This is a genomic window from Streptomyces catenulae (assembly GCF_000718015.1).
Classification (GTDB): domain Bacteria; phylum Actinomycetota; class Actinomycetes; order Streptomycetales; family Streptomycetaceae; genus Streptomyces; species Streptomyces catenulae.
Window position 1 is genome coordinate 1 of sequence record NZ_JODY01000009.1, and the last position, 56,720, is coordinate 56,720.

A 56,720-nucleotide genomic window follows, 5' to 3' on the forward strand; every position below is an offset into this window, starting at 1 on the left:
GGGGAGGGGGCCGGGGCACTCCGGGCGGGGGACGCGGGGGTGCGGTCAGTTCCGGACGGGCAGACCGGCGCGCACCACATGGCGGGGTGCGGCGAGGACGGACGGGTCGGCGAGCGGGTCGCCGTCCACCACGATCACATCGCCCGCGAAGCCGTGCGCCAGCCGACCCGCCGTGCGCTCCGTGCCGAGCAGCCGGGCGGCGCCGGTGGTGGCGGTGCGGATCGCGTCCAGCGCGGGCAGTCCGGCTTCCCGCATCAGCGCGATCTCCCGGCCGATCGGCTCGACCGTCCCGCCGGACGAGTCGGTGCCCGCCGCCAGCGGAACGCCCAGCTCGTGCGCGGTGCGGACGGCTTCCTTGAGGATCGGCAGATAGGTGCGGCCCCGCTCGTCCAGCACCGGGTCCGGGTCGCCGACCATCCCGGCGATGGCGGTCAGCGTCGGCGTGAAGTACGTGCCGCGCCGCCGCATCTCCCGCAGCGTGCGCTCGCCGACGAACACGCCGTGCTCCAGGGAGCGGATGCCCGCCCGCACCGCGTCGTCGCAGCCGCGCTCGCTGTAGCTGTGGCACAGCACGCCCTTGCCGCCGCGCCGCGCCGCCGCCGTGATCTCGGAGAGCTGCTCGTACGAGTAGACCTGCGTCAGCGGGTCCTGCTCGGGCAGTCCGGCGCGTTCGTTGACCCGGGTCTTGACCACATCGGCGCCGCGGGCGAGGTTGATCTCCACCACGCGGCGCAGCGCCTGCGCGGACCGTACGCCGTCGCGCAGCCGCGCGAGCGGGGTGAGGTCGGGGTCGGCGAGCACCGTGTCGCCCAGGTCGGGGGTGACGAAGATGCCCGCCGCCCGCAGCCGGGGCGCCTGCTGCGGTGCCTGGCGGGCCAACTCCCGTACCGCGATGTCCTGGAAGAAGTTGGTCGAGCCGCTGCGCGCGCCGGTGGCGCCCTTGCGGACCGCGTCCTGCGCCTCGGTGGCGGTGTTGAGGTGGATGTGCGCGTCGATCAGGCCCGGCAGCACCCACCGGCCGTGCGCGTCCATCTTCGGGAGGCCCTTCGGCACGGCGGTACGGGAGCGGGCCCCGGCCGCCTGGACCACGCCGTCGCGGATGACGACGACCGTGTCCTCGGTGACCTCACCGGTCGCCGGGTCGAGCAGGGTGCCGCCCTCGACGACGAGGTCGCCGGTGGGTCCGGCGCCGGTCCTCGGGCCGTGCCCGGAGTCCCGTGCGGGGGCGGCGACGGCGCCCGGCGCGGCGGAGAGGGCGGCGGCCGTTCCGGCGAGGGCGGCGGCCCCGGCAAGCACCCCGCGGCGGGTGACCCGGCTGGGCGGGGGCGGCACGTTCTCGACACACATGGCGGGCTCCTTCGGACGTTCTCGGCCGGAAACCGGCCGACCGGTCAACGGACGCCCAATTGGTATACCAAAGCGGTGGGGCGCGACAAGGCCCGTCGCCCGGGAGATCAAGGGAACGGTGTGGCGTCGGTCGCATGGGCGGGGAGCCCCGTACCGCCGGGCGCGGAATTTGGTATGCCGACGGCACGGACCGGGGCCACCCCGTCCGGGTACGCCGGGGCGGACCGGGCGCGGCTCCGCCGCCCGGCCCCCGGTCCGCGCTCCGCCGGGCGCCCCGCCCGGCCCGCTCACGGCAGCAGCCGCTGCTCCTTCGCCACCGCCACCGCACCGGCACGGGTCTCCACGCCGAGCTTGTCGTAGATCCGGCCCAGATGGGTCTTGACCGTGGCCTCGCTGATGAACAGCGCCTTGGCGATGGAGCGGTTGCCCAGCCCCTGCGCGAGCTGCGCCAGGATGTCCCGCTCCCGGTCGGTCAGGGCCGGACGCGGCCGCCGCATTTGGGCCATCACCCGCCCGGCGACCGGCGCCGACAGCGCGGTCCGGCCCTGCGCCGCCGCCCGGATCGCCGCGAACAGCTCCTCGGGCCGCTCCGCCTTCAGCAGATAACCGGTCGCCCCCGCCTCGATCGCCCGGGTGATGTCCGCGTCCGTGTCGTACGTCGTCAGCACCAGCACATGCGGCACCGGACCCGCGGCCGTCAGCCGCCGGGTGGTCTCCACCCCGTCGATGCCCTCACCGAGCTGGAGATCCATCAGCACCACGTCCGGGCGGACCTTTGCGGCCAGCGCGAGGGTCTCCTCGCCGGTGCCCGCCTCGCCGACGACCTCGATGCCCGGCGCGCTGTCCAGCAACGCCAGCAACCCGGCCCGGACGACCGCGTGGTCGTCGCAGAGCAGGATCCGGACCGGGGGAGGGGTGGTGTTCACTGCGGCTGCTCCAAGGGGATCGCGGCGGTCAGCACGGCGCCCTCGCCGGGCGCCGACTCGATGGTGAGGGTCCCGCCGAGCTGGCGGACCCGGGCCCGGATCGCCGGGACGCCGTGCCCGCGCACCCCGGACGGCACCTCCGGCAGCGCCGCCGGATCGAAACCGCGGCCGTCGTCGGCGACGTCCAGCACCACCTGGTCGTCCAGAACGGTCAGGGTGAGCGCGGCGGTGGTCGCGTCCGCGTGCTCGCGGACGTTGGCCAGCGCGCCCTGCGCGATCCGCAGCAGCGCCGACCGCACCGGATCCGGCAGCTCCACCCCGCCCGGATCGTCGATGTGCACCCGGACCGTCAACCGGTCGTCGCCGCTCCGCTCCGCCAGCGCCCGCAGCGCCTGCGGCAGCCCGCCGCCGCGCGCCAGATCCGCCGGGGCCAGATCGTGGACGAAGCGCCGCGCCTCGGTCAGATTGTGCTCGGCGATCGACGCCGCCGTACGGACGTGCCCACGGGCCTTCGCCGGATCCGCCTCCCAGGTGCGGTCCGCCGCCTGGAGCAGCATCCGCTGGCTGGACAGGCCCTGGGCCAGCGAGTCATGGATCTCCATCGACAGCCGCTGCCGCTCGGCGAGGGTGCCCGCCCGCCGCTCCGCCGCCGCCAGCTCCCGCCGGGTGCGGATCAGATCGTCGATCAACGCCCGCTGCCGCGCCGCCTGCCGCTGCATCTGCGTGAAGACCGACGTGGCGAACGCGGCGACCGCCGCCGGGCCGATCACCAGATCCAGGTCGAACCGCTGCGCCAGCGTCAACTGCGCGAGGATCACGAACACCGTCAGTACGGTGACCAGCGCATACGCGGCGGGCGGCGGCAGGGTGCGCAGCGCCGCGTAGAAGAGCGGCACCGCCACCCACGCGAAGCTCGGCGCCCGCTCCACCAGCACCGCCCACGTCACGACGACCGCGCCCAGCCACACCAGCCGCCGCACCGGCGGCCACGGCACCCGCGCGCCCGGCGGCAGCAGCGGCACCGCGGGCCCGCCCCGCCAGGACCCGGCGACGTAGAGCAGCGCCAGCACCACGGCCAGCGCCAGCACCCACGGCGCGCGCGGTTCGCCGCCGTGGCGCTGGACGAACCGCGCCATCGACGAGCCGAGCAGCAGGAAGAACGTCACATGGAGGACGGCCACCAGCCGCCGGGCGTCCGGTTCGCCGTCCGGAACCTGCTCATCCGCGCACACCGCACACCGCCTTCCTGCCGCCGGGCACCCGTCCGACCTGCGCGGACGCGCGACGGACCCTCCCATTGTTCCCCCGCCCCGGGCCCCGGGGGTCATCCGATCGGTTGACCCCCGCCTCCACCGACCCGCCCGCGGGGCCGAGCCGGTACGACGACGGGCCGGGCCCGGGGCCGGACCCAGGATGGAGAACGGAAGCGGGGGACCGGCCCGGTGACACCCGGCGCCCCACGGCCCCGCTCCCGCCCCGGCCCACCGCCAACTCGGCTTTTACGCAACGGAGTGGAACCCATGAAGCACGTCAAGAAGGTCTCCCGGCGCACCCGCGTCGTCACCGGCGGCCTGGCCGTCGCCCTCCTCGTCGGCGGCGCCGGTGCCTGGTCCGCCAGCGCCTCCACCCCGGCCACCAAGCCCGTCAAGTCCGCCGCGGCGGACGCGAACCTCACGCACTCCACCCATCTAACCGTCGGCGCCGCCACCAAGGCCGCCCAGGCCGCCCTGCATGCCGCGGAGAAGGACGGCCAGAAGGTCTCCGTCGCCGTCGTGGACCGCAACGGCAACACCCTCGTCACCCTGCGCGGCGACGGCGCCGGTCCGCAGTCCTACGAGTCCGCGGTCAAGAAGGCGTACACCGCCGTCTCCTGGAACGCCCCCACCTCCGAGCTGGTCAAGCGCCTGGCGAACGCCCCGACGCTGAAGGACATCCCCGGCACCCTCTTCCTCGCCGGTGGCGCCCCGGTCGCCGCCGAGGGTGCGCCGGTCGCCGGGATCGGCGTCGCCGGTGCCCCCTCCGGCGACCAGGACGAGACCTTCGCGCAGGCGGGCGCCGCCGCGCTGGCCAAGTAGGGCCGATGACCCCCGGCCGTACGGCCGCCCGGACCCCGGCGGCGCACCCCGTCCCCCGCACGGTGCGCCGCCGGTTCCCCTTCGCCGCCCTGCGCGCGGGGCTCGGGATCGCGGTCCGTACGAAGGCGGCCACCACCCTGTCGGTGCTGCGTACCCGCACGTTCCGCAGTTCAAGGAGCACCCCGATGCACGCCCTCGACCACGCCCTCCTGGACGCCGCCGCCCGCGGCGACGCCGACGCCGTCCGCACCGCCCTCACCGGGGGCGCCACGGTGGACGCCCGCGACGCGCACCGCCGCACCCCGCTGCTGCTGGCCGCGCTCGGCGACCATGTCGCAGCCGCCGGGGCGCTGGTCGCCGCCGGTGCCGACCCTGACGCCCAGGACGACCGGGACGACAGCCCCTGGCTGGTCACCGGCGTCACCGGCAGCGTCGCCATGCTCCGCGCCCTGCTCCCCGCCCGGCCCGATGTGACGGTGACCAACCGCTTCGGTGGCACCGCCCTCATCCCGGCGAGCGAACGCGGCCATGTCGACTACGTCCGTACCGTGCTGCGCGAGACCGACACCGACGTCGACCACGTCAACCGGCTCGGCTGGACCGCCCTCCTGGAGGCCGTCATCCTCGGCGACGGCGGCCGCGACCACCAGGAGATCGTCGAGCTGCTGCTCACCGCGGGGGCCACCGCGGACCTCGCCGACGGGGAGGGCGTCACCCCGCTCGCCCACGCCGAACGGCGCGGCGCCACCGCGATCGCCGCGCTGCTGCGGGCCGTCCGATGAGGCGCACCGCCCTCGGCGGGCTCGCCGCCGCCGTCCTGCTGCTCACCGGCTGCGCGTCCCAGGGCGTGCGGGCCGCCGCACCGACGGCCGGACCCGCCGCCCCCGCCCCGTCCGGCCGCACCCCGCACGGCACGCTTCTGGTCACCGACTTCGGCGCGGACACCGTCACCTTCGTCGACCCGCGGCGCGGCGCCTTCGACTCGGTACGCGTCGGCACCGCCCCGTACGGGCTCGCCGTCGGCGACGACGGCCGGGCCTGGGTCGCCACCGCCGAGGGCGTCGCCGTCGTCGACACCGCCACCCGCGAGCGGATCACCCGCATCCCGTACCGCACGGCGGGGATCGGCGCGCCGGTGCACGGCGAGTACCGCGGCGGCGGTATGGGCATCGCCCTCGCCCCCGACGGCCGTCAGGTCTACGTCGGCGTCAACCGGCCCGGCACCACCGGCACCGTCGAGGTGATCGACACCCGCACCCTGAAGTCCACCGGCACCGCCGAGGTGGGCCGCCGCCCCTTCGACGTGGACGTCGCCCCCGACGGCCGCGCCGTCTACGCCACCGACCACGACTCCTTCGATGTGACGGTGGTGACCCCCGGCTCGCTGCGCACCCGGCGGATCGAGGTCGCCCCCTACGGGACCGAGGGCGGGCTCGGCTCCTGGCTCAAACCGCACCACGCCGCGGTCCGGCCGTCCGACGGGAAGCTGCTGCTGCCGTTCGAGGGGGAGAAGTTGGTCGTCCTCGACCCGGTGACGGGCCGCTCCCGCATCGAGCGGATGACCGCCCGCACCCACCAGCACGGCGCCACCGTCACCCCGGACGGCACGCTGTTCGTCGTCGGCACGGGGGCGGTCGGGGAGGACAACGGCCCGTCGCTGACCGTACGGGCGCCCGGCGGCCGGGAGCGGGTGATCGCACTGGACGGCCCGCACGAGGACGTCGCCGTCACCCCCGACGGCCGCACCGCGTATGTGACCGGCGGTTTCACCCGGGACGGCTACTGGAACGGCATCTCCGTCGTGGACGTCGCCTCCGGCACCGTGCACCGGCTGGCCGCGGGGCAGCGGCCGCTGGACATCGCCGTGCTGTGAGCGGCGGACGGGCGCGGACCCGGCCCGCCGGGGCCGGGCCGCGACGGTTTCCGTCGTCCGCGGGTGTCTTCCCGGTGAACCCTTGACGCCGCGCCGGACCGGGCTGTTGGATCCCCCGTATTGGGCACGCAACCAATAGCGCTGGTGCTGTTGGTGCTTCTTGGGAGGACGCCATGGCGACCAGAGACCTGACGGCCACCGCCGGGGGACCCGCGGCCACCACCGCGGAGCGGGCCGGACAACTGGAAGCCCACGGCATCGACCACATCCCCGACGCCGAACGCCACGGCCGCCCCCGGGAGCTGTTCGCCGTCTGGGCGGCACCCAACGTCAGCTATCTCAGCCTCGTCGTCGGCGCCACGCTCGTCCTCACGGGCCTCACGCTCGGCCAGGCGCTCGCGGTCATCGCGGTCGGCAACCTCCTGTGGATCCTCACCGGCGTCCTCGCCGTCAGCGGCCCCGCCGCCGGTACCACCGGCTCGGTCGTCTCCCGCGCGATGTACGGCGTCCGCGGCAACAAGGCGGTCATCGCCCTCACCGGCTGGCTGATCTCCGCCGCCTACCTTGCGCTCAACTGGTCCGCCGCCTCCGTCGCCGGAATCGGACTCGCCGCACAACTCGGCGCCCCCGGCGGCCCGGTGCTCGACGTCGCGATCATCTGCGCCGTCGCCGCCGCCACCCTCGTCGTCGCCGTCTACGGCCACGCCACCATCGTCCGGCTCTACGCCGTCCTCAGCATCGCCCTCACCCTCGTCTTCGTGGTGGTCGGCGGCTACGTCCTCGCCCACACCGACTGGTCCTACCGGCCCGCCCACGCCCTGCACGGCGGCGCCCTGTGGACGGCCCTCGCCGGCGGCTTCGCCCTCATCGCCTCCACCCCGCTCTCGTACGGCAACAGCCCCGACCTGGCGCGCTATCTGCCGCGCGACAGCAGCCCGGTGGCGGTGGCCGGATGGACCGCGCTCGGCGCCTATCTGCCGAGCGTCCTCTTCACCGCCCTCGGCGCGCTCGCCGCCACCGGCCTCGACATGAGCGATCCGCAGCGCGCGCTGGAGGGCATCCTGCCGCCGTGGTTCGTCCCGGTCTTCGTCACCGCGGTCATCTGCAACACCGTCGCCAACAACGGCCTGACCGCCTACAGCGCGGGCCTCACCCTCCAGTCGATCGGCGTCCGCCTCGGCCGCGTCCCCGCCGTCCTGATCATCGGCGTCCTCGCCACCGCCATGACGCTCTACGCCCTCCTCGTCTTCGACTTCCTGACGAGCGTCAACACCATGCTGGAACTGGTCGTGGTCGTCACCGGACCGGCCGTCGGCGTCTACGTCGCCGACATCGCCGTCCGCCGCAACCGCTACGACGGCCCCGCCCTCCTCGACGAGAGCCGCACCAGCCCGTTCTGGTACGACGGCGGCGTCCACCGCGCGGGCGTGGCGGCGTTCCTCGCCGGATCCGTCGCCGCGGTCCTCGCCGTCCGCACCAGCTTCTGGACCGGCCCGGTCGCCGCGCTCTGCGGCGACGCCAACCTCTCCCTCCTCGCCGGACTGCTGGTCTCCGCCGCCGTCCACGCGGCCCTCGGCCGCCCCCGCGCCGCCTGACCACCGACCCGCACCACCCACGAGAAGCCGCACCACCCACGAGAAGAAGGCCCCATGCACGCCGAAGTTCTGATCCGCGCGGCCCGCGTCGAGACGTTCGCCGACACCCCGGGCCCCGGCGACCCCGGTGCGGGACCCGCACCCCGGGTCGTCGCCGTCCGCGACGGACGTATCGTCGCCGTCGGCGGCGAGGAGGTCGCCGCCGCGTACACCGGACCCGCCACCGAGGTCCACGACTTCCCCGGCGCCACCCTGCTGCCGGGCCTCACCGACGCCCACGCCCACCCGGTGTGGGGCTCGATCGAGATCGGCAGCGGCGTCGACCTCTCCGGCGCCGACAGCCTCGAAGCGGTCCTCGACACCGTCGCCGAGGCGCTGCGCGACCGCCCCGCCGACGCCTGGATCACCGGCTACGACCTCGATGTGGACCTCTTCCCCGGCGCCCCGCACGGCGCCGTGTTCGAGGAGCGCTTCCCCGGCCGCGCCATCTCCCTGATGACCCGCGACGCCCACGCCCTCGTCGTCAGCCCGCGCGTGGTGGAACTGGCCGGACTCACCGGCCGCGAGACGTTCGACGACAAGTCCTCCGTCGAGACCGGCGCCGACGGCCGCCCCACCGGCCACCTCCTCGAACTCCGGGCGATGGACCTGGTCTTCGCCCACTACCCCGAGGTCACCGTCGACGCCGCCGCCGGTCACGTACGGCGGCAGTTGGAGCGCCTCGCCGCGTGCGGGCTGACCGGGCTGCACGCGATGGACTTCACCGACCCCAGCGAGGCGGTCTACCGCAGGATCGAGGAGGACGGCGAACTGCCGCTGCGCATCCGCTGCTGGCCGCTGGTCGCCGCCGACTCCGGCCCCGACGCCTGGGACGCCGCCGCCGACCTGCAAGGACGGGGTGGCCGCCGCTGGCACGTCGCGGGTGTGAAGTTCATGCTCGACGGCACCGCCGACAACGGCACCGCCTGGTTCGACCACCCCGACACCCATGGCGAGAACGCCACCTCCCTGTGGCGCGACGTCGACGCGTACCGTCGGGCCGTGCGCCACTTCGCCCGCCGGGGTATCGCCACCGCCACCCACGCCATCGGCGACCGGGCGGTCCGCGTCGCCCTCGACGCCATCGAGGCGGCCGGTCCCGCCGCCCAGGGCCCGCACCGCATCGAACACCTGGAGTCCGTCCCGGACGACCTCCTCGACCGCTTCGCCGCACTCGGGGTGGTCGCCGGTCTCCAGCCGGTGCACGGCACCCGCCACACCCGCGCGGACGGCACCGACATCTGGTCCCGGCGGATCGGCCCGGACCGCGCCGCCCGCGGCTGGCGCACCCGCGACCTGCTCACCCACGGCGCCGTCGTCGCCCTCGGCTCCGACTGGCCCATCGGCCCCGGCGACCCCCGCGTGGCCCTCGCCGACTGCCAGCTGCGCCGCCCCGTCGAGGCCCCCGGCACCGCGCCCGTCCAGCCCGGCCAGGCGCTCACCGCCCGGGAGGCGTACGCGGGCATGACCCGGGCCACCGCCGTCGCCGCCGGACGCGCCGCCGACCTCGGCCGGATCGCCCCCGGCCACCTCGCCGACCTCACCGTCTTCGCCGCCGACCCGCTCACCCTCGACCCCGCCGCACAGGCCGTCAACGCCGTCCTCGCCACCGTCGTCGGCGGCCACCCGCACCGCCACCCCACCCCCACCGAAGGACGCCCGTGACCACGCCGATCGCCCGCCCCGAAGCCCGGCTCCACCTCACCGCCGACGCCACCGACCCGTTCACCCGCGGCCACGCCCGCGGTGTGCGGCTGCGCGACACCCTCCCCGGCGGGATCGCCGGGTACGACCGGCTCTTCCGGCTCGGCGGCATCTCCCCGCGGCAGGTCCGCGAGGACGCCGCCCGCGCTCTCGACGCCGTCGACGCGTTCCGGCCCGCGGCCCGCGCCCAGATCGAGGGCCTCGCCCACGGCGCGGGCGCCGACCTCACGGCCGTCGCCGCGCTCAACGCCCGCACCGAGATCCTCGCCCGCAGCAACGCCGTCCCGCCCGGCGAGTGCTCCACCCTGGTCCGCCGTACGGATCCGGACACCGCCGCCCCGCGCACCTTCGGCATCCAGACCTGGGACTGGCATGTCGAGCTGAACCCGTTCTGGCACACCCTGGAGTCCCGCGGTGGCCGTCACGACGTCGTCGGCCTCACCGAACACGGCATCCTCGGCAAGATCGGCGTCAACAGCGCGGGCCTCGCCCTGCACTTCAACATCCTCGGCCACCACCGCGACGCCGTCGGCGGCGTCCCCGTACACGTCCTGGCCGCCGTCGTCCTGGAGGAGGCGGGCGGCGTCGCCGAGGCGGTCGAGATCATCCGCAGCGCCCCGCTCACCTCCTCCGGCTCCTTCGCCCTCTTCGACCCGGACGACGCCGTCCTCCTCGACCTCAGCCCCGACGGCGTCTTCCCCGTCCCCTCCCACGACGGCGTCCACATCCGCACCAACCACTTCCTCACCCCCGTCCCCGCGGCCCGGGAGAAGAGCTGGCTCTACCAGCCCGACTCCGGCGAACGCCACGCCCTGCTCCGCGGCCGACTGGCCGAAACCGCGCCGCCCGCCTCCGTGGACGACCTCGTCCCGTTCCTCGTCTCGGGCCCCGGCGAGGCCGCTCTCACCTGTCTTCCCGACATGAGCCTCCCCGAGGGCCGACGCTGGGCGAGCCTCGCCACCGTCCTCCTCGAACCGGCCACCCGCACCGCCCGCGTCCTGGACGGCACCCCGGCGGAGGCGGGGGAGCGCCCGTGGCGGCGCCTTTGTGCCGTACGGGACGGGGGCGCGGCATAGGCGGCTTTTCTCCCCGCGGGGAGAAGGTGGACGGCGGGTGGGGGTGGGGCGTCGCGGGAGAGAACTTGCACCTCAACCCGTCCAGTTGGACGTGGCGCGATCACCCGTGTGGGTTAAGTTCGATCTTGTGGCTGCCACGCCGCCCGACCTGGGCAGCAGTCTGCCTGCCGTCCGGCGGGAGGCGGCGTGAGCCGATGTGCGGCCATGCACGGCCCATTCACCGAACGAACGGAGAACCCTCATGTCTCTCGACCTGATCGACGCCTTCGACCTGGACGTCCGCGAGGTCGTCGCCGACGGAGCGACCGTCGCGGCCGCCGGTAACACCGAGCCCACCGCGATCACGTGCGAGACCTGCTCCATCCCGGTCGGTTACGCCCGGGGCTGCTGACGACGGAGCGGCATCCGCCCGGTGCCCGGGCCCCACGACCTGTCATGGGGCCCGGGCGTCGGCGTGCGGACGGGCGCGGGCCACCGCCCCGCCCCACCGAACCCCCCAGCTCCGTGTGGTGCCGGTGGCGACGGCCCACGCCGGGCGTGACGTCGCCGCGGCACAGCGGCGGTCCGCCCGTCGGGGCGGCACCATCCGCCCGCCGTACGGCCGTTGAGTAGAGAAAGGCCCGTCATGCCCGAGGATCCCCTGTTCCGTGGAGCCGGTATCGGCATGGTCCGCGCCCCCGTCAGGCCGGTGCGCGAGGCCGCCGAGGTCCGACCGGACACCGGACCCGGACCGGACGAGACCGCCCGCCTGACCGAGACGCTGCGCACCCTGGCGGACGACCCGTCGGTGCGCGAGGCCGTCGACGTCTCCAGCCCGTCGCTGGCCGAGGTGGTCCACCGCGTACTGGACCGCTCCGGCGGCGTGCCCCTTCCCCAACTCCGGCGATCCGTACGCGCGCTGGCCTCCTACCGGCTGCGGATGAGCGGCCGGGCCACCCCGTTCGGACTGATGGCCGGGGTCGCCCCGGTGCACTTCACGGACGCGGACGGCGCCGAGGCACGGTGGGGCGACGCCCACACCCGCGCCGTCCGGCCGGACCGGGAATGGCTCACCGCACTGGCCGCCGCCTGGGAGCGCCGCCCCGAAATCCTGCGCCGACTGCGGGTCGTGACCAACGCCCTGTGCACGGTGCGCGGCGGTCGCCTCGTCCTCCCGTACGTCCCGGAGTCCACCCGCGAGGAGTCCGCCGAGGGCGCCGAGGGCGGCACGGTGCAGGAGGTCAGTGTCCGGTACACCGCCGTCGTCCGCGCGGTGCGGGAGATCGCCCACCGTCCGGTGCGCGGTGCGGAGCTGGCCCAGGGGCTGCTGGAGCGGTTCCCCGGCGCCACCGACCAGGCGGTGAACGGGGTGCTCAGCGAACTGGTCGCCAAGGAGATCCTGCTCACCGACGCCCGCCCGCCCCTGGAAGCCGTCGATCCCCTGGGGTACCTGCTCCGCGTCTGCGCCGACATCCCCGCCGAAGACCTCCCCGAACGCGCCGAACTCACCGCCCTCCAGGCCGACATCGCACGCTATGCGACACGGCCCCTGGGCGAGGGCCGCACCGAGCTGCGGAACCTCACCGCCCGGATGCGGCGGCTCAACGATCTGCCGCGGCCCCTCCAGGTGGATCTGGCGCTGGACGCCGGGGCCCGGCTGCCCACCGCCGTCGCCGAGGAGGCCGCCCGCGCCGCCGCCCTGCTCTGGCGGCTCTCCCCACCGCAGGGCGACCCCGCCCACCTGCGCGAATACCATGAGGCGTTCCTCGGGCGCTACGGCACCGAACGCCTCGTCCCGCTGGTCGAACTGCTCGACCCCGACACCGGACTGGCCGCCCCCGCGGGGTACCGGCGCCCGGTCAGCCCCCGCCGCGCCACGCCCCCCGAACCCGACCGGGAGCGCGGCCGGATCCTGGCCGAACTGGCCCAGCAGGCGCTGCTGGACGGCGACGACGAAGTGGTGCTCACCGACGACCACCCGGCCGTCCACGCCCTCACCGACGACGGCGGGCGGCCCCCCGCCTCCCTCGAACTGAATGTGCATCTGCTCGCCGGGAGCTGCGAGGCGCTGGCCGACGGCGACTTCCGGCTGGTGGTGGCGGGCGGCTCCGGGAAGGCCGGGGCGATGCTCGGCCGCTTCGGCTATCTGCTCGGCGACAAACCGCACGCGGAGCTGGCCGGGACGGCGCGCTCCGGCGCCGCGCCCGACGGCGCGCTCGCCGCCCAGGTAGCCTTCCGCACCGGCCGGGCGCGGGCCGCCAACGTGGCCCAGGTCCCGCAGTGGCTGGACCACACCCTGCCGGTGGGGTGCTTCGCCGACCCGGACGACCCGGCCGTCCTGGACCTGCGCCGCCTCGCCGTGGGCGCCGACCGCGACCGGCTCCACCTGGTGGACACCGGGACCGGCCGCCGGGTCTCGCCCGCCGTCTTCCATGTCCTCAACCCGCAGTGGTCGCTGCCCAACGCGGCCCGCTTCGTCTGCGAGATCGCCGACAGCGGTGTCCGCCGCTGGCAGCCGTGGGACTGGGGCGTCGCCGCCGCGCTGCCGTACCTGCCCCGGGTGCGCTACGGACGCACCGTGCTCGCCCCGGCGCGCTGGCGGCCCACCGCCGTACTGCGCGACGCCGACCTGCCGTTCCCCGAGTGGCTGGCCGCGCTGGAGCACTGGCGCAAGCGGTGGCGGGTGCCCGACCGGATCTGGGCGGGCCGCGCCGACCGCGGCGTCCCGCTCGACCTCCGCCTGCCCGGCCACCCGGCCCTCCTCCGCCACGAACTCCTCCGCCACGAGGAGGCCGAGGTCCGCGAGGTGCCCGCCGACGCCGCCGGACGCCCCGACGGCTGGCTCGGCGGCCCCGACGGCGCCCGCCGCACGGAGATCACCGTCCCGCTGCACACCACCCGCACCCCCGACACGGCCCCCGCCCCGCAGGCCCGTACGCGTCCGCACACCCCGCGCTCCACCGCCTCCGGCGTCCATCTGCCGGGCGGCGACTGGCTGTACACCGCCTGGTACGCCCCGGCCGAACGCCACGACGAACTGCTCGCCGTCCACCTCCCGCCCCTCCTCGACCAACTGCCGCCCGAGGTCGACCGCTGGTTCTTCCTGCGGTACGGGGACGCGGTCGGCTCCCATCTGCGGCTGCGCTTCCACGCCCCGCGCGAGGCGCTCCACGGTGCGCTGCTGCCGCGCCTGCACGCCCTCACCGGCACGCTGCGGGAGAGCGGGCTGGTGGGCCGGGTCGTCTGGGACACCTACGACCCGGAGCTGGAGCGCTACGGCGGACCCGAGGCCCTCACCGCCGCCGAACGGGTCTTCCACGCCGACAGCGTGGCCGTGGTGGAGCATCTGCGCCGCGGGTACGCGCGCACCGACACCACCGAACCGCTGCTGCGCGTCGCCGCCGGATTCGCCGACCTCGCCCGCGCCTTCCACGGCACCGACGGCGAGGAAGCGGGCGAAGCCGCCGCGGAATGGCTCACCCGCACGGTGGCCAAGGACGAGACGCACCAACGCGCCTTCCGGGAACGTCGGCGCGCGGCGCTGCCCCTCGTCGACCCCTACCGCGCCGAGCCCGGACCCGCCGCCGTGGACGAGGTGCTGCGCACTGCCTGGACCCGCCGGGCGGAGACGGTCTCCGCCTACGGACAGCTCCTGCGCGACCTCGGCGACCGCTCCTGGTCCCACCCCGACCAGGTACTGCTGTCCCTGCTGCACATGCACCACAACCGGCTGGCCGGTGTGGACCGGGACGCCGAGAGACTCGCCCTCGCCGTCGCCCGCGGCGCGGCCCGGGCCCACAGCGACCGCCGGAGGCACGGCCGATGACCCCCACCGACCCGACCGCCTCCCCCGACCCGGCCCCGCTCCGGGACCGGGCCGCCACGACGGTCCGCGAGCTCGCCGACCGGCTCGGCGACCCCCGGCGAGTGGCGGAGCTCTCGGACACCTGGTCCCCGCTGTCGCTGAGCGAGGGCCACCCGGGGGTGGCCCTGCTCTTCGCCGAACTCGCCGACCAGGACCCGGCCCACCGCCCCACCGTCCACGCCCATCTGGCCGCCGCGGTCGCCGCCCTGCCCGGCCCGGTCCGCTCCGGTCTCTACCACGGCGTCCCGGCACTGACCTTCGCCGCCCACGCCGCCCGGCGGGTCCCGGAGGACTACGCGGGGCTGCTGCAACGCCTCGACCCCGCGGTCGACGGCGCCGTCCGCGCCCTGCTCGACGAGGACGGGGCGCGCCTCGCGGAGCGCCGCGCCGGGCTCCCCTTCCCCGACGTCGACCTGGTGTCCGGCCTCGCCGGTCTCACCGCCCTGCTGCTGGCCCGGCGGCCCGGCGACGACGGAACGCCGGTCGCGGCGGTGACCCATCTGCTCCGCGTCCTGGAGCCGCTGCCACGGGACGGGGAGCTGGTCCCGGGCTGGTGGTCACCGGGCGGACACCGCGGCGACGACAGCACGCACTTCCCCGACGGCCACCTCAACTTCGGTGTGGCGCACGGCATCCCGGGCATCCTGGCGGTCCTGGTGGCCGCCCACCGGGCGGCCGTACCGGTGGCCGGACTCCCCGACGCGATCACGCAGACCGCCGAGCTGCTGCTCGACCGGCGCACCACCGAGGGCCTGTGGCCCGCGGTCGTACCGCTGAAGACCTTCACCGCGGGCGGGACCGCCGGAGCCGCCCGCACCGCCTGGTGCTACGGCACCCCCGGCGTGGCCGCCGTGCTGCACCGGGCCGGTACGGCGCTGGACCGGCCCGACTGGTGCCGGACCGCGGTGGACGCCGCCCTGCGCGACCTGACCGAGCCGTTCGGCGTCACCGACCCCGGCATCTGCCACGGCTGGGCCGGACTCCTCCACCTGGCGGCCGTCCTCGGCCACGCCTCCGGCGACGCCCGCTTCATCCCCCTCCAACACCGCTTCGCCGCCCACATACTGGACGCCTACGACCCGGACCTCCCCTTCGGCTTCGGCTGGGAGGGCAAGGAACCCACCCCCGTCGTCAACGGCGCCGGCCTCCTCACCGGCGCCGCAGGCATCGCCCTCGCCCTCCACACCTACGCGACCGAAGCACCCCCGGCCAGCGGGTGGGACGGGGCGTTGCTGCTGAGCTGAGGGGAGCGGACCGGGGGCAGGCTCCACCGGAGCGCCTCCTCGCGCCCCTACGGAGCCGGGGTGCAGCCCCGCGCGACCTCCCGGAGGTGCGGGACGTCGAGCACGCGGATCCGGGTCCGTTCCGTCCGGACCCGTCGCGGGCCGAAGCCGGTGAGTGCCTTGGTGACGGAGTTGCGGCCCACGCCGAGGTGCTGGGCCAGGTCCTCGCGGGTGAGGGAGAGCGTGTGCGCGCCGCAGATCTCCACCAGGCGCAGCAGCGTCCCGGCGAGCCGTTGGCCGACGGCGCCCTCGGTCGCCCGGGTCTGCTCCCGCAGCCGGTTGACCGCATACGTGGCGAGCTGCGTCGCCAGGTCGTACTCCTTGACGAAACGGCGGAAGGTGTCCGCCGGAATGACGGCCACTTCGCAGGTGCTAAGCGTGCGGACGTCGGCCAGCCGGTGGCCCCCGGCCTGGACGGCCATCTCGCCCAGTACCTCGCCCGGGCCGCGGAAGGCGAGCAGCCGCTCCCGCCCGTCGGCGTCGGTGCGTACCACCTTCACCATGCCCTGGAGCAGTGCGCAGACATGGGTCCCCGAGTCGCCCTGCCGCAGCAGGATCTCGCCCGCCGGATGCGACCGCCGTGGATGGTCCGCCAGCGCCGCCCATGCCTCCGGGGGGACGAGGTCGCGCAGGACATGCGCCGGGGAGGCGCCGAACTGTTCGCTCATGCGATCACGCTAGAGCAACGCCCGGCGCGGCCGGGCCGGAACGGTCACTTCTCCTTCCCCGCCGCCCGGCCCCGCCGTCCAGCCGTTGACGGTCCACACCAGGCGCCGGTACCGCTCGACGCGGGGGGCGTGGGCCTCGGCCAACCGCGCGGTCAGCGACGCGCGGAACACCGCATCCGGACATAGCCCCCTATCTCCGCCACCGGCCCGGTCACGTTTGTCAACGGACTGTGGAGAGACGGGGGCTGACTGCGGAAGGGGCGGTACGCCGTGGGAGCCTCGGTGATCACGTAAGGCTCACCCACGGGTGAGCGGCACCACCCCGCAAGGAGAGAAGATGCGCGCCCACACCCTGTCCCTCGCCGGTCTGGCCCTGGTCGCCGGGCTCACGCTCACGGCCTGCGACGGAGGGGACGGTGCCACGGCGAGCGACCAGCCCTCCTCGTCCGCCCAGGGCTCCGGCGACGCCGCGCAGAACGGTGGCGACTCCGCGGCCCCCGCCGACAAGGGCTCCACCTCGGGCGGGTCCGGCTCCGCCTCGGGCGGCTCCGGCGGGGGTGCCGGTGCGGGCGCGGGTGCGGGCGGCGCCTGCAAGACCGCACAGCTCGACTTCAGCCTCTCCCACGGCATGAGCGAGAACACCTACCTGATCAACCTCAAGAACACCGGGTCCGCCGCCTGCTCCCTCCAGGGCTTCCCGGGCGTCGACCTCAAGGGCAAGGACGGCACCGTCAGTGCCGACCGCAGCAGCCTCACCCCGGCGAAGGTCACCGTCCAGCCCGGCGAGGAGACGCGCTTCACGCTGCACGCCCCGGCGAACACCTCCGGCGGCAGCGGCGTGACCTTCACCTCCCTGATCGTCACCCCGCCCAACGAGACCCACTCGCACTCCCTGCCCGCCGCCATCAACCTCGCCGTCTCCGACAAGCCCACCGGCGACATCACCGTCGACCCGGTCGGCGCGGGCAAGTAACGCCGCTGCCCACCGTCTTGATCCGGCCGCGGCCCGCCGCCCACCTGTGGTGGCGCCCGGCGGGCTGGCCGGATCTTTTCGGGGGCCCGGCCTTGGCCGGTCACCCGCCACGCGGTACCTTCGGTGCGATATCGACGACGGCACGACGGAAGCCGGTGCAAATCCGGCACGGTCGCGCCACTGTGAGCCCGCCGCCCCTCCGCACGGACGGGGCGGCGTGTGAGTCAGACCCGGGGCCGTCGTCCTGTGCACCACCGAGATGGGACGCGAACTCCCAAAGGAGGCCCCGCCATGGCGCAGCCCTTCGCCCAGCCGACCGCCGCTCCCGCGATACCCGACAGGCTTCCGCTCAAGGCGGTCGCTCCCTGGGCGGTCTTCGTCGGCGTCCTGATGCTGGTTCTGCTCTACTTCGTCGGCGCCGAGCAGGGCGCCACCTCCGTGTTCAACGGCGCGGGGGTCCATGAATGGGTGCACGACGCCCGCCACCTGCTCGGCTTCCCCTGCCACTGACGCAAGGGACGCCGCCACCTCCATGAACTCCACCACCGTCCGCAATCTGCTCGTCCGGGGCATGCTCGCCGGCCTGGGGGCCGGCGTGCTCGCCCTGATCGTCGCCTACGTCCTCGGCGAGCCGAACGTCAACAGCGCCATCGGCTTCGAGGAGGCCCACGCCGGGCACTCCCACGGCGACGAGGTCGAACTGGTCTCCCGCGGCCTGCAGTCCACCGCGGGTCTCGCCACCGGCGTCCTCGTCTATGGCATCGCCTTCGGCGGAATCGCCGCCCTCGCCTACTGCTTCGCCCTCGGCCGGGTGGGCCGCTTCGGTCCCCGCGCCACCGCGCTGCTGCTCTCCGGCTGCGCCCTGCTCGCCGTCTACGTCGTCCCGTTCCTGAAGTACCCGGCCAACCCGCCCGCCGTCGGCGACCCCGACACCATCGGCAAGCGGACCGCCCTGTACTTCCTGATGATGCTGCTCAGCGTGCTCCTCGCGCTCGCCGCCACCCTCCTGGGCAGGCGCCTCGCGCCCCGTATCGGCAATTGGTACGCCACGGTCGTCGCCGTCCTCGCCTTCGCCGTGGTCATCGCGCTCGCCTACACGTTCCTGCCCGTGATCGACGAGGTGCCGGAGCACTTCCCGGCGGCGCTGCTGTGGCGCTTCCGGCTCTCCGCCCTCGGGATGCAGCTCACCCTGTGGACCGGGTTCGGGCTGCTCTTCGGCGAGTTGGCCCAGCGCCTGCTGCGTCCGGCACCGGCCGCCGCCGAGGCGGTACCGACCGCTCCGTGAGACGCGCCGTACGCGCGAAGGGCCCCCGGCAGCCGACCGGGGGCCCTTCCGTATGTGCCGGACGGCCGCGCCCCGCCCGGACGCCGTCACCCGGCGGTGAGCGGCGCCCCGAGCCGGAGGTTCCACCGTCCCGCCCGGCCGGTCAGCTCCGTGCAGCTCAGCGGCGGCACGTCGAACCGCCAGAACGCGGAGACGGGCGCGCCCGTCGCATGGACGGCCGCCGCCCGCACCGCCTCCGGCTCCACCACCGCCACGACCCGGCCCGCCGCGGGCCGCAGCGCGTCCAGCCAGTGCGCCACCCGTGCGCAGGCGTCCGCCACCGACTCCCCGCCGGGGATCGCCGCCGCCGGATCGTCCAGCCACCGCGCCACCGCCTCCGGCTCCGCCGCGGCCACCTCCTCCAGGGTGCGGCCACGCCAGTGCCCGGCGTCCAGCCCGGCCAGCTCCGCCGGGGCGTCGTCCGCGGCGAGCCCCAGGGCCTCGGCGGTCTCCCGGCAGCGCACGCTCGGCGAGGTCACCACCGCCTCCGCGGCGGGCAGCGCCCCGGCCGCCGCCCGGGCGTGCGCCGCTCCCGAGGCGTCCAGCGGATCGCCGTCGTCGAACGCCGCCCGGCGCAGCGACGCGGTCATGGCGGCGGAGACGAGCAGGACACGGCTGGTCACGGGAGCTCCTTCGGCGGGGCGGGCGGGGTGGTGCGGTGGACGACGGGGTACGGGACGTAGCTGCGGCGGTCCGGGTCGATGGCGAGGCGGCCGCCCGCCGGGGGCCGCGCCCGCTGGGCGCAGTCGCGCCGCTCGCAGATCCGGCAGCCCAGACCGATCGGGGTGGCCACCCGGGCGTCGTCCAGCGCGATGCCCTCCGCGTAGACCAGCCGGTGCGCGTGGCGCAGTTCGCAGCCGAGGGCGAGGGCGAACTCCGCGCGCGGCGCGCGGTGGCCGTGGCCGCCGTGGGTGACGGTCCGGGCGATCCAGAAGTACCGCTTGCCGTCCGGCATCTCCGCGACCTGCGTCAGTATCCGCCCGGGCGCGGAGAACGCCGCGTACACCGTCCACAGCGGGCAGGTGCCGCCCAGCCGGGAGAAGTGGAAGTCGGTCGCCGACTGCCGCTTGGAGATGTTCCCGGCCCGGTCGACCCGGAGGAAGGAGAACGGCACCCCGCGGCGCCCGGTGCGCTGGAGGGTGCTCAGGCGGTGGCAGACCGTCTCGAAGCCGACACCGAACCGCGCCGACAGCAGCTCGATGTCGTACCCGACCTCCTCCGCCGCGGCATGGAAGGCGGTGTACGGCATCAACACCGCGCCCGCGAAGTAGTTCGCCAGCCCGATCCGGGCCAGCTCCACCGACTCCGGTGACGTCAACTCCGTCGCGCTGTCGGCGAGTTGGCCGAGCAGTGGGCCGTGTTCCAGCAGGGCCAGCTGGGTGGCGAGCTGGAAGGCGCGCCGCCCGTCGTTCAGCCACGGGGAGAGGAACAGCAGCCCGGTCGCCGGATCGTGGCGCCGGGCGTCGGGGGAGCGGCCCGCCGCGTGCACCACCCGCACACCGTGCCGCTCGGCGAGACGCGCCGCCAACGGCTCGGACACCCGCCCGGTCCGCGGCTCCAACTCCTCGATGAGGCGTTCCGCCTCGGTGTCCAGCGCGCCGAAGTGGTTGTGGTGCGCGTAGAAGAAGTCCCGGACCTCGTCGTGCGGTTCGCCGGGCGGCAGCGGCGCGCCGCCCGTGCCGGGCTCGGCCAGATGCGCGGCCTGCTCGGCGGCGTCGCGGTAGCGGCGGTGCAGCGCCACCAGCGCCCGGGCCACCTCCGGATGGTCCCGGGCCGCCTCGGCGATCTCCTCGCCGCCGGGCAGCTCCACCCCGCACGCCTCGTCGGCGAGGGCGGTCCGCAACTCCGTCGCCAGCCGGTCCTCCGCCGCCTCGGAGAAGAACTCCGGGTCGACGCCGAAGACCTCCGCGATCCGCAGCAGCACCGGCGCGGTCAGCGGCCGCTGGTTCTGTTCGAGCTGGTTGGCGTAGCTGGTGGAGATCGACAGGGCGCGCGCCAGGTCGACCTGGTTCATCCCGTGCTCCCGGCGCAGCCGCCGCAGCTTGGCGTGGGCGTAGACCTTGCGGCCGGGCGCTCCCCGGGCCATCGCGTACCTCCCTCGCGGGCCCCGCGCTCCCGCGGCGCGGCCCCACCACTTGCGAAGCTAACATCCGCACCCTTCGCATCTTTCGCAGATTCGCAGCTCCGCGACGTACGGAATCCGCATCCGGGAACGCTGGCCCGCCCCGGCATCCGGCGGGCAGGCTCATGGCGTCACCACCGCAGCGCCCGACACCCCGAGGAGCCCCGTGATCGAGCACCGTGTCCGAGTCCGTCCCAGCGCCGACCGCCTGCCGCGCGAGGAACAGCTCGCCTGGCGGCTCGCCTCCGTGGCCACCGCCACCGAGGAGCTGGACGCGGAGAGCGTCACCATGGCCGTCAACCGGGTCATCGACAACGCCTCGGTCGCCGTCGCCTCCCTGACCCGCCGCCCGGTGGCCGTGGCCCGCGCCCAGGCCACCGCCCACCGCGCCACCGCCCCCGGCGCCTCGGTCTTCGGCTCCCGCGCCCGCGTCTCACCCGAATGGGCCGCCTGGGCCAACGGCACCGCCGTCCGCGAACTCGACTACCACGACACCTACCTCGCCGCCGACTACTCCCACCCCGGCGACAACATCCCGCCGCTGCTCGCCGTCGCCCAGCACACCGGCCGCACCGGCGCCGACCTGCTGCGCGCCGTCGTCACCGCGTACGAGATCCAGGTCGCGCTGGTCAAGGGCATCTGCCTGCACGCCCACCGCATCGACCACGTCGCCCACCTCGGCGCCGCCACCGCCTGCGGCCTCGGCGCCCTGCTGCGGCTGCCCACCGAGACCGTCTACCAGGCCGTCCAGCAGGCCGTGCACACCACCACGGCGACCCGGCAGTCCCGCAAGGGCGAGATCTCCAGCTGGAAGGCGTACGCCCCGGCCTTCGCCGGAAAGGCCGCCATCGAGGCCGTCGACCGGGCGATGCGCGGCGAGAGCTCGCCCTCCCCGATCTACGAGGGCGAGGACGGCTTCCTCGCCTGGATGCTCGACGGCCCGGACTCCGACTACCCGGTCAGCCTCCCCGAGCCGGGCGAGCCGCGCCGCGCCATCCTCGACACGTACACCAAGGAACACTCCGCGGAGTACCAGGCGCAGGCGCTCATCGACCTCGCCCGCCGGATGGGCGAGAAGGCGCCGCTCGACCGCGTCGCCTCGATCGTCCTGCACACCAGCCACCACACCCACCACGTCATCGGCTCCGGCGCCAACGACCCGCAGAAGTACGACCCGACGGCGAGCCGCGAGACGCTCGACCACTCGATCCCGTACATCTTCGCCGTCGCCCTCCAGGACCGCGCCTGGCACCACGAGCGCTCCTACGCGCCCGAGCGCGCCGCCCGGCCCGACACCGTCGCGCTCTGGCAGAAGATCACCACGGTCGAGGACCCCGAGTGGACCCGCCGTTACCACGACCCCGACCCGCAGCGCCGCGCCTTCGGCGGCCGCGCCGTGCTCACCCTCGACGACGGCAACGTCCTCGAGGACGAACTCGCCGTCGCCGACGCCCACCCGGCCGGTGCCCGCCCCTTCGACCGTCCCGCCTACGAGGGCAAGTTCCGCACCCTCGCCGACGGCATCGTCACCCCCGACGCCCAGGACCGCTTCCTGGCCGCCGCCGCCCACCTGCCCGACCTGACCGCGCCCGACCTCGGCGGACTCTTCCCCGCGGTCGACACCGACGCCGTCGCCGCCTACGACGCGGACCTGCCGAAGGGCCTGTTCTGATGCTGCACACCCGCACCACCCCGGCCCGGCGCCGCCGCGCGCTGCGCGAACGGCTCGCCACCGGCCGCCTGCTCGCCGTACCCGGCGCCCTCAACCCGCTCTCCGCGCGGCTCATCCAGGACACCGGCTTCGAGGCCGCGTACCTCTCCGGCGCGGTCCTCGCCGCCGACCTCGGCCTCCCCGACATCGGCCTGACCACCGCCACCGAGATCGCCGCCCGCGCCCAGCAGACCACCCGCGCCACCGACCTGCCGGTCCTCATCGACGCCGACACCGGCTTCGGCGAGCCGATGAACGCGGCGCGCACCGTCCAGCTGATGGAGGACGCCGGGCTGGCCGGACTCCACCTGGAGGACCAGGTCAACCCCAAGCGCTGCGGCCACCTCGACGGCAAGACCGTCACCTCGCGCGAGGAGATGACCCGCCGCATCCGCGCCGCCGTCGACGCCCGCCGCGACCCGGACTTCCTCCTGATGGCCCGCACCGACGCCCGCTCCGTCGAGGGTCTGGACGCCGCGATCGACCGCGCCAAGGCGTACGTCGACGCCGGAGCCGACGCGATCTTCCCCGAAGCCCTCGCCGACGAGCGGGAGCTGGCCGCCTTCCGCGCCGCCGTCGACGTCCCGCTGCTCGCCAACATGACGGAGTTCGGCAAGACCCCGCTCCTCGACGCCCGCACCCTGGAGAACCTCGGCTACGACATCGCGCTCTACCCCGTCACCCTGCTGCGCCTGGCGATGGGCGCCGTCGAGGACGGGCTGCGCACCCTCGCCGCCGACGGCACCCAGAAGTCCCTGCTCCCACGCATGCAGACCCGCTCCCGGCTCTACGAACTCCTCGGCTACGCGGAGTACGCCTCCTTCGACTCCGCAGTCTTCGACTTCACCCTCCCGCCCGGCAACTGATCACCGGAAGGTCCGCCATGACCACCACACCCGGCATCCACCGAGGTCTCGCCGGTGTCGTCGCCGACACCACCGGCATCTCCACCGTCGTCGAGGAGACCAACTCCCTCACCTACCGCGGCTACCCGGTCCAGGAACTGGCCGCCCACCGCTCCTTCGAGGAGGTCGCCCATCTGCTCTGGTACGGCGAACTCCCCGACGCCGGACGGCTGCGGGAGTTCCGCGCCCGGGAGAGCGCCCTGCGTCCGCTGGACCGCACCACCGCCGAGCTGCTCGCCCGGCTGCCCGAGACCTGCCACCCGATGGACGTACTGCGCTGCGCGGTCAGCTTCTTCGGCGCCGAGGACCCCACCGAGGACGACGGCAGCCTCGCCGCCAACCGCGCCAAGTCCCTCACCCTGCTGGCGAAGCTCCCCACCGTCGTCGCCGCCGACCAGCGCCGCCGCCGGGGCCTGGACCCCATCCCGCCCGATCCCGACCTCGGGTACGCGGAGAACTTCTTCCACATGTGCTTCGGCACCCTCCCCGACCCCGAGATCGTCCGCTGCTTCGAGATCTCAATGGTGCTCTACGCCGAACACAGCTTCAACGCCTCGACGTTCACCGCCCGGGTGGTCACCTCCACCCTCTCCGACCTCTACAGCGCGGTCACCGCGGCGATCGGCGCGCTCAAGGGGCCGCTGCACGGCGGCGCCAACGAGGCGGTGATGCACATGCTGGACGAGATCGGCGACCCGGCCCGCGCGGGGGAGTGGCTGGACGAGGCGCTGGCCGCCAAGCGGAAGATCATGGGCTTCGGCCACCGTGTCTACCGGCACGGCGACTCCCGCGTCCCGATCATGCAGGAGGCCCTGGACCGGCTGGTGGCCCGCGCCGCCGACCCGGAGACCGCCCGGCTGGCCGCCCTCCACACCGCACTGCGCGAGGCGATGCTCACCCGTAAGGGCATCCACCCCAACCTCGACTACCCGGCGGGCCTCGCCTACCACCTGATGGGCTTCGACACCCCCGTCTTCACCCCGCTGTTCGTGATGAGCCGGATCACCGGCTGGAGCGCCCACATCACCGAACAGCTCGCCCACAACTCCCTGATCCGCCCCCTCGCCTCGTACGACGGCCCGGGCCAGCGGGCGGTCCCGATCGCCTCGTAGGGCACCGAACCGCCACGGAGAACCGCCCGCCCCCCGTCGGTACGGGGAGCGGGCGGATGCCTTCCAACACCGCCATGGCGAAGCCTCGGAGAACGGTGACCTTCACTGCGCCGGGGCCTTTCCGACCGTCCTGTGACGGGTGGAAAGCCGAGGCCATGGCCTCTGTCCGTGCTGGTGCCGTAGACAGGGTGACGTCAGCCGGTCCCGTCGACCTCCAGGTAGCACCAGCTGACGTATCCGGTGACATGGGTGCGGCGGTCCGTACCGTACTGCCACTGGTCGGTCGAGTTCGCCCCGCAGTTCACCCTCGCGCCGGTGGTCTGGAAGCCCCCGGTGAAGCAGTCGTGGTGATTCCCGTAGCCCCTGGTGGCGGAGCCCAGGTCGGGGGCGGACCGGATACGGATGCTCGTTCCGGCGAAGTCCGCGTCGTTCGGACAGTAGATGGTGCTCGCCGAGGCGGGACGGGCAGTCGCGGCGGGCACGGGTTCGGCCGCAACAGGTACGGCGGTGGCAGGGACGGTGAAACCGGCGGTCAGAAATGCTGTCGCTGTGACGGCAGCCTTGATCCGGAAACGCATGGAATTCCCCCTCGCAGGAAGCCTGAGCGGCCCTGTCGGTCGAACGTGCACCTGCTGCCCGCGGGTGCGAGCCCGCCGATGGTCGATCGGCCCGGTGCCTCACCTTTTCTACCCCGTCCCGGCCTGCGGGAAAGCCTCCGGGCAGCCGGAAAAGCTCCCGTTGGGCATCGCTTCGCAGCGGACTGAGCTTCGGCGGCCCGGAACCGGCCGGGGAAAACTCACCGTGCTCGGCACCTCTCGGCCCGGTCGGCACGCTCGTCCCGGTCGACGGCGTGCTGGTCGCCATCGGTCCGTTGCCGTTAGGCGCGGCTCCACCCGGCTGTGCCGGAGTACGAGTCGAGCAGGTCCACCACGAAGACGAGGGTGGAGCCCGCCGGGATCAACGGCGAGGGTGACTGCTTGCCGTAGCCGAGACGCGGGGGAACGACGATCTCGCGTCGGCCGCCGACCTTCATGCCTCTCACGCCCCGGTCCATGCCCTTGACGACCTTGCCGCCGCCCAGCGCGAACTTGAACGGCTCGCCACGCTCCCAGGAGGAATCGAACTCCTTCCCCGAGCCGTACGTCACTCCGACGTAGTGCACCCTGACCACCATGCCCGGCTTCACCTCGGTGCCGTCCCCGACGACCAGGTCCTGGAGGGTCAGTTCGGCGGGGGCGTCCCCCTCCGCAACGCTGACCTCGGGTTTCGTCGGTCCACTCACTTGCAGCCTCGTCATTCTCCGTCGGAAGCCCGCGTACGGGACAACCGGACACATGGACCCACCACGCTACCGAGAATGCCGATTCCCGAGGCACACCGAACCCAGGGGGCACGGCGCCCGATGTGGCGGCCTTCCGCGTCGGCGCTCTCGTCGAGGCAGGACGATCTGTCTCCGACCCGGCTCAGGCCGGGTCCTCCAGGGCCTGGATGAGGAGATGCGACAGACGGCGGAGCTCCTCGGTGTGGGCCTTGCCGAACTTCTCCAGTGCCGGAGCCAGTCGAGCCTCGATCTGGACGAAGGTCTCGTCCACCACCCGGTGTCCCTCGGCCGTGAGGTGGTTGTCCACCACCCGGCCGCGGGCCGGGGAGCGCTCCACCAGGCCCTTCTCCTGCAGGGACCGGACGAGACGGCTGACGGCCTGCGGCGTGTGGACCGCGGCGCGGGCGAGCTCCGAGGCGGAGGCGCCGGGTGTCCGCTTCAGCTCCCGCAGTACCGTCCACTGCCCGAGGGTGAGTCCCAGCGGGTGGATGACCTGCTCGATCCGGTCGGCGAAGTGGTGCCGGATGATCCTGGACAGTGCACCGATTTCGATCCCCTGCGGCAGCGGGACGCCCGAGTTCTTCATCTTTGACATGCTACCTGTCGCGTTCTATGTTGAATCGCAGTTCAATATGGAACCCTGATTCCAGATCGGTCGGCCGCGTGCCGGAGCGACCGAGGTGTCCATTCCGGGCCGGGGCGCAGGCCCCGGGCCGGCCGATCCGTGAAGCCGACTCGGCTTCCCCCCGTCCGTATCCGGAGATGGACCATGCCCGTGCCCGCAGTCACCCGTGCCACACCGGAGTCGAACGCGCGACAGCAAACCCTGCCCGGATGGCTGGTCGCCCTCCTGGCCACTTCCTGTGGACTGACCGTCGCCAACCTCTACTACGCCCAGCCGCTCCTGGAGATGATGCGCCGGACCTTCCAGCTCCAGGACTCGACCGCCGGTCTGCTGATCACCCTGACCCAGCTCGGCTACGCCGTCGGCATGGTGTTCCTGGTCCCTCTCGGCGACCGCATCGAGAACTCCCGTCTGGTCTCCGTCCTGCTCACCGTCACGGCCCTGGCCATGGCCGCCGGTGGCCTCGCCCCCACCTTCACCGTCCTGCTCGTCGCCGCACTCGTCGCGGGCGCCACCTCCGTCGTCGCACAGGTCCTCGTCCCCTACGTCGCCGACCTCGCCCCCGATCACCTGCGCGGCGCCGTGGTGGGCAAGGTCATGAGCGGACTGCTCGCCGGGATCCTGCTCTCCCGCACCGTGGGCAGCCTGCTCGCGGACGTCGCGGGCTGGCGCACCGTCTACCTGGTCTCCGCCGCCCTGATGGCGATCCTGGCCCTCGTCCTGCGCCGCGCGCTGCCCCACCGGGCCCCCACCAGCACCGATCCCTACACCGTGCTGCTGCGTTCCATGGCCCGCCTGATCCGCGTCCACCCGCAGCTGCGCCGCCGGTCCTTCTACCACGCCTGCATGTTCGCCGCCTTCAGCGCGTTCTGGACGACCATCTCCTACGTCCTGACCACCGCGCCGTACCACTACTCTCAGCTCCAGGTCGGCCTGTTCGCCCTCGTCGGCGCCGCCGGTGCGCTCGTCGCCCCTCTCGCGGGCCGCCTCGCCGACCGGGGGCTCGCCCACCGGCTCACCCCCGTGACCTGCCTGCTCGCCTCCGCCACCCTCATCTGGGCCGGTCTGGCCGCCCACCGGATCCTCGTCCTCGCCGCGGCCGCGGTCCTCCTGGACTGCGCCGTGCAGTGTTCCCTGATCTTCGGGCAGCACACCATCTACCAACTCGACGCGGACGCCCGCGCCCGGATCACCGGCGTCTACATCGCCACCTTCTTCGTCGGCGGCGCCATCGGCTCCCAACTCGGCACCCTCGCCCACCACGTGGGTAACTGGACCACGGTCACGCTCACCGCGGCCGCCTTCCCCGTCATCGCCACGCTCGTCTGGACCACCGACCGCACCCACACCCGCAGGAAGCGCCGGGCGGCAGACGCCGTATGAGGTCCGCTCCCCACGCCCCGTCAGAACGCAGGTCGGCGGCCACGGACGGGGCTCATCTCCTCCAGGCGCTCCGCGAGGCCGAGGAGGAGGTCCTCGGCCCACCACCGGCTGACCAACTGGACGCCGAGAGGCAGCCCGTCGTCCGTGGCACCGAAGGGGAGCGCGACGGCCGGGAGGCCGGTCAGATTGAACGGTACGGTCGCGCGCATCACCGCGCGCGCCGGTAGGGAGACACCGTCCACATCGAGGCGGCTGCGGCCATGGGGCGGCGCGGGGAAGGGGGTTACGGGGCACAGAAGGACGTCGTGGTCGGCGAACCATGCGGCGAACCGGGCGCGCAGTTGCTCCACCTCGTGCTCGGCGGCGAGGTAGTCGGCCAGCGCAACCTCGGCCGATTCCAGCGTGGCCGCGATCACCGGGTGCACCTCCGTCTCGCGGCCGGAGGTGACGGCGCGCAGGGCGGGACGTACCTCCGCGGGGAACAGCGTCGCCGACAGCAGGGTGCAGTCCCGCTCGGCGAGCCAGGGAAGCTCGCTCTCCCGGACGTCGTACCCGGACCCGGCCAGCGCCGTGGCCGCCGCGGCGACGGTGGCGGCGACCTGTTGATCGACCGGGCCGAACGCCGCGGCGGTCCAGCCGATGCGCAGTCGGCCCCCGCCGCGGGTGGGGCCCGCGGCGGGCAGCGCCACGGCGTACGGGTCGCTGCCGTCGGGCCCTTCCATCAGGGAGAGCGCCAAGCGCAGATCGCGCACGCTGCGGGCCATGGGACCGGCGTGCCACCAACGGCGCGGCACGGCAGGGAAGTGGCCGGTCATCGGCAACCTGCCATGGGTGGGTTTGAGCGAGACGATCCCTGTGTCGGCGGCGGGCCCGCGCACGGAGATGGCGACATCGCTCCCGATACCGAGCGGCGAGAGCCCGCTCGCGATGGCCGCCGACTCACCGCCGCTGGAGCCCCCGGGCGTGCGCCGCGGGTCGTAGGGGTTCAGGGACCTGCCGGTGAGGCGGTTGTCCGTCTCGGTCCAGTAGGACATCTCCGGCAGGTTCGTCTTGGCCAGCAGGATGCCGCCGGCCTGCCGGAGGCGGGCCACCAGGGTGGCGTCGGTATCGGGCACCCGGTCGGCGAAGAGCCTCGACCCCCGGGTGGTGAGGGCCCCTGCGGTGTCGAAGGAGTCCTTGACGGTGAACGGGACGCCGCCGAGCGGGCCGTCGCTCGGCCGCGCCGCGGCGTGCAGCGCCTGCTCCCCGAGCACGGTCACGAAGGCGTTCACCCGGTCCGCGACTGCCTCGATCCGGTCGAGATGGGCGGCCACCACCTCGACGGCGCTCACCGTGCCCGCCGAGATCAGACCCGCGAGTCCGACCGCGTCGTGCCATACGAGTTCGCTCGGCTCCATCGGCTCCGGCGCCCCTTCCTCCGTGACAAGAATTCCGGCTCTGTCCGATCAACTCTCCCTGACGGGAGGCGATCTCACCTTATTCCGGCGGTACGGGGGAGCCCTGCGGACCGGGGATCCCCCGCTGTCCCACCGGTGTCCCGCTTCCGTCCCCGGAGCTGCGGCCGCCCGCTCCCCGTCGGTACGGGGAGCGGGCGGACGTGGGCGGTCTGCCGTCAGACGGGTGCCGGGCAGCTGCCGCCCTTCGCCGGTGCCGTCGCGTCCTCCCCGGGCCGCAGCACCTGCGCCGACTCCAGCAGCGCCTCGATCACCTCGTCCATCTCCAGCCGCCGCTCCACCGACCGTAGCTGCGGCAGCCCGGCGCGGGTGCTGACCTGCGGCGGGGCCAGCAGCGAGCAGCAGTCCTCGTCCGGCAGCACCGACACCTCGGCCGTCCCGATCGTCCGCGCCTCGTCGATGATCTCCTGCTTCTCCCAGCCGATCAGCGGCCGCAGCACCGGCAGCCGGGCCGCCTCGTCCACCGCGACCATGTTCGCCAGCGTCTGGCTCGCCACCTGCCCCAGACTGTCGCCCGTCACCAGCGCCTCGGCGCCGGTCCGCGCCGCCAGCGCCGAGGCGGTACGCACCATCAGCCGCCGCTGCGCGACCACCTGGAGCCGTCCCGCCCCCGCCACCGCGAGCTGCTTCTGCGCCGAGCCGAGCGCGACCACGTGCAGCTCGCCCGGCGGCTGGCTGCGGTTCAGCTCCCGGGCCAGCGCATACGCCTTGTAGACGGAGGCGGCGTTGGTGTACGGCGCCCCGCTGAAGTGGACGAAGTCGCAGGCCAGCCCGCGCCGCATGGCCCGGTGCGCGGCCACCGGCGAGTCGTACCCGCCGGACAGCAGCACCAGCGCCCGCCCGCTGGAGCCGACCGGCAGTCCGCTCAGCCCGCGGTGGCGCTCCCACGACAGATAGGTCTCCCGGTGGTCGATCTCCACCGAGAGGGTGACGTCGGGCGAGGTCAGATCGACGGGCAGCCCCGCCAACGCCTCCTGGATCCGCGCACCCAGATGCCCGGCCATCTTCGACGACGTCAGCGGGAAGTCCTTGTTCCGCCGCCGCACCCGGACCGCGAAACTGCGCACCCGCCGCCGCGCACAGGCCGTCCGCAGCGCCGTCACCGCCGCCGCGGTCACCTCCTCCATGGTGGACGCGACCCGTACGGCTGGCTCGACGTAGTGGAACCCGACGACCCGCCGGGCCCGCTCCACCAACGCCTCCGGCGGCACCTCACCGCCCACCACGGTGATGTTCTGCGCCCCCTTGATCCAGGTGGAGCCGCCGATGCCGCGCAGCGCGATCCGCAGATTGTCGTGCAGCCGCTCGATGAACCGGTGGCGGTTGCGTCCCTTGAGGAAGACCTCGCCGTGCTTGAGCAGCACGCAGGAACCGCCGGCCGGAGCGGTGGAAGTGTCCCGGGGAGCGGGGACACGGGAGTTGCCGGTCATGTGTGAACCTTTCAGAAATCCCAGTCGTCGTCGGCGGTGTCCTCCGCCTTGCCCATGACGTAGGACGAACCGGAGCCGGAGAAGAAGTCGTGATTCTCGTCCGCCCCCGGCGACAGCGCCGCCAGGATCTCCGGATTCACCTTCGTCTCCGCGGCGCCGAACCGGGCCGGGTAGCCCAGGTTCATCAGCGCCTTGTTCGCGTTGTAGCGGACGAAGACGGCCACATCGTCCATCAGTCCGAGCGGTGCGTACAGCTCGCCCGAGTACCGCAGCTCCAGCGCGTACAGCTCGTCGAGGAGTCCGTGGGTGAACTCCCGCATCTCCTCCTGTCCGGCCGGGCTCAGCTTCTCCAGACCGCGCTGGTACTTGTAGCCGGAGTAGTAGCCGTGTACCGCCTTGTCGCGGAGGATCAGCCGGATCATGTCGGCGGTGTTGGTGAGCAGCGCATGGGTGGAGAAGTGCAGCGGGAGGTAGAAGCCCGCGTACAGCAGCAGCGACGACAGCAGCGTGGAGGCGACCTTCCGCTTCAGCGGGTCGTCGCCGTAGTAGTGCGCCAGCACCGTCTTGCAGCGTTGCTGGAGGACGTCGTTGCCGATCGCCCACGCGTAGGCGTCGTCGATCTCCGGGGTGGTGGCGAGGGTGGAGAAGACCGACGAGTAGCTGCGGGCGTGCACCGCCTGCATGAAGGCGATGTTGGTGTAGACCGCCTCCTCGTGCTCGGTGCGGGCGTCCTGGATCTGGACGATCTCGCCGACGGTCGCCTGCACGGTGTCGAGCATGGTCAGACCGGTGAACACCCGCATGGTCAGGGTGCGTTCCTCCGGGCTCAGCCGCTGCTGCCAGGCGCCGAGGTCGTTGGAGAGCGGCACCTTCTCGGGCAGCCAGAAGTTGGCGGTGAGCCGGTTCCACACCTCCAGGTCCTTCTCGTCGGTGACGCGGTTCCAGTTCACCGGCCGCAGCCGGGCGGCCGGGTCGTGGCGGTAGGACGGGGGAGTGACCGAGGGTCCGGCCGGGGTGGTGGTCATGGGGCGGGCTTCCGTGGGAGGGGTGGCGGGTGGGGTCACAGGGCGCAGGACAGGCAGTTCTCGATCTCGGTCCCGGCCAGCGCCTCCTGGCGCAGCCGGATGTAGTAGAGCGTCTTGAGGCCCTTGCGCCAGGCGTGGATCTGCGCCTTGTTCAGATCGCGGGTGGTGGCCGAGTCGGGGAAGAAGAGGGTGCAGCTCAGCCCCTGGTCGACGTGGGGGGTGGCGGCCGCATAGGTGTCGATGATCTTCTCGGGGCCGATCTCGTACGCGTCCCGGAAGTACTCCAGGTTGTCGTTGTCCAGGTGCGGCGCCGGGTAGTAGACGCGGCCCAGCTTGCCCTCCTTGCGGATCTCCACCTTGGCGGCCACCGGGTGGATCGAGGCGGTCGCGTCGTTGAGGTAGCTGATGGAACCGGTCGGCGGCACCGCCTGGAGGTAGCGGTTGTAGATCCCGTCCGCCCGGACGGCCGCCTTCAGCTCCCGCCAGTCCTGCCGCGTCGGCAGATGCACCCCGGCGTCGGCGAACAGCTCCCGCACCCGCGCGGTGGCCGGTTCCCACACCTGCTCGGTGTACTTGTCGAAGTACGAGCCGTCGGCGTACGCGGACTCCGCGAAGCCGTCGAAGGCGGTGCCCCGCTCGACCGCGAGCCGGTGGGAGGCGCGCAGCGCGTGGTAGGCGACGGTGTAGAAGTACATCCCGGTGAAGTCGACGCCCTCCTCGCTGCCGTAGTGGATGCGCTGCGAGGCGAGATAGCCGTGCAGATTCATCTGGCCCAGACCGATGGCATGCGAGAGGTCGTTGCCGCGGTCCACCGACGGCACCGCGTCCATCCGCGACTGCTCGGAGACGGACGTCAGCCCGCGCACCGCGGTCTCCACCGTCGCGCCGAGGTCCGGCGAGGCCATCGCGGCGGCGATGTTGAGCGAGCCGAGGTTGCAGGAGATGTCCGTGCCGACGCTCTCGTAGCCGAGCGCCGTGTCGTAGGTGCTGGCCGTGTTGGTCTGCAGGATCTCCGAGCAGAGGTTGGACATGTTGATCCAGCCGGGCACCGGGTTGGCGCGGTTGACCGTGTCCTCGAACAGCAGGTACGGGTAGCCCGACTCGAACTGCAGCTCCGCGAGGGTCTTGAAGAACTCCCGGGCGCTCAGCGACGTCTTGCGGATCCGCGGGTTGGCGACCATCTCGTCGTAGTGCTCGCTCACCGACAGGTCCGACAGCGGCTTGCCGTACTCGCGCTCCACGTCGTACGGCGAGAACAGCTGCATGTCCTCGTTCCGCTTGGCCAGTTCGAAGGTGATGTCCGGGACGACGACGCCCAGCGAGAGCGTCTTGATACGGATCTTCTCGTCCGCGTTCTCCCGCTTGGTGTCCAGGAACCGCATGATGTCCGGATGGTGGGCGTGCAGATACACCGCGCCCGCGCCCTGCCGCGCACCGAGCTGGTTGGCGTAGCTGAAGGAGTCCTCCAGCAGTTTCATCACCGGTACGACCCCGGACGACTGGTTCTCGATCTTCTTGATCGGGGCGCCCCGCTCCCGCAGGTTGGTCAGCAGCAGCGCCACCCCGCCGCCCCGCTTGGACAGCTGGAGCGCCGAGTTGACGCCCCGCCCGATGGACTCCAGGTTGTCCTCGATCCGCAGCAGGAAGCAGGAGACCAGCTCACCGCGTTGCGCCTTGCCCGCGTTGAGGAACGTCGGGGTGGCCGGCTGGAAGCGGCCCGTCATCATCTCGTCGACCAGCCGGGCGGCGAGCGCCCCGTCCCCGGCGCCGAGGTACAGCGCGGTCGCGACGACCCGGTCCTCGTACCGCTCCAGATAGCGCCCGCCGTCGAACGTCTTCAGCGCGTAGGAGGTGCAGAACTTGAAGGCGCCGAGGAAGGTGCGGAAGCGGTGCCCGTGGGCGTACGCCTGCCGGTACAGCGCCTTGACGGTCTCCCAGGGGTAGCGGCGGATCGGCTCCGCCTCGTAGTAGTCGTGCTCGATCAGATAGGCGATCTTCTCCTCCAGGGACGGGAAGACCACCGTGTTCGGACGGACGTGCTGCCGGAAGTACTGCCGGACGGCCTCGCGGTCCTTCTCGAACTGGATACGGCCGTCGCAGTCGTACAGGTTCAGCATGGCGTTGAGCGCGTGGTAGTCCTTGCGCGTGCCGACCGGCTCATGGCCGGTGGCCGGGGTGCCGGTGGTCATCGTGCCGGACCCGCCGGTGAGTGCCGTGTCCAAAATTTCCGCAGTCCTTCCCTCACGGCACGGACATCGCGGTCCGTGCCCAGCAGTTCGAATCGGTACAGCTCGGGAACGCCGCACTTCGCCGAGATCACCCGGCCCGCCAGGCAGTAGTCCGCACCGAAGTTGGTGTTGCCCGAGGCGATGACCCCGCGCAGCAACGCCCGGTTCGCCGGATCGTTGAGGAAGCGGATCACCTGCCGGGGCACCGCACCGCTGCGCTCCCCGCCGCCGTAGGTCGGCACGATCAGCACATACGGCTCGGTCACCTGCGGCATGGGCTCACGCTGCGGGTGCAGGGGGATGCGGGCGGCGGGCAGGCCCAGCCGTGCCACGAAACGCTTGGTGTTCTCCGAGACGCTGGAGAAATACACGAGCCCGCTCATCGGACCACCGCCTCCTCTCGCTCGTTCCCGTGGTGCTCCGGGGACGGGGGAGGGCGGGGCGCATGCGGAGCTGCCGGAACGGACGCACGGGGGCGCACCGGACCGGGGTCCGTACGACGGCCACGCGGCCCTCCCTCGGGGCCTCGGAGCGCGTACACCGCGGATCGGCGTACGCACCGGTGGCAGGTCTTCGGACTCACGGGCACGCCCTCCGGGGAGGACACCTACGGGCCGTCGCTTCCCGGGTCCGTCGGACCCAGTGCGTATGACGGCGGTCGTTCCCGTTCACCGCTGCGGGGCAGTCCCGGATTTCCACCGGGTTCCCTCTTGCCTCACCGGACACCACAGCGCCCGGTGAACCACCAGCACCAGCAACACTACATCTGGTTGCACCCGGATGGGACCAGCCCAGATGTTGTGTTCGCGATCCAAGTTAGGTATACCTAAGTTCGGCGTCGGCCGGGGTGGTGTCACCCCCGCGGAGGCGCCCATCCGTACGGGTGGGTTCCCCGGGGCGTCTGGTCAGAGCGGTGGCGACTTCCCTGGGCTGCGGCGGCATGAGGGGCGGCGGTTCGGCGACCGCTCCGCGGCGACGGGTGCAGCAGGTGAACCGCTACAGCACGGCCGGGAAGCTGGTACGCGACCGGATCCCGCAGATCATCCGGGAGGACGGGGCCGAGCCGATCGTCCGGACCGCGGACCCGGAGGAGTACCGCAGCCGCCTGCGGGACAAGCTCGGCGAGGAGGTCGCCGAGTTCCTCGCGGCGGACGAGGCCGGAGCGCTGGAAGAGCTGGCGGACGTCCTGGAGATCGTCCGCGCACTCGCCGCCGACCTCGGCGTCGCCCCCGACCAACTGGAGAAGATCCGCGAGTCCAAGGCCCGGGAACGGGGCGGCTTCACCCAGCGCGTGGTGTGGGCGGGGAACCGGTGAGGGTGTGCGGGAGGGGTGCCGGGTCACCCCCGACCCCGCCCTGAAAACACCAGGGCCGGGACGCCCGTAGGTGTCCCGGCCCCTCAGACGGCCTCGGTCAGGAGGTGGGCAGTTCGCCGCGGACGGTGCGGGCGGCGGTGACCAGGTTCTCCAGGGAGGAGCGGGTCTCGGCCCAGCCGCGGGTCTTCAGGCCGCAGTCCGGGTTGACCCACAGGCGTTCCGCGGGGATGGCCTTGAGGCCGGTGCGGAGGAGGTGGGTGGCCTCCTCGGCGCTCGGGACGCGGGGGGAGTGGATGTCGTACACGCCGGGACCGGCCTCGCGGGGGTAGCCGTGGGCGGCCAGTTCGCGGGCGACCTGCATGTGGGAGCGGGCCGCCTCCAGGCTGATGACGTCGGCGTCCAGATCGTCGATGGCCTGCACGATGTCACCGAACTCGGCGTAGCACATGTGCGTGTGGATCTGGGTGGCCGGGCGGACACCGCCGGTGGAGAGGCGGAACGCCTCCGTGGCCCAGGCCAGGTACCCGGCGTGGTCGGCGGCGCGCAGCGGCAGGGTCTCGCGCAGCGCCGGTTCGTCGACCTGGATGACCGACGTACCGGCCGCCTCCAGGTCGGCGACCTCGTCGCGCAGCGCCAGCGCGACCTGGCGTGCGGTGTCGCCCAGCGGCTGGTCGTCGCGGACGAACGACCAGGCCAGCATCGTCACCGGACCGGTCAGCATTCCCTTGACGGGCCGCTCGGTGCAGGACTGCGCGTACGTCGTCCAGCGCACCGTCATCGGCTCGGGGCGGGAGATGTCACCGGCCAGGATCGGCGGCCGGACGTAGCGGGTGCCGTACGACTGGACCCAGCCGTGCTGCGTGGCGAGGTAGCCGGTCAGCTGCTCGGCGAAGTACTGGACCATGTCGTTGCGCTCGGGCTCGCCGTGCACCAGGACGTCCAGCCCGGCCTTCTCCTGGAAGGCCAGCACCTCACGGATCTCGTTGCGGATCCGCTCCTCGTACCCGTCGGTGTCGATCCGCCCGGCCCGCAGGTCGGCCCGCGCGGTGCGCAGCTCGGTGGTCTGCGGGAACGAGCCGATGGTTGTCGTCGGCAGCAGCGGCAGCCCCAGGTGGGCGCGCTGGGCGGCGGTCCGCTCGGCGTACGGCTGGGAGCGGCGGGCGTCCGCGTCGGTGACGGCGGCGGCGCGGGCGCGGACCGCCGGGTCGTGGGTCAGCGGGGAGTTCGCCCGGGACGCCAGATCGGCCTTGTTGGCGGCCAGCTCGGCGGTGATGGAGCCGGTGCCGCGGGCCAGGCCCTTGGCGAGGGTGACGATCTCACCGGCCTTCTGGCGGGCGAAGGCGAGCCAGCGCAGGATCTGCGGGTCGATGTCCCGCTCGGCGGTGGTGTCGAGGGGGACGTGCAGCAGCGAGCAGGAGGCCGCGACGTCGACCCGGTCGGCGAGCCCCAGCAGGGTGCCGAGGGTGGTCAGCGATGCGGTCAGGTCGTTGACCCAGATGTTGCGGCCGTTGACGACACCGGCCACCAGCCGCTTGCCGGGCAGCCCGCCGACGGCGGCGAGCGCGTCGAGGTTGGCGGCGGCGGACTCGGTGAAGTCCAGCGCCAGCCCGTCCACCGGCGCCTTCGCCAGCACCGGCAGCGCGTCGCCGAGCCGGTCGAAGTAGGAGGCGACGAGGAGCTTCGGCCGGTCGGTGAGGCCGCCCAGCTCACGGTAGGCGCGGGCGGCGGCGTTCAGCTCGGCGGGCGTACGGTCCGCCACCAGCGCGGGCTCGTCCAGCTGCACCCATCCGGCACCGGCGGCCCGCAGGTCGGCCAGGACCTCGGCGTAGACCGGCAGCAGCCGGTCCAGCAGCGTCAGCGGGTCGAAGTCCGCGGCCACCCCGGGGGCGGGCTTCGACAGAAGGAGGTAGGTCACCGGGCCGACCAGCACCGGACGGGCCGTCAGCCCCTGTGCCAGGGCCTCCGCCAGCTCGCCCACCTGCTTGCCGGAGTCGGCCGTGAACACCGTGTCCGGACCCAGCTCGGGCACCAGGTAGTGGTAGTTGGTGTCGAACCACTTGGTCATCTCCAGCGGCGCGACGTCCTGCGTACCGCGCGCCATGGCGAAGTACCCGTCGAGCGGGTCCGCGGCGACGGCCTCGCGGTGCCGCTCGGGGATCGCGCCCACCATCACGGTGGTGTCGAGGACGTGGTCGTAGTACGAGAAGTCGCCGGTCGGCACCTCGCCGATACCGGCGTCGGCCAGCTGCTGCCAGTTGGTGCGGCGCAGTTCGGCGGCGGTGGCGCGCAGCGCATCGGCGGTGACGCGGCCCTTCCAGTACCCCTCGATGGCCTTCTTGAGTTCACGGTTCTGCCCCTGGCGGGGGTAGCCGTACACGGTGGCCCGTGCTGCCGCGGCTGCGGACTCGGTGGTCACGGAGATCTCCTTCGCGAGATGAATCCCTGAGATCCCGGCGACGGGACGGAGCGCGAAGGGGTGACGGACCCGGCGGAAACGACCCCGCGCGGCACGGCGCGGTCCTCCGCCTGGTGTGTGTACGCCGACCCGCCCACGAGGTCACCGGGATGTCCGGACACGCGGGGTGCGCACCCGGGCAGTTGGCAGGTCTTCGGACTCGCGGGCACGTCCTCCGGGGGAGGACACCTACTGGCCGTCGCTTCCCGGGCCCCACGGACCCAGTGCGTATGACGGCGGTCGTTCCCACTCACCGCTGCGGGGCAGTCCCGGATTCCCACCGGGTTCCCTCTTACGACGACCCGCCTGGCGGACGGGGCGAACCAGCTGCACAGGTCACCCTACGGGCCGACCGGCGCCCTGGTGGAGGTGCGTCCGCCATCTGGATGGTGAGGTGAGACACGCCCCTCGCCCGCATGAAACGCGCGAGGGGCGGGAAACGCCGCACGCGTCGCCCGCCCCCTCACCGTGGAGCGCCCGCCGGTCCCTCAACCGGCGGCGTGGAACGGGCCCCTCAGCCCGCTCCGCCGGGTCGCTCGGCCCGGCCGTTCAGAAGGACCCGGACCGCTCCGGCCCCTGCCCCACCAGCTGCCGGGCCACCGGGGCGAAGAACGGCGGCAACGCACGTGCCGACGCGGTCCGTTCGAAGAGCTCCCGCACCTCGTCGAGGGGCGCCCAGGGGTACGCGGAGCCCACCGCGGCCAGCTCCGCGTCGAGCAGCGCCGCCACCGTCGCCCGGTCGGTCACCCGGTGCCGCAGCCACTGCCACACCTGGGCGCGGCTCACCTCCGCCACCGACGCGTCGGCCAGCGCCCCGTCCCGTACGACGGTGCCGCGCCCGCCCAGCCAGGCGGCGTAGTACCGCACCACCTCGGCGACGGCGCCGCGCAGCCCCTCGGCCGTCGGCGGCGCGCTGATCCGCCGCACCGCCAGCAGATCCGCCGCCGTGACCGCCACGTCCTCCCGCGTCCGGTCGAGCTGGTGCGGCCGTGCCCCCAGCGCCGCGTCGAACGCCGCCCGGCAGACCGGCACCAGCGCCGGGTGCGCCACCTGGGTGCCGTCGAAACCGTCCTCCGCCTCCCGCTCCCCGGCCAGCCGCACCCGCGCCGTCACCGCCTCGCCGAGCGTGCCGTCGGCGTCCGGGACCTCCGTCGCCGTGGCGCCGACGGCGTGCGCCCCGCGCCGGTGGCAGGTGCGCACCAGCAGCTCCGTGTACGCCCGCAGGAACGGCGCGCCCGGCGTCACCCGCGCCCGCTCCGGCAGCAGGAAGTCGGTGCGGTGCCCGAAGGTCTTGACCAGGCTGAAGAGGAGACCGCGCGGTGCGGCGCTGAGCCCCGCGGAGTGGTCGCGCAGCGCGTACAGGATCTCGTCCATCTCGGCGGCGGCGCCGACCGTCTCGACGGAGACGCAGGCGCGGATGGTGCCGCGGGGCAGACCGAGGGCGTCCTGTGCGGCGACGAAGACGTCGTTCCACAGCCGCGCCTCGTAGCGGTTCTCCAGCCCCGCGAGCGAGAAGTACGGGCCGGTGCCGCTCCGCTGCCGCGCGTGGTGGTAGGCGTACAGCCCGAAGTCGACGAGCGCGGCGGGGACGGGGCCGTCCTCCGTGACCAGGTGCTCCTCGTCGAGATGCCAGCCGCGCGGCCGGACGAGGACGGTCGGCGCCGGACCGCGGCGGCCCTCGGTCACCTCGCGCAGGACCAGCTGTCCGTCGATGACGTGGTGCCAGGTGGGGGCGGTGGCGTCGGCGAGGTCGGCGGTCCACACCTGGGCGCCGGAGGCGAGGACGGCGGCCAGGGTGCCGCGCTCCGGCGGGGCGGTCAGCTGGACGCGGCGGTCGGTGAGACCGGGCGCGGGCGGCGCCACGCGCCAGCCCGCGTCCGCCCGGATCGCCGAGGTCACCAGGGGGAAGCCGTACGGGGCGCCGCCGGTCAGCCGCTGGGCTTGGCGGCGGCGTTCGCGCAGCAGGTCCCGGCGCCGCCCGGCGAACAGCGCGGCGAGATGGCCGACGAAGTCCAGGGCGCCGGGCGTGAGGATCGACGCGTGGTCCTCGTCCGGCGGGGCCAGGACACGGACACGGGGGAGGAGTGCGCTGACGGTCATCGGGTGCTCCTGAGGGAGGGAGGCGGCGGGGGCCGGACGGGGACGGTGGTCCGGCCCCCGCCGGGTCCGGCGGTCCGGGCCGCGCGGGGCACGGTCCGGGCGGCCCGCCGCGCCACACGGGGAGGCGGGCGCGGCGGGCGAGGGGTTTCACCGGGTGTGGCCTAGTGGAACTGCTCCTCCTCGGTGGAGCCGGAGAGGGCGGTCGTGGTCGACGCCGGGTTGAGGGCGGTGGTGACGAGGTCGAAGTAGCCGGTGCCGACCTCCCGCTGGTGCCGGACCGCGGTGAACCCCTGCTCCTGCGAGGCGAACTCCCGCTCCTGGAGGTCCACGTAGGCGGTCATACCGTGCTCGGCGTAGCCGCGCGCCAGGTCGAACATCCCGTGGTTGAGGGAGTGGAAACCGGCCAGCGTGATGAACTGGAAGCGGTACCCCATCGCCGCCAGCTCCCGCTGGAACTTCGCGATCTGGTCGTCGTCCAGCGCCGCCTTCCAGTTGAACGACGGGGAGCAGTTGTACGCCAGCATCTGGTCCGGGTACCGCGCGTGGATCGCCTCGGCGAACTCCCGCGCCTGGCCGAGGTCGGGGGTGCCGGTCTCCATCCACAGCAGATCGGCGTACGGGGCGTACGCCAGCCCGCGGGCGATGGCCGGGGCCATGCCGTTGCGGACCCGGTGGAAGCCCTCCGCGGTGCGCTCACCGGTGGTGAACTCGGTGTCCCGCTCGTCGACGTCGGTGGTCAGCAGCGTCGCGGCGAGCGCGTCGGTGCGGGCCACGATGACGGTCGGCACGCCGGAGATGTCGGCGGCGAGCCGGGCGGCGTTGAGGGTGCGCACATGCTGGGAGGTCGGCACCAGCACCTTGCCGCCGAGGTGGCCGCACTTCTTCTCGGAGGCGAGCTGGTCCTCGTAGTGGATACCGGCCGCGCCCGCCGCGATCATCGCCTTGGTCAGCTCGAAGGCGTTGAGCGGACCACCGAAACCGGCCTCGGCGTCGGCGACGATCGGGGCGAGCCAGTCGGTGGTGTCGCCCGCGTCCTCGGCGGCGGCGATCTGGTCGGCGCGCAGCAGCGCGTTGTTGACCCGGCGCACCACCTGCGGCACCGAGTTCGCCGGGTAGAGGCTCTGGTCGGGGTAGGTCTGACCGGCCTGGTTGGCGTCGGCGGCGACCTGCCAGCCCGACAGGTAGATGGCCTGCAGACCGGCCTTGACCTGCTGCACCGCCTGACCGCCGGTGAGCGCGCCGAGTGCGTGGAGGTAGTCCCGCTCGTGCAGCTGGCGCCAGAGCCGCTCGGCGCCGCGCCGGGCGAGCGTGTGCTCCTCGCGGACGCTGCCGGACAGCCGGATCACGTCCTCGGCGCCGTAGTCGCGGGTCACGCCCTGCCACCGGGGGTCGGTCGCCCACTGCCGCGCGAGTTCCCCGGCGGCCTGTGTCCTCGCCTCTGCCATGACTGTCACCGTCTCCTCGGTCCGTGCCGACTGCCAAGTTCCCTGTCGCTACGCACAGGGGTGGCACTCTGTGTCAACTCTCGTGGGTGCGGCCCACCGTCACCTGCGTGACGGAGGTGAGCAATGCTGCCGTGCAACGACCTGCCGCTGTCGGGATCTCCAACGTCAGGGCCGTGGTTGCGCCCCGATTGCGGGTCGTGGTCGCCGGTGTCCGGCGGGCCGCACTGATGACTCTGGCACTGGCACTGAGTGCCAACAAGCATGGATCGTTGCCAAGTTCTGCGAATCTTCCGGCCGCCGATTGCCAAGGTTGCCAAGGGTGCCGGCCGGACCGCATCGCCTACCCTGACCAGCATCCGGCGGAGTGGGAGGGTGTGCGGTGGCCAAGACGTACGCGGGGGCGCGGCTGCGGAGCCTGCGCGAGGAACACGGTATGAGCCAGGCGGAACTGGCCCGCGTCCTCGCCATCTCGCCCAGCTACCTCAACCAGATGGAGCACGACTCCCGCCCGCTCACCGTCCCGGTCCTGCTCCGGCTGACCGAGGCGTTCGGCGTCGACCCCGGCTTCTTCTCCGAGCGCGACACCGGCCGCCTCGTCGCCGACCTGCGCGAGACGCTCGCCGCCGAACTCACCGAATCCCAGGTCTCCGCCGCCGACCTGACCGACCTCGCCTCGCGCCTCCCGGCCGTCGCCCGCGTCCTGCTCGACCTCGGCCGCCGCAACCACCTGCTCGCCGAACGGCTCGCCGGTGCCACGGACAGCCGCGGCACCGACCTGGCACACCCCCGCTCACCCCACGAGGAGATTCGCGACTTCTTCTACCGCCGCCGCAACTACCTCCACGACACCGACCTCGCCGCCGAGGACCTCGCCACGGAGTTGGGCATCCGCCCCGGCGACGTCCTGCGCACCCTCGCCGCCCGCCTCGCCGACCGCCACGGCATCCGCCTGACCACCGCCACCGGCGACCACCTCCACCACTACGACGAGCCGAGCCGCACCCTCCACCTCTCCACCCGGCTCCGCCCCGGCCAGCGCGCGTTCCGCATGGCCACCCAACTCGCCCTCCTCGAATACGGCGACGGTCTCGACCGCCAGGCGGCGGAGGACTTCGCCCCCGGCTCACCCGCCCACGCCCTGGCCCGCATCGGCATCGCCAACTACTTCGCCGCCGCGCTGATCCTGCCGTACGGCCCGTTCCGCGCCGCCGCCGAGGAGATGCGGTACGACCTCGAACGCCTCACCGACCGCTACGGCCTCGGCTACGAAACGGTCTGCCACCGGCTGAGCACCCTCCAGCGCCCGCGGCTGCGCGGGGTGCCGTTCTCCTTCGTCCGGGTCGACCGGGCCGGAAACATGTCCAAACGCCAGTCCGCCACCGGCTTCCACTTCTCCCGCGCCGGGGGCACCTGCCCGCTGTGGAACGTCTACGAGGCGTTCGCCGCGCCCGGCCGGATCCACGTCCAGATCGCCGAGATGCCCGACGGCAGCCGCTATCTGTGGACCGCGCGGGCCGTCACCCGCCACCGCGGCGGCTGGGGCGCGCCCGGCAAGACCTTCGCCATCGGCCTGGGCTGCGAGATCCGCCACGCCCACCGTCTCGTCTACTCCGACGGCCTCGACCTCACCAACGCCTCCGCCGCCACCCGTATCGGCATGGGCTGCCGCGCCTGCGAACGCCTCGACTGCCCCCAGCGCGCGGCCCCGCCCGTCGGCCGCTCCCTCCGCATCGACCAGCACACGGGCACCTTCGTCCCGTACCCGGTGGCGGGGGAGGGGAGCGGCCGGGACCGCTGAGGGAGCCCGGCGGGCCGGTCGGCGCTCAGCCCCGCCCGGTGTCGATCACACAGAAGCGGTTGCCCTCGGGATCGGCCAGCACGAGGAAATCGGCGTCGTCCGGCGCGAGGTCCCACGCCACCCGGCGGGCGCCCAGGCCCACCAGCCGCTCGACCTCGGCGGCCTGGTCGGCGGCGTCCCCGGCGTAGAGGTCCAGATGGACGCGGGGGCGCTCCTGGACCGGCGTCACGCTCCGCCCGAGCGCCACCTGCACGCCGTGCCCGGCGGCCGGTACGAGGACCGCCCAGTCGTCCTCGATCTCCTCGCGCGGGACATAGTCCAGCGCCGCGCACCAGAACGCCGCCGCCCGCCGCACGTCCGAGACCCCCAGCACCACCGAACCCACTGTCAGCATGGGCCGATTCTTCCGCACCGCCCGGCGCGACGGGCGGAAACGGGGAACAGACGGGCGGACGTCCGGCGCGCCGTGCCCCGGGGCGCCCCCGCCGTCCGCCCCGCTCCGGAGTGCCGCCGTACGGGTGGCATGGCACGCTGGCTGTGGCGTGGGCCCGGAGGCCGGAACCGGCCGGGCCGGGGGCGGGCGCCCGGCCGTCCCGCGGCACCGGGGCGGGCGCCCGGCCGCACCCCGAGGACGCAACCGAGCGAGGCGGTCACCATGGAGTTCGGCATCTTCACCGTCGGCGATGTGACGGCCGACCCGACCACCGGCCGTACCCCGAGCGAGCACGAGCGGATCAAGGCCACGCTCGCCATCGCGGCCAAGGCGGAGGAGGTCGGTCTGGACGTGTTCGCCACCGGCGAGCACCACAACCCGCCGTTCGTGCCGTCGTCGCCCACCACCCTCCTGGGGTATGTGGCGGCCCGCACCGAACGGATCGAGCTGTCCACCTCCACGACGCTGATCACCACCAACGACCCCGTGAAGATCGCCGAGGACTTCGCCTACCTCCAGCACCTCGCCGACGGCCGCGTCGACCTGATGCTGGGCCGCGGCAACACCGGGCCCGTCTACCCGTGGTTCGGCCAGGACATCCGCCAGGGCATCCCGCTGGCCATCGAGAACTACGCGCTGCTGCACCGGCTCTGGCGGGAGGAGGTGGTCGACTGGGAGGGCACGTTCCGCAGCCCGCTCCAGGGCTTCACCGCCACGCCCCGGCCGCTGGACGGGGTGCCCCCGTTCGTCTGGCACGGCTCGATCCGCTCCCCGGAGATCGCGGAACAGGCCGCCTACTACGGCGACGGCTTCTTCCACAACAACATCTTCTGGCCCATGTCCCACACCCAGCGGATGATCCGCCTCTACCGGCAGCGCTTCACCCACCACGGCCACGGCGCCCCCGACCAGGCCCTCGTCGGCCTCGGCGGGCAGGTGTTCCTGCGCGCCAACTCCCAGGACGCGGTCCGCGAGTTCCGCCCGTACTTCGACAACGCCCCGGTCTACGGACACGGCCCGTCCCTGGAGGAGTTCACCGAGCAGACGCCGCTGACCGTCGGCTCGCCGCAGCAGGTCATCGAGCGGACCCTCGGCTTCCGCGACGCCGTCGGCGACTACCAGCGGCAGCTGTTCCTGATGGACCACGCCGGACTGCCGCTGAAGACCGTCCTGGAACAGCTCGACCTCCTCGGCGGCGAGGTCGTCCCCGTCCTCCGCAAGGAGTTCGCCGCCCTCCGCCCGGCCGGGGTCCCCGACGCCGCACCCCGCCACCCGGCCGTCGTCGCCCGGGAGGCGGTCCCCGGCGTCGACCCGGAGGCCACCTAGCGCGGCCACCCGGCCCGTACGGACCGGCCGCCCGCACGCCGCGGGCGGCCGGTCCGCGTCAGGAGGCCGCCCCGCCGCCCAGCAACTGCTCCATCGGGACGACGTCCTCGAACTCGTCCCGCCGGACGCGCGCCCCGCAGCCCTGCACCAGCCGGGCGTAGTCCGCCGCCGCGGCCGCCACCCGGTTCCGCAGCGCCGCGCCCTGCTGGGCGGTGTCCGCGCCGAAATCGCCGGTCGCCGCGTAGACCCCGCGGGGCGAGACGACGGCGTGCAGATACGAGAACATCGGCCGCATCGCGTGCTCCAGCACCAGCGAGTGCCGTTCCGTCCCGCCGGTGGCGGCCATGAGCACCGGCATGTCGTCGAGCGTCCCCTCCGGCAGCACGTCGAAGAAGGACTTGAAGAGTCCGCTGAACGAGGCGTTGAAGGCGGGCGTCACCGCGATCACCCCGTCGGCCCGCGCCACCGTCTCGAACGCCTCCTCCAGCGGGCCGGTGGGGAACCCGGACAGCATCGCGTCCGTGATCGCCCGGCCCAGCGGCCGCAGCTCCACGAACGAGGAGTGGACGTCCTGCCCCCGGTCCGCCAGCTCGGCGCGGACCGCGGCCTCCAGCCGGTCGGCGAGCAGCCGGGTCGAGGACGGCTCCCGCAGGCCCCCGCTGATGATCGCCAGATTCGTCATCGCGTCACGATCCTCCGTCTCGGGCGGCGTCGCACCGTGCCCGCGACGCGCACACGGACCGCGCACGGACGGACCCGCGCCGCCCGGCGCCGTTTCCCCTCAGGCTACGGTTCGCCGCCGCACCCGGCAGGTCCACGGCACCCCGCCCGGCCGGGCCTGCGGCGGCCTCAGCGGGCGTCCGGGCCGCGCCGCAGGACCAGGGTGAGGAAACCCCAGGTGTCGCGGTAGACGCGCAGCCACTCGGTGCGGCGCAGATGCGCGGTGGCGAGCGCCGCCGCGCTGTCGGGGTCGTCGGGGTGGTCCAGCGCCCAGGCGGCGAGCGTGCCCCAGCAGGCCCACTCGTAGGCGTCCCGCTCCTCGCGGGTGCTGACATGGCCGTCCACCGGCGTCCACCCGTCGGCGGCGACACGGTCCAAGGTGGTCGCGAGATCGGCGAAGTCCCCGAGCATCTCGACCGCCTCCGGGGACGGGGTGCGCTCCCAGAAGCCGTCGCCGATCACCACATGGCCGCCGGGGGCGAGATGCTTGCGCGCCGCGGCCAGCGTGGGCAGCAGCCCGCCGAAGGCGTGCGCCGCGCCGACGCTCAGCACCAGGTCGAACGGCTCGGCGGCGGCGAACTCCGCGGCCGACCGCCGGTGCAGCGCGAGCCGGTCCGCGACGCCCCGCGCCCGCGCCCCGTCCCGGGCCCGGCTCAGCGCGTCCTCGGAGATGTCCACCCCGGTGGCCGATGCCTCGGGCCGCGCCACCAGGGCCCGGAGCAGCCATTCGCCGGTCCCGCACCCGAGGTCGAGCACCCGCTCGTCGCCCCGCGGGAGCGCCCTGGTCAGCAGCCGGTGGACGGAGTCGTCGTCGAGCGGCGCCTTGATCGGATGCCCGGTGTGGGCGATCCGGGAGATCTGTTCTCGGTTCATCGGGGCAGCTTCGCAAGGGGCGGGAGGCGGTGCATCCCCATTTCCGGGCGGGAGACCCCGGCCGGGTGGCGGGCCCGGGCATGCGGACGCCCCCGGTCCGGGGCCGGAGGAGGCCCGGACCGGGGGCGCCGTTCCGCGCCGACCCGTTACGGCTTGACCAGGAGGATCGAGTTGATCGGCGTCAGGTCCTTGTCGATGTAGTAGCCGGCGCCGAGGTAGCCCTGGCAGTCGCCGGTGCCGTTGTAGCCGGTGCAGGTGCGGGCCGTGGCGCCGCCCGTCTGGTTGTTGTAGACGTAGTGGTGGCCGACCTGCTTGCTGAGGTTGTGGGCGCCGTAGCTGTAGAACGCCAGCGACGGACGGTCGTTGTTCCACCCGGCGTTCTGCGGGTAGACGCAGACGGCCCCGGACGGGCAGCCGTGTACCGCGCCCGCCGCCTGGGCGGTGGTCGCGCCCGCCGTGGCGAGGGCGCCGGCCGCGAGCGTCAGGGCGACGGCCTTGGTGATCTTTCGCATGATTCCCCCTCGAGATCCGGTGCGCCGCTCCACGGACCCCGCCGACCTGCGGTGCGGCGGGCGTCCGGCGACGCACCGGAAATCTCGCATGAACTGCCGTGTCCCCACCATCTCTTTGGATGTAGCGGGAAACCGCAGGTATGTCGGGATGAAGTGTGCTAAAGGCTCGTCTGTTCTCCGTCGTCCCCCGGAGCGTGCGGAAGCCGCAGGACAGCGGCCCCGGGCGGCGCCGGGGCGTAGGTGCGGAGGCCCGCCTTCCGGCCCTCGGCGCGGGGCGGCGGCGCCGCCGGGTACGGCGCCGAAATCCGCCCGCTGCGGGCCCCCGGAAGGTGCTCCGGCGTAGCGGGCGCGCCCTCCGGCCCGCGGGGCGCGACCCGGACCTCCGCCCTCCGGGCCGGGCGCCCTCGCCCCTCTGCCTTACGGAGGGGTCCGGCAGCGGTACGAGAGGCGTACGGGCGCGGGTCGCCCGGCCCCGCGCTCACCCCGTCGCCGGTGTGTGCCGCCGGTTCTGCCAGGCGGTGATCCGGGTGAGGAGGACGACGATCAGTACGGCGGCGGCCAGATCGAGCGTCGCGCAGACCGTGGAGAGGGCCGCGGCGTGGCGCAGGCTCGACTCGGTGACCTTCTTGGCCAGGTAGTAGTGGCCCATGGAGCGGCTGAGCAGCGTGTCGGCGACGAACAGCGCCCACCAGGCGGTGACCGGCCCGCGCGGGGCCGGGCTGCGCGGGGCGCTGGCCCGCCAGATGTCCGTGACGACCTGGTGCGGGAGCCACAGGTTGGCGATGGGCGCGAACCAGCCACCGATCACCCAGCCGCGGGCGCGGCGCTGCGCCGTGCGGGGCCCGTACAGCTCGGCGTTGCACCGCGCCCGCCACAGCCAGAGCAGGAACACCGCACCGGCCGCGGCGTACAGCACCACTTGGGGTATCGACACCCACAGGGCGAAGGTGTCGGCGGCCCGCAGGTCCGCGACCGTCGCCGTACCGGCCCGGTAGGCGTGTACGACGAGGTAGTCGCGCCAGTCGGAGACCGTGATCAGGGCATTGCCCACGGTCGCCGCCGGGATGAGGAGGGCGGCGGCCCGGGCCGGGCCGGACACCGCCCGGAACCGCTGCATCGGTACGGAGGGGAGGCCGTTCGCCGTCCCCGCCGTGCTGTCCTGATGTGCACCGTCCACGTGCTCCCCCGAAGACTCGTGCGGCCGCCGGGCGCGGCCCGGGCCGGGAAGCGTAGTGCGGGCGGGGCCGCGGTGTCTCCGGTCGGGCACGTCCAAGTCGGGTGCGTAGCGGGCCGGTTCAGCCGCCGAGGAGGCGGAGCGCGCGGTAGCCGAGCCAGGCCAGCAGGCCCAGCGCGGTGACGAGTGCGGCGCCCCGTCCCAGTGCGGCCTGGGTGGCGAGGGTGGCGCGCCAGGCCATCCGGCGGGCGCGGACGCCGGTGGAGTCCAGGGCGGTCTGCAGGGTGCGGGCGAGGTGGTGGGTGGGGGTGAGGGCGACCGAGGTGCCCCGGAGGGCGCGCAGGACACCCGCCGCGTTGCGGGCGAGGAAGCCCCGCCGGGGCCGGGTGTCGGACGCCGGGCCCACCGGGTGGACCCGGGGCGTCCACCCGGGGCCGAAGACGACGACCGCGGTGGTCCAGGGATCGGCCGGGACCACCGCGTCCAGCCCGGACGGGACGGGCAGCCGCGCGTCCAGCCGTGCGGTCGTGCCGGGGTGGTCCCCCGCCAACAGGACCAGTTTCTCCGGGGGTTGGGTGGCGCGGGCCCGTTCGACCTCCCACCACAGTCCGTCGCCCGGACCCAGCCGCAGCACGATGAGCCGGGACAGCTCCATCAGTTGCAGGATCGCGGGCCGCCAGTCGTCGAGCGGCAGGTAGAACCGCGCGGCGCCCAGACGCGGCAGCGGCTCCCCGGGCCTGCCGACCGTGATGACCGGACCGACGGCGCCCAGCGCCCCCGCGAGCTGCTCCTCCCGCGAGTGCAGATTGACGAACGCCCCGTCGTCGACCTCGGCCGCATCGGCGTCATCGGCGAAACTGCGCAGATAGAGCACGGGGCGGCGGCCGTCGGCGCGCAGCGCCCCGGCCGCGCCGCGCACCGCGCGCGGCCGGGCGTGACGCAGGATCAGCACCCCGGCGCCCAACGCGGCCAACCCCGCGCAGAGCAGCACCAGTTGGGCCGTCAGCGGCATCTTGTAGCCCTGCTGCTGGGCCGTCTGCACGCTCAGCGCACCCACCGCGAAGAGCGTGTACCCGACGCCGCAGGCCACCAGGTACACCGGCCGCCGCCACCACGGGTGCCGCGGCGCGAACCGGTCGACCACCGCGACGACCTCCGCCGCGCCCGCCCGCCGCCGTCGCCGCAGCCACAGCGCCGGGACGAGCAGCACCACGGCGGGCACCGCCCACCACAGCGTGGCGGCACCCGAGTCGGCCGCCGCCGCGGAGCGCTCCGCCCGCTCCCGCCGGACCTCCGCCGCCAGCCCGGCCACCCGCGCCCGCGCCTCGGGGAACCGGCCCGCCCCGGCGGCGTCCGCGGCGGCCAGCACCGTGGACCGGCTCCGCCCGGCCGGGGCGTGCTCCCGGAACCAGGCGGCACCGGCCCGGACCCCGGCGGGCGGCGCGGCGCCACCGGCCCGGTCCAGCGCGGCGGTGAAGGCGGCGGCCCGCGCCGGGACGTCCCGGAAGCGGTCCAGGTCGCGCAGGTCCGCGCCCGCGTTGAGCGCGAGATGCAGCGCCACGTAACCCGCCACGACCGCGCCCGCCAGGAACAGCCGGGCCCACCTCCGCAACCGCGCAGCCACCTCGTACGCCCCCTTCGCCCCGTACCCCGCCGATCCGGCCCGTACGGCGTACGTACTCTCCACCACCGCGGCGGGGAGCGGAACAGCCGCGGGGCGAGGGGCGTCAGGGCAGGGCGAATTTCTGGTCGGCGGCGCCGTCGCAGTCGTGGAGGCGGAGCGGGACGCCGTCGCGGAGCGGCCCGGCGGGCTCCAGACAGCGGGCCGACCCCGGGTGGAGCAGGGAACCGTCCTCCCGCTGCTCCCACCGCTGCCCGTCGGCGCCGGTGCAGTCCTGCAGTTCGACGGCGGTGTCCTGGGCGCCGCCGTCCCCCACCGGGCCCAGACAGCGGTCCAGCGCCTCCAGCGACCCGCCGGGGCGGTGCACCCAGCGCTGCCCGGAGGCCGAGGAGCGGCACCCCCGCAGGCCCACCGCCGTGGGGCCGCCGTCCCCGCCGTGGACGTCCAGACAGGTGCCGTCCGGCCCGGCGACCGGCCCGGGACCACCGGACGGGGGGAGCGCGGAGGTGGCGACGGCGGGCGGCGGTGCGGGCGCGTCGTCGTCCTCGTGCCCTCCGGGGTGGGTCAGCAGGAACACGCCGACGGTCAGGACGACGGTGAGCGAGGAGACCCCGGCGAGGACGACCGGCAGCCGGTTCGCGCGCCGCCCGGCCGCGGCGTCGGGGGAGTGCGGCGCCTCCGGCGGGCGGAGAGCGGCGGCGGGCGCCGGTGGTGCGACGACCGTGCCGCCGGGCCGGGGCCGCGCGTCGCGCACCGTCGCCGTACCGGTCACCGTGCCCGCCCCGGACGCCCGGGCCGCGCCCCGCCCGCGTCCGGCCGGGAGCCTGCCACCGAGCACCGCCATGGCCACCTCGACGCCGGGGCGTTCGGCCGGGTCCTTCGCCGTCAGGGCGGTGATCAGCTCCCGCAGCCCGCCGGTGGCGCGGGTCATCTCGGGGAGCGGGGCGAGCAGTACGGCGGAGAGGGTGTCGCTCCGGGAGTCGCGGCGGAACGGCGCCGCCCCCTCCACCGCGTGGAACAGGGTCACCCCGAGGGAGAAGAGATCCGACGCCACCCCGCCCGCCCGGCCGTCGGCCCGCTCCGGCGAGGTGTACTCGAACGAGCCGACGAAGGCACCGGGCGCCGTGATCGTCTCGTCGCCGAGCACCCGCGCGATCCCGAAGTCCGCGAGCAGCACCCGCCCGTCGTCGGCCAGCAGCACATTGCCCGGCTTGATGTCACGGTGCACGACGGCCGCGTCGTCCGCCGCGCGCAGCGCCGACAGCAGCGCCGCGGCGATATGCGTCACATGGCCGGGATCCAGCGGCCCGTGCGCCAGCTCCGCGCGCAGCGAACGGCCCCGGACCAGCTGCATCACCGTCCACGGCACACCGTCCTCGATCACCACGTCGTAGACGGTGACGACGTTGGGGTGGTCGGCGAGGGCGGCGGCGTTGCGGCCCTCACGCTGCGCGCGGGCCAGCACCTCCCCGCGCGCCGCGGCGGAGGAGTCCGGCAGCCGGACCTCCTTGACGGCCACCGGGCGGCCCAGCAGTTCGTCCCGGCCCTCCCAGACCCGCCCCATGCCGCCGGACCCGACCTCGGCCACCAGGCGGTACCGCCCCCCGACCAGCCGCCCCGGCGCGCCCTCTTGCGTCACAGCCTCGCCCCTCGTAGCCGACGCGCGCCTGTCGCCGCCGCCGTCAGAACCTGTCGTCAGAACGGCGACGATACCGACCGCGCGGGATGCCGGGGGTGGCGACGGCGCGTTCCCGCGCCCCCGGCGCCGCCGCACGGCAGGGCGCGGACGGGGCCGGAAGCCGGGGGTGCGCGGAGCCGGTGGCGCATCGGCGTGGGAGCGGCTTCCGCGGGCCGGGCCCGCCCGCCATCATCGGTCCCGACACCCGGAAGGGGAGGCGTCGTTGGGGGTGCGGTGGCGGTGAACACGGTCCCGGTGGTCCGCGGTGGCCCGGTGGTGGCGACCATCGCGTTGGGCACGGTGCTCAACCCGCTGGACGCCACGATGGTCGCGGTGGCGCTGAACCGGATCCAGGGGCACTTCGGGGTGTCCGTCGCGGCGGTGTCCCTGCTGGCCAGTGGCTTCTTCGTGGCGGGCGCGGTCGGGCAGGCGCTGATGGGCGGGCTGGCCGACCGGTTCGGGCCGCGCCGGGTGTTCCGCGCGGGACTGCTCGTCGTGGCGGTCGCCTGCACCCTCGCGCCGCTCGCGCCGACGCTGGGGTCGCTGGTGGGGCTGCGGGTCGTCCAGGCGCTGGGCACCTCGGTGGCGTTCCCCACCGGGATGGCGATCATCCGGCGGCGGCTGTCCCGGTCGTCCGCGAAGGCGATGGGGGGCGTCACGACCGTCAACACGCTGTCCGCCGCGGTCGGACCGCTCGCCGGGGGGCTGCTCGTGTCATGGGCGGGGTGGCAGGCGACGTTCCTGGCCAATGTGCCGGTGGCGGTGGCCGCGGTGGTGCTGGCCGGAAGGGTGCTGCCCGCCGATCCGCCCCGCGCCGCGCACCCGCCCCGGGTGGACCTGCCCGGGGCCGCGCTCTACACCGCGGCGCTGGTGGCGTTGTTGACGTTCCTGCTGGGGCCCGGCTCCCCGGTGTCGTGGGCGGCGCTCGCGGTGGCGGTGCCCTTCGCGGTGGGATTCCTGCGCTGGGAGCGGCGGGTCCGGGAGCCGTTCCTGGACGTGACGCTGCTGGCCCGACGCCCCGTGCTGCTCGGGGTGTTCGCACAGTACGGGCTGGCCAACATCGCCTACTACGGGATGCTGTACGTGGTGCCGACATGGTTGCAGGCCGAGCGCGGCACCGACCCCACCACGGCGGGGCTGGTGCTGGTGCCGGTCGCGGTGTGCAGTGCGGCGGTGACCCCGTTGGCGGCGTGGTGGATCCAGAGCCGGGGAGCCCGCCCCACGCTGCTGACCGCCTCGGCCGTCCTCGTCGCCGGTGGCGGCCTCCTGCTGACCGTGGACGGTACGACCCCGCTGGCGTCGATCGCCGTGGCCTGTGTGCTGATCGGCATGGTCAACAACCCCAACACCCTGGGCCTGCAGGCCCTGTTGTACGCGCACACCCCGACCGAGCAGACCGGCACGGTCAGCGGGTTCTTCCAGGGCTTCCGCTACATCGGCTCCATCCTGTCGACCGCCCTGCTGGGCCTGGCGGTCGGGCCGCGGGCCCATGACGCCGGTATCCATCTGATGGCCGGTGCGGTGCTGGCCGTGGGCGTGCTGGTCACGGCGGTGAACGTGCTGCGGCCCCGGTGACACGCGCCCGGGGCCGACGGTTCCTTAGGGCTCACCCCGTCCCGCCGGCCGTCGGCGGCAGATGCACCGTCATGATCAGCTGGCAGGTCTCGGTGCCGGAGCCGCGGTAGGCGTGCGGGGTGTCGGCGTCGAAGGTGGCGGTCTGGCCCGCGGCGACGGGGTGTTCGGTGCCGTCGACGACCAGCACCATCCGGCCCGTGACGACGGTGACCGTCTCGACGACCCGGGCGAGGTGCGGATGGCTCGGGTACTCCTCGCCCGGCTCCAGCCGCCAGCGCCACACCTCGACCGGCGCCGGTCCGGAGGTCGTCAGCAGCAGCCGCGACTCGCCGCCGTGCGGGCCGTTCCACAGCGGCGCCACGGCGTCCGCGGACACCACCCGGACCCGGCCCTCGGGCTCCCCCTCCAGCAGCGTGGAGACCGGGACGCCGAGGGTGTCGGCCAGCCGGATCAGGGTGGCGAAGTTCGGATTGCCCTGCGCCTTCTCCAGCGCCACCAGGGCGCCCTTGCTCACCTGCGCCCGCCGCCCCAACTCGTCCAGGGACAGCCCGGCGCGGGTGCGTGCCGCCCGGACGTTGTGCGCCAGCATCCGCAGGGCAGCCGCGGTCTCGGCCATCCGATCACCCTTCTCCTGGCGGCCGCCCGGTCACGGCGCCCGCCGCCTGTCACGAACGGAACGCCGCCGTCCACACCGTGGTCGGTCGGTTGACACACGGCGGTCGTTTGGTTGTACGGTGCGGTCGTTCCGCTGTAATAGTAAGGGAAGTGCCGTGATCGCTCTGCTGCTGGCCCTGGGCAGCTCCCTCGCCTACGGATGCGCCGACTTCCTCGGTGGTCTCGGCGCCCGCAAGGCCCATGTGCTGCGCACCGTGATGATCGCGGCGCCCGCCAGCCTCACCGTCGAACTGCTGCTGTGGCCGCTCCTCGGCGCCTCCTTCAGCCCCGGCGCCCTCGCCTGGGGCACCGCCTCCGGGCTCGCCTCCGCCGTGGTCTTCGCCCTGCTCTACCGGACCCTGGCGATGGGCCCGATGAACGTGCTGTCGCCGGTGACCGCCCTGGTCTCCGCCGCGCTGCCGGTCGCGGTGGGCCTGCTCCAGGGCGAACACCTGGGCACCGCGGCACTGGTCGGCCTGCCCCTCGCGCTGCTCGCGGTCGTGCTGGTCAGCGCCGGGCACGGCGCCGGACCGGCCCGCCCCTCCCGGACCGCGCTGCTGCTCGCCCTCGGCGCGGGCGGCGCCATCGCCCTCCAACTGGTCTTCCTGCACCAGGCACCGTCCGACAGCGGCGTCGCCCCGCTGATCGTCGGCCGCGCGGTCTCCTCCGCCGTCACCCTCACCGCGGCGGGACTGCTGCGCCACCGGCTCGGTACGGAACGCCCCGCCTACGCGATATCGGCGACCGCGGGCGCGCTCGACTCACTGGCCAACCTGCTCTTCCTCCTCGCCGCCCGCAGCGGCGACCTCGCCGTCGTCGCCGTCATCACCGCCCTCTACCCGGCCGGAACGGTCCTGCTGGCCCGCGGGGTGCTCGCCGAACGCATCCACCGCGGCCAACTCGTCGGTCTGGGCACCGCCGCCGTCGCCGTCGGACTCCTCGCCCTGACCTGACCCACCGCCGCGACCGGCCGCCGCCCACCCCGCACCCGCCCTCCGGCACGTACCGCCGCCCCTGGAAGGACCCGTCCATGACCGTCATCCGCCTCGCCCCCGCCGTCGGCGACGCCTTCCCCGACACCTTCCTCGCCCTGGTCACCGCCGCCGGACTGCGCGGCCGGACGCCCTGGCCCGGCACCACCGCCGCGCTCGCGGAGCTGGAGCGGCGCTGCGCCGAGGGCAGTTGGCGGCCCGCCGACGAGAGCGACCCCCGGATCGAGGCATGGCACACCGCCTACCGCGCCTTCGGCACCAATCCGCGCCGTATCCGCCCCAGCGTCGACGCGCTCGGCCGCCGCCTCGCCAAGAAGGGCGCGCTGCCGCGCATCAACCCGGCGGTCGACACGTACAACGCCGTCTCCGTCCGCCACGCCCTGCCCGCGGGCGCCTTCGACCTGGCGCGGGTCGACGGGGACATCGACATCCGGTACGCGGACGGCACCGAGCGCTTCACCCCGCTCGGCGCCCCGGAAACCGTCGAGCACCCGGGCGCCGGGGAGGTCGTCTACACCGACGCCACCGGTGTGCTCACCCGCCACTGGAACCACCGCGACGCCCACCGCACCCGCGTCACCGAGGACTCCACGGATGTCCTCTTCGTCCTCGAAACCGTCCGCGGCGACCGCGACGGCCACCTCGTCGAGACCGCCGCCGGGGAGCTGGCCGAACTGCTCGCCCCGCACGCCGACCGGACCGCCGTGCACCACCTCGACCCGTCCCGGCCGCAGGCCGCCGTCGGGCGCTGACCGGTCACCCGCGGGCGGCGGGCCCGCCCGCCGGGGCGCCGGTGGCGGCGCGCCGGAACGCGCTCGGGCTGGTGCCCCGGACGCGTTTGAACGCCGCGCTGAACCCGAACGGATCGGCGTACCCCACACTGCGGGCGACCTCCGCGAGGGTCGCCGACTCCCGCTCGACCAGCAGGTCCGCCGCGAGCGCCATCCGCCACCGGGTGAGATAGGTCAGCGGCGGTTCACCGGCCAGCTCGGTGAACCGCTTGGCCAGCGTGGCGCGCGAGACCCCCACCCGCCCGGCCAGCGCCCCGACCGTCCACGGCGCCGCCGGTTCGGTGTGCAGCAGACGCAGTGCCGCACCCACCACCGGGTCCCGCTGCGCCGACCACCAGGCCGGGGGCTCGCCGCCGGGCCGGTCGAACCAGGCGCGCAGCGTGCAGACCAGCATCCAGTCCAACAGCCGGTCCAGCACCACCTGCTGGCCCGGCGCATCGACGGCGAGCGCGGCGGCGATGTGGTCCAGCAGCCCGGAATCGCCCTCCTCGGCGGGCACCCGCAGCACGGTGGGGAGCGCCGCCAGCAGCCGCTGTCCGGTCTCGCCGCGCAGCGGATGGGCCCCGACGAGCAGCGTCGTTTCGCCGTCGCCGGTGGCCGGACCGGGGTCGTACCAGCCGCGCCGGTGGCGGGTGCCGCCCCGTTCGGGCGCCGCGCACCACTCACCGACCGCGACCGGCTCGGCCCGGGTGCCGACCTCGTCGACGAAGGTGAACGTCCCCGGTCCGCGCACCACCACCGTCTCCCGGGCGCGCAGCGGTGTGGGCGGCCCCTCCTCCGGCACGATCCACCCCGCCCCGCCGAGCAGGGTGCACACGGTCAGCGGCGCCCCGTCCGCGAAGTGCAGCGCCCAGGGCGGGGTGAGCGTCGCGCTGCCGAACAGCGAGCCGTGGGCCCGTACCCCGCGGATCAGATCATCGAACACGTCCACCCCGCCGAGGCTAGACGCACGGACAGGCGCCCCGGCTTCCGGCCTATGGGATCGCCCCCGCCGGGCCGCTTCAATCGACGTATGAGCAACGCCAGTTCACCGCACGCACCGCACGCCTCCCTGACCGACGACGACCTCGCACTGCTCCGCCGCCCGCTGCACGGCATCCTCTCCGTCGCCGCGGGCCCGCTGCCGCCGCAGCCCCGACCGGTGTGGTTCGAGGCCACCGCCGAGGGCACGCTCCAACTCTTCACCGGGGCGGAGACCCTCAAGGTGCGCCGGTT

50 protein-coding genes and 2 riboswitches (1 of these 52 running past the window's edge) are annotated in these 56,720 nt (G+C 74.1%); of the genes, 23 read left to right on the forward strand and 27 right to left on the reverse strand.

All coding sequences use genetic code 11. The features are described 5' to 3' along the window. Positions 1 to 45: 45 nt before the first annotated feature. The 3 genes from IF23_RS0110765 to IF23_RS0110775 form a co-directional block, all read right to left on the reverse strand. Complete coding sequence (locus IF23_RS0110765; RefSeq protein ID WP_030282310.1) at positions 46 to 1,347, reverse strand: amidohydrolase family protein; 1,302 nt, start codon at positions 1,345 to 1,347, stop codon at positions 46 to 48. 287 nt (positions 1,348 to 1,634) lie between these two features. Then, positions 1,635 to 2,273, reverse strand: coding sequence for a response regulator (locus IF23_RS0110770; protein WP_030282312.1), 639 nt, complete (start codon positions 2,271 to 2,273; stop codon positions 1,635 to 1,637). Continuing rightward, a complete protein-coding gene (locus tag IF23_RS0110775; RefSeq protein ID WP_078653906.1) occupies positions 2,270 to 3,571 on the reverse strand; it encodes a sensor histidine kinase in 1,302 nt (433 codons plus the stop codon). Before IF23_RS0110775 ends, IF23_RS0110770 begins: the two co-directional genes overlap by 4 nt. A gap of 222 nt (positions 3,572 to 3,793) precedes the next feature. Between IF23_RS0110775 and IF23_RS0110780 the strand changes: the two genes are divergently transcribed. The 9 genes from IF23_RS0110780 to IF23_RS0110820 all read left to right on the forward strand — a co-directional run bounded on the left by IF23_RS0110780 (position 3,794) and on the right by IF23_RS0110820 (position 15,723). Next, complete coding sequence (locus IF23_RS0110780; protein ID WP_030282315.1) at positions 3,794 to 4,348, forward strand: GlcG/HbpS family heme-binding protein; 555 nt, start codon at positions 3,794 to 3,796, stop codon at positions 4,346 to 4,348. 185 nt (positions 4,349 to 4,533) lie between these two features. Next, positions 4,534 to 5,130, forward strand: a complete 597-nt coding sequence (locus IF23_RS0110785) for an ankyrin repeat domain-containing protein (RefSeq protein ID WP_030282317.1) — start codon at positions 4,534 to 4,536, stop codon at positions 5,128 to 5,130. Beyond that, complete coding sequence (locus IF23_RS0110790; protein ID WP_030282319.1) at positions 5,127 to 6,221, forward strand: YncE family protein; 1,095 nt, start codon at positions 5,127 to 5,129, stop codon at positions 6,219 to 6,221. The genes IF23_RS0110785 and IF23_RS0110790 overlap by 4 nt, the downstream gene beginning before the upstream one ends. Positions 6,222 to 6,394: 173 nt before the next feature. Further along, positions 6,395 to 7,816 carry a purine-cytosine permease family protein gene (locus tag IF23_RS0110795; protein ID WP_051739477.1) on the forward strand — a complete coding sequence of 474 codons (1,422 nt, stop codon included), beginning with the start codon at positions 6,395 to 6,397 and terminating at the stop codon, positions 7,814 to 7,816. A 54-nt stretch (positions 7,817 to 7,870) separates the two neighbouring features. Beyond that, on the forward strand, positions 7,871 to 9,520 hold the full coding sequence (locus tag IF23_RS0110800; RefSeq protein WP_037677906.1) for an amidohydrolase: 1,650 nt from the start codon (positions 7,871 to 7,873) through the stop codon (positions 9,518 to 9,520). Continuing rightward, positions 9,517 to 10,635: a C45 family autoproteolytic acyltransferase/hydrolase gene (locus IF23_RS0110805; protein ID WP_078653907.1), complete on the forward strand. Its 1,119-nt coding sequence runs from the start codon at positions 9,517 to 9,519 to the stop codon at positions 10,633 to 10,635. The genes IF23_RS0110800 and IF23_RS0110805 overlap by 4 nt, the downstream gene beginning before the upstream one ends. Positions 10,636 to 10,876: 241 nt before the next feature. Next, positions 10,877 to 11,026: a hypothetical protein gene (locus tag IF23_RS33970; RefSeq protein ID WP_157847996.1), complete on the forward strand. Its 150-nt coding sequence runs from the start codon at positions 10,877 to 10,879 to the stop codon at positions 11,024 to 11,026. Between the two features lie 234 nt (positions 11,027 to 11,260). Continuing rightward, entirely contained in the window at positions 11,261 to 14,440 is a 3,180-nt protein-coding gene (locus IF23_RS0110815) for a lantibiotic dehydratase (RefSeq protein WP_030282327.1), read from the forward strand. Further along, positions 14,437 to 15,723: a lanthionine synthetase C family protein gene (locus tag IF23_RS0110820; RefSeq protein WP_030282328.1), complete on the forward strand. Its 1,287-nt coding sequence runs from the start codon at positions 14,437 to 14,439 to the stop codon at positions 15,721 to 15,723. The genes IF23_RS0110815 and IF23_RS0110820 overlap by 4 nt, the downstream gene beginning before the upstream one ends. A 47-nt stretch (positions 15,724 to 15,770) precedes the next feature. Here IF23_RS0110820 and IF23_RS0110825 read toward each other — a convergent pair whose 3' ends face one another. Both IF23_RS0110825 and IF23_RS33975 read right to left on the reverse strand, forming a co-directional pair. After that, the gene (locus tag IF23_RS0110825; protein ID WP_051739478.1) at positions 15,771 to 16,430 is read right to left on the reverse strand and encodes a Crp/Fnr family transcriptional regulator; all 660 of its coding nucleotides are present in this window, start codon (positions 16,428 to 16,430) and stop codon (positions 15,771 to 15,773) included. A 9-nt stretch (positions 16,431 to 16,439) separates the two neighbouring features. After that, complete coding sequence (locus IF23_RS33975; RefSeq protein WP_157847997.1) at positions 16,440 to 16,601, reverse strand: hypothetical protein; 162 nt, start codon at positions 16,599 to 16,601, stop codon at positions 16,440 to 16,442. Between the two features lie 166 nt (positions 16,602 to 16,767). Between IF23_RS33975 and IF23_RS0110835 the strand changes: the two genes are divergently transcribed. The 3 genes from IF23_RS0110835 to IF23_RS0110845 all read left to right on the forward strand — a co-directional run bounded on the left by IF23_RS0110835 (position 16,768) and on the right by IF23_RS0110845 (position 18,688). Further along, entirely contained in the window at positions 16,768 to 17,403 is a 636-nt protein-coding gene (locus tag IF23_RS0110835) for a DUF4232 domain-containing protein (RefSeq protein ID WP_030282331.1), read from the forward strand. Positions 17,404 to 17,694: 291 nt separating this feature from the next. Then, a complete protein-coding gene (locus IF23_RS0110840) occupies positions 17,695 to 17,913 on the forward strand; it encodes a CbtB domain-containing protein (RefSeq protein WP_030282333.1) in 219 nt (72 codons plus the stop codon). Between the two features lie 22 nt (positions 17,914 to 17,935). Next, entirely contained in the window at positions 17,936 to 18,688 is a 753-nt protein-coding gene (locus IF23_RS0110845) for a CbtA family protein (protein ID WP_030282335.1), read from the forward strand. Between the two features lie 86 nt (positions 18,689 to 18,774). On the opposite strand, the gene IF23_RS0110850 is transcribed toward IF23_RS0110845, so the two are convergent. Both IF23_RS0110850 and IF23_RS0110855 read right to left on the reverse strand, forming a co-directional pair. Beyond that, positions 18,775 to 19,350 carry a histidine phosphatase family protein gene (locus tag IF23_RS0110850; protein ID WP_030282336.1) on the reverse strand — a complete coding sequence of 192 codons (576 nt, stop codon included), beginning with the start codon at positions 19,348 to 19,350 and terminating at the stop codon, positions 18,775 to 18,777. Then, entirely contained in the window at positions 19,347 to 20,813 is a 1,467-nt protein-coding gene (locus tag IF23_RS0110855) for a short-chain fatty acyl-CoA regulator family protein (RefSeq protein ID WP_030282338.1), read from the reverse strand. The genes IF23_RS0110850 and IF23_RS0110855 overlap by 4 nt, the downstream gene beginning before the upstream one ends. A 202-nt stretch (positions 20,814 to 21,015) precedes the next feature. Between IF23_RS0110855 and IF23_RS0110860 the strand changes: the two genes are divergently transcribed. The 3 genes from IF23_RS0110860 to IF23_RS0110870 are packed head-to-tail and all read left to right on the forward strand — an operon-like array spanning position 21,016 to position 24,577. Then, entirely contained in the window at positions 21,016 to 22,521 is a 1,506-nt protein-coding gene (locus IF23_RS0110860; RefSeq protein WP_030282340.1) for an MmgE/PrpD family protein, read from the forward strand. Further along, positions 22,521 to 23,426, forward strand: coding sequence for a methylisocitrate lyase (gene prpB / locus IF23_RS0110865; RefSeq protein ID WP_030282341.1), 906 nt, complete (start codon positions 22,521 to 22,523; stop codon positions 23,424 to 23,426). Before IF23_RS0110860 ends, prpB begins: the two co-directional genes overlap by 1 nt. Before the next feature lie 17 nt (positions 23,427 to 23,443). Continuing rightward, entirely contained in the window at positions 23,444 to 24,577 is a 1,134-nt protein-coding gene (locus tag IF23_RS0110870; protein ID WP_030282343.1) for a bifunctional 2-methylcitrate synthase/citrate synthase, read from the forward strand. A gap of 194 nt (positions 24,578 to 24,771) precedes the next feature. Here the strand turns inward: IF23_RS0110870 and IF23_RS0110875 are convergent, their stop codons facing one another. From IF23_RS0110875 to IF23_RS0110885, 3 genes are all read right to left on the reverse strand, one after another. Beyond that, positions 24,772 to 25,155 carry a hypothetical protein gene (locus IF23_RS0110875; protein WP_157847998.1) on the reverse strand — a complete coding sequence of 128 codons (384 nt, stop codon included), beginning with the start codon at positions 25,153 to 25,155 and terminating at the stop codon, positions 24,772 to 24,774. A 299-nt stretch (positions 25,156 to 25,454) separates the two neighbouring features. Further along, positions 25,455 to 25,859, reverse strand: coding sequence for an FKBP-type peptidyl-prolyl cis-trans isomerase (locus IF23_RS0110880; RefSeq protein WP_169749992.1), 405 nt, complete (start codon positions 25,857 to 25,859; stop codon positions 25,455 to 25,457). A gap of 181 nt (positions 25,860 to 26,040) precedes the next feature. Then, positions 26,041 to 26,484: a MarR family winged helix-turn-helix transcriptional regulator gene (locus tag IF23_RS0110885; protein ID WP_051739479.1), complete on the reverse strand. Its 444-nt coding sequence runs from the start codon at positions 26,482 to 26,484 to the stop codon at positions 26,041 to 26,043. 183 nt (positions 26,485 to 26,667) lie between these two features. Between IF23_RS0110885 and IF23_RS0110890 the strand changes: the two genes are divergently transcribed. Beyond that, complete coding sequence (locus tag IF23_RS0110890) at positions 26,668 to 27,906, forward strand: MFS transporter (protein ID WP_030282350.1); 1,239 nt, start codon at positions 26,668 to 26,670, stop codon at positions 27,904 to 27,906. A gap of 20 nt (positions 27,907 to 27,926) precedes the next feature. Here IF23_RS0110890 and IF23_RS0110895 read toward each other — a convergent pair whose 3' ends face one another. The 5 genes from IF23_RS0110895 to nrdI form a co-directional block, all read right to left on the reverse strand. Further along, entirely contained in the window at positions 27,927 to 29,303 is a 1,377-nt protein-coding gene (locus IF23_RS0110895) for an amidase (protein WP_030282352.1), read from the reverse strand. 215 nt (positions 29,304 to 29,518) lie between these two features. Further along, positions 29,519 to 30,790, reverse strand: coding sequence for a tRNA uracil 4-sulfurtransferase ThiI (thiI, locus tag IF23_RS0110900; RefSeq protein ID WP_037677909.1), 1,272 nt, complete (start codon positions 30,788 to 30,790; stop codon positions 29,519 to 29,521). An 11-nt stretch (positions 30,791 to 30,801) separates the two neighbouring features. After that, positions 30,802 to 31,815: a class 1b ribonucleoside-diphosphate reductase subunit beta gene (gene nrdF, locus IF23_RS0110905; RefSeq protein WP_078653909.1), complete on the reverse strand. Its 1,014-nt coding sequence runs from the start codon at positions 31,813 to 31,815 to the stop codon at positions 30,802 to 30,804. 35 nt (positions 31,816 to 31,850) lie between these two features. Next, complete coding sequence (gene nrdE, locus IF23_RS0110910; protein ID WP_425423828.1) at positions 31,851 to 34,037, reverse strand: class 1b ribonucleoside-diphosphate reductase subunit alpha; 2,187 nt, start codon at positions 34,035 to 34,037, stop codon at positions 31,851 to 31,853. Next, a complete protein-coding gene (gene nrdI, locus IF23_RS0110915) occupies positions 34,001 to 34,426 on the reverse strand; it encodes a class Ib ribonucleoside-diphosphate reductase assembly flavoprotein NrdI (protein WP_030282359.1) in 426 nt (141 codons plus the stop codon). Before nrdI ends, nrdE begins: the two co-directional genes overlap by 37 nt. 164 nt (positions 34,427 to 34,590) lie before the next feature. Beyond that, positions 34,591 to 34,805, reverse strand: a riboswitch (cobalamin riboswitch). A gap of 151 nt (positions 34,806 to 34,956) precedes the next feature. Here nrdI and IF23_RS0110920 point away from each other — a divergent pair. After that, complete coding sequence (locus IF23_RS0110920; RefSeq protein WP_245654947.1) at positions 34,957 to 35,358, forward strand: nucleoside triphosphate pyrophosphohydrolase; 402 nt, start codon at positions 34,957 to 34,959, stop codon at positions 35,356 to 35,358. Between the two features lie 97 nt (positions 35,359 to 35,455). On the opposite strand, the gene metE is transcribed toward IF23_RS0110920, so the two are convergent. The 3 genes from metE to aceA all read right to left on the reverse strand — a co-directional run bounded on the left by metE (position 35,456) and on the right by aceA (position 41,358). Next, the gene (gene metE, locus IF23_RS0110925) at positions 35,456 to 37,774 is read right to left on the reverse strand and encodes a 5-methyltetrahydropteroyltriglutamate--homocysteine S-methyltransferase (RefSeq protein WP_030282363.1); all 2,319 of its coding nucleotides are present in this window, start codon (positions 37,772 to 37,774) and stop codon (positions 35,456 to 35,458) included. 167 nt (positions 37,775 to 37,941) lie between these two features. Further along, positions 37,942 to 38,156: riboswitch (cobalamin riboswitch) on the reverse strand. A 206-nt stretch (positions 38,157 to 38,362) separates the two neighbouring features. Then, entirely contained in the window at positions 38,363 to 39,913 is a 1,551-nt protein-coding gene (locus tag IF23_RS0110930; protein ID WP_030282365.1) for a malate synthase, read from the reverse strand. A 161-nt stretch (positions 39,914 to 40,074) separates the two neighbouring features. After that, positions 40,075 to 41,358, reverse strand: a complete 1,284-nt coding sequence (gene aceA, locus IF23_RS0110935) for an isocitrate lyase (RefSeq protein ID WP_030282367.1) — start codon at positions 41,356 to 41,358, stop codon at positions 40,075 to 40,077. Positions 41,359 to 41,737: 379 nt separating this feature from the next. Here aceA and IF23_RS0110940 point away from each other — a divergent pair, with 379 nt between their 5' ends. Further along, positions 41,738 to 43,156 (forward strand): short-chain fatty acyl-CoA regulator family protein, encoded by a 1,419-nt coding sequence (locus tag IF23_RS0110940; protein WP_030282368.1) that lies wholly within the window; start codon positions 41,738 to 41,740, stop codon positions 43,154 to 43,156. A 25-nt stretch (positions 43,157 to 43,181) separates the two neighbouring features. On the opposite strand, the gene IF23_RS0110945 is transcribed toward IF23_RS0110940, so the two are convergent. Further along, entirely contained in the window at positions 43,182 to 43,550 is a 369-nt protein-coding gene (locus tag IF23_RS0110945) for a VOC family protein (RefSeq protein ID WP_030282370.1), read from the reverse strand. 261 nt (positions 43,551 to 43,811) lie between these two features. Here IF23_RS0110945 and IF23_RS0110950 point away from each other — a divergent pair, with 261 nt between their 5' ends. Beyond that, positions 43,812 to 44,915, forward strand: a complete 1,104-nt coding sequence (locus tag IF23_RS0110950; protein ID WP_030282372.1) for an LLM class flavin-dependent oxidoreductase — start codon at positions 43,812 to 43,814, stop codon at positions 44,913 to 44,915. A 58-nt stretch (positions 44,916 to 44,973) separates the two neighbouring features. On the opposite strand, the gene IF23_RS0110955 is transcribed toward IF23_RS0110950, so the two are convergent. From IF23_RS0110955 to IF23_RS0110980, 6 genes are all read right to left on the reverse strand, one after another. Then, entirely contained in the window at positions 44,974 to 45,597 is a 624-nt protein-coding gene (locus IF23_RS0110955; protein WP_030282374.1) for a CE1759 family FMN reductase, read from the reverse strand. Between the two features lie 167 nt (positions 45,598 to 45,764). Continuing rightward, a complete protein-coding gene (locus IF23_RS0110960) occupies positions 45,765 to 46,508 on the reverse strand; it encodes an SAM-dependent methyltransferase (protein ID WP_030282376.1) in 744 nt (247 codons plus the stop codon). Positions 46,509 to 46,654: 146 nt separating this feature from the next. Then, positions 46,655 to 47,020 carry a hypothetical protein gene (locus IF23_RS0110965; protein ID WP_030282378.1) on the reverse strand — a complete coding sequence of 122 codons (366 nt, stop codon included), beginning with the start codon at positions 47,018 to 47,020 and terminating at the stop codon, positions 46,655 to 46,657. A gap of 478 nt (positions 47,021 to 47,498) precedes the next feature. Next, positions 47,499 to 48,197, reverse strand: coding sequence for a DUF4328 domain-containing protein (locus IF23_RS0110970; protein WP_051739480.1), 699 nt, complete (start codon positions 48,195 to 48,197; stop codon positions 47,499 to 47,501). A 118-nt stretch (positions 48,198 to 48,315) separates the two neighbouring features. After that, a complete protein-coding gene (locus IF23_RS0110975) occupies positions 48,316 to 49,884 on the reverse strand; it encodes a transferase (protein WP_245654948.1) in 1,569 nt (522 codons plus the stop codon). 37 nt (positions 49,885 to 49,921) lie between these two features. Continuing rightward, the gene (locus IF23_RS0110980) at positions 49,922 to 51,454 is read right to left on the reverse strand and encodes a serine/threonine protein kinase (RefSeq protein ID WP_051739481.1); all 1,533 of its coding nucleotides are present in this window, start codon (positions 51,452 to 51,454) and stop codon (positions 49,922 to 49,924) included. A gap of 279 nt (positions 51,455 to 51,733) precedes the next feature. Here IF23_RS0110980 and IF23_RS0110985 point away from each other — a divergent pair, with 279 nt between their 5' ends. After that, complete coding sequence (locus tag IF23_RS0110985) at positions 51,734 to 53,068, forward strand: MFS transporter (RefSeq protein WP_157847999.1); 1,335 nt, start codon at positions 51,734 to 51,736, stop codon at positions 53,066 to 53,068. A gap of 31 nt (positions 53,069 to 53,099) precedes the next feature. Here IF23_RS0110985 and IF23_RS0110990 read toward each other — a convergent pair whose 3' ends face one another. Beyond that, positions 53,100 to 53,684, reverse strand: a complete 585-nt coding sequence (locus tag IF23_RS0110990; RefSeq protein ID WP_030282388.1) for a helix-turn-helix domain-containing protein — start codon at positions 53,682 to 53,684, stop codon at positions 53,100 to 53,102. Between the two features lie 154 nt (positions 53,685 to 53,838). On the opposite strand from IF23_RS0110990, the gene IF23_RS0110995 reads away from it, so the two are divergent. Then, positions 53,839 to 54,675: an EamA family transporter gene (locus IF23_RS0110995; protein WP_030282389.1), complete on the forward strand. Its 837-nt coding sequence runs from the start codon at positions 53,839 to 53,841 to the stop codon at positions 54,673 to 54,675. A 77-nt stretch (positions 54,676 to 54,752) separates the two neighbouring features. Beyond that, the gene (locus IF23_RS0111000; protein WP_030282390.1) at positions 54,753 to 55,466 is read left to right on the forward strand and encodes a B3/B4 domain-containing protein; all 714 of its coding nucleotides are present in this window, start codon (positions 54,753 to 54,755) and stop codon (positions 55,464 to 55,466) included. A 4-nt stretch (positions 55,467 to 55,470) separates the two neighbouring features. On the opposite strand, the gene IF23_RS0111005 is transcribed toward IF23_RS0111000, so the two are convergent. Further along, positions 55,471 to 56,436 (reverse strand): AraC family transcriptional regulator, encoded by a 966-nt coding sequence (locus IF23_RS0111005; RefSeq protein WP_037677911.1) that lies wholly within the window; start codon positions 56,434 to 56,436, stop codon positions 55,471 to 55,473. Between the two features lie 81 nt (positions 56,437 to 56,517). Here IF23_RS0111005 and IF23_RS0111010 point away from each other — a divergent pair, with 81 nt between their 5' ends. After that, positions 56,518 to 56,720: the beginning of a pyridoxamine 5'-phosphate oxidase family protein gene (locus IF23_RS0111010; protein ID WP_030282393.1), read on the forward strand. Its footprint extends 250 nt past the window's final position; only the first 203 of its 453 coding nucleotides appear in the window; it begins with the start codon at positions 56,518 to 56,520; the stop codon falls past the right edge of the window.

Bases quoted from the DNA above. Each gene is read 5' to 3' on its own strand.
- IF23_RS0110765 (WP_030282310.1), bottom strand. From the start codon at position 1,347: ATGTGTGTCGAGAACGTGCCGCCCCCGCCCAGCCGGGTCACCCGCCGC.
- IF23_RS0110775 (WP_078653906.1), bottom strand. From the start codon at position 3,571: ATGGGAGGGTCCGTCGCGCGTCCGCGCAGGTCGGACGGGTGCCCGGCG.
- IF23_RS0110780 (WP_030282315.1), top strand. From the start codon at position 3,794: ATGAAGCACGTCAAGAAGGTCTCCCGGCGCACCCGCGTCGTCACCGGC.
- IF23_RS0110785 (WP_030282317.1), top strand. From the start codon at position 4,534: ATGCACGCCCTCGACCACGCCCTCCTGGACGCCGCCGCCCGCGGCGAC.
- IF23_RS0110790 (WP_030282319.1), top strand. From the start codon at position 5,127: ATGAGGCGCACCGCCCTCGGCGGGCTCGCCGCCGCCGTCCTGCTGCTC.
- IF23_RS0110795 (WP_051739477.1), top strand. From the start codon at position 6,395: ATGGCGACCAGAGACCTGACGGCCACCGCCGGGGGACCCGCGGCCACC.
- IF23_RS0110800 (WP_037677906.1), top strand. From the start codon at position 7,871: ATGCACGCCGAAGTTCTGATCCGCGCGGCCCGCGTCGAGACGTTCGCC.
- IF23_RS33970 (WP_157847996.1), top strand. From the start codon at position 10,877: ATGTCTCTCGACCTGATCGACGCCTTCGACCTGGACGTCCGCGAGGTC.
- IF23_RS0110815 (WP_030282327.1), top strand. From the start codon at position 11,261: ATGCCCGAGGATCCCCTGTTCCGTGGAGCCGGTATCGGCATGGTCCGC.
- IF23_RS0110820 (WP_030282328.1), top strand. From the start codon at position 14,437: ATGACCCCCACCGACCCGACCGCCTCCCCCGACCCGGCCCCGCTCCGG.
- IF23_RS0110825 (WP_051739478.1), bottom strand. From the start codon at position 16,430: ATGAGCGAACAGTTCGGCGCCTCCCCGGCGCATGTCCTGCGCGACCTC.
- IF23_RS0110835 (WP_030282331.1), top strand. From the start codon at position 16,768: ATGCGCGCCCACACCCTGTCCCTCGCCGGTCTGGCCCTGGTCGCCGGG.
- IF23_RS0110840 (WP_030282333.1), top strand. From the start codon at position 17,695: ATGGCGCAGCCCTTCGCCCAGCCGACCGCCGCTCCCGCGATACCCGAC.
- IF23_RS0110845 (WP_030282335.1), top strand. From the start codon at position 17,936: ATGAACTCCACCACCGTCCGCAATCTGCTCGTCCGGGGCATGCTCGCC.
- IF23_RS0110855 (WP_030282338.1), bottom strand. From the start codon at position 20,813: ATGGCCCGGGGAGCGCCCGGCCGCAAGGTCTACGCCCACGCCAAGCTG.
- prpB (WP_030282341.1), top strand. From the start codon at position 22,521: ATGCTGCACACCCGCACCACCCCGGCCCGGCGCCGCCGCGCGCTGCGC.
- IF23_RS0110870 (WP_030282343.1), top strand. From the start codon at position 23,444: ATGACCACCACACCCGGCATCCACCGAGGTCTCGCCGGTGTCGTCGCC.
- IF23_RS0110875 (WP_157847998.1), bottom strand. From the start codon at position 25,155: ATGCGTTTCCGGATCAAGGCTGCCGTCACAGCGACAGCATTTCTGACC.
- IF23_RS0110885 (WP_051739479.1), bottom strand. From the start codon at position 26,484: ATGAAGAACTCGGGCGTCCCGCTGCCGCAGGGGATCGAAATCGGTGCA.
- IF23_RS0110890 (WP_030282350.1), top strand. From the start codon at position 26,668: ATGCCCGTGCCCGCAGTCACCCGTGCCACACCGGAGTCGAACGCGCGA.
- IF23_RS0110895 (WP_030282352.1), bottom strand. From the start codon at position 29,303: ATGGAGCCGAGCGAACTCGTATGGCACGACGCGGTCGGACTCGCGGGT.
- thiI (WP_037677909.1), bottom strand. From the start codon at position 30,790: ATGACCGGCAACTCCCGTGTCCCCGCTCCCCGGGACACTTCCACCGCT.
- nrdF (WP_078653909.1), bottom strand. From the start codon at position 31,815: ATGACCACCACCCCGGCCGGACCCTCGGTCACTCCCCCGTCCTACCGC.
- nrdI (WP_030282359.1), bottom strand. From the start codon at position 34,426: ATGAGCGGGCTCGTGTATTTCTCCAGCGTCTCGGAGAACACCAAGCGT.
- IF23_RS0110930 (WP_030282365.1), bottom strand. From the start codon at position 39,913: ATGACCGTCAGCGCACTCCTCCCCCGTGTCCGTGTCCTGGCCCCGCCG.
- aceA (WP_030282367.1), bottom strand. From the start codon at position 41,358: ATGGCAGAGGCGAGGACACAGGCCGCCGGGGAACTCGCGCGGCAGTGG.
- IF23_RS0110945 (WP_030282370.1), bottom strand. From the start codon at position 43,550: ATGCTGACAGTGGGTTCGGTGGTGCTGGGGGTCTCGGACGTGCGGCGG.
- IF23_RS0110950 (WP_030282372.1), top strand. From the start codon at position 43,812: ATGGAGTTCGGCATCTTCACCGTCGGCGATGTGACGGCCGACCCGACC.
- IF23_RS0110955 (WP_030282374.1), bottom strand. From the start codon at position 45,597: ATGACGAATCTGGCGATCATCAGCGGGGGCCTGCGGGAGCCGTCCTCG.
- IF23_RS0110960 (WP_030282376.1), bottom strand. From the start codon at position 46,508: ATGAACCGAGAACAGATCTCCCGGATCGCCCACACCGGGCATCCGATC.
- IF23_RS0110965 (WP_030282378.1), bottom strand. From the start codon at position 47,020: ATGCGAAAGATCACCAAGGCCGTCGCCCTGACGCTCGCGGCCGGCGCC.
- IF23_RS0110990 (WP_030282388.1), bottom strand. From the start codon at position 53,684: ATGGCCGAGACCGCGGCTGCCCTGCGGATGCTGGCGCACAACGTCCGG.
- IF23_RS0111000 (WP_030282390.1), top strand. From the start codon at position 54,753: ATGACCGTCATCCGCCTCGCCCCCGCCGTCGGCGACGCCTTCCCCGAC.